This window comes from Methylobacterium sp. CM6247, assembly GCF_054817925.1.
The window spans coordinates 672,797-730,145 of the sequence record NZ_JBTXKX010000003.1 but is presented as its reverse complement, the minus strand read 5'-3'; the positions used below and the strand labels follow the sequence as shown (position 1 = coordinate 730,145).

Genomic DNA, 57,349 nt, shown 5'->3' with positions numbered 1-57,349 from the left:
ACCGCACCGGCCAGCTCTCCGTCGTCCCCATCGACGGTGCTCCGGTGCAGGTGCCGCTGCCGGTGGAGATCGGCGAAATGACCCAATCGGGCGACGAGATGGTGCTCAACCTCCAATTCCAGCCCCTCGACCCCAAGGGATACGGGGCGCTGGCGGGCCTGATGTACGGCGATGCCGGTGCGCTCCTGCGCTTCCAGCAGAGCCGCCGCCGGCACAAGAACATCCTTTCCGGCACGCTGCAGCTGATCTGGTGGGGCCTGGTCGAGCCGTTCCGCGCGGCGAGCTACGCCTTCAAGAGCGGACATGCCTCTACGGCGGAGACCGTGGCCAAGGCAGGCCCGGTCCTGCCGAAACAAAGCGCGCAAGCCCCCCTCCTGGTGCAGCAGCCGGCCCCTTTCACCGCACCCGCCGACACGCAGCCCACCCCGCCCGGCCCGTCCGACAATCCCCTCGTCGTCCGCCAAGGATCGAGCCGCATTCCCGGCAGCGAGGCCGCGACGGACTGGGTCCGGCTGATGCTGGAATTCGAGAACGACCGCCTTCTCGAAAGCTCGGGCAAGCAAGCGAGCCGTGGGTCGCACGACCCGCTCGTGCGGACGTGAGGCAGATCACCATGTCGACCTTTCGCGTCCTCGCCTGTCTTGGCGCCCTCGGCCTGATCCTGCAGACGCCGGCCGGCCAAGCCCAGAGCTTCCTCGGATCGGGGCCGACCGAGCGCTTCTCGGTGCCGCCCGTGGGCGATGCCATGCGCCGCCCGGACGCCCCGCCGCCCGCAACCCGCCCCGCCGCGCCCCCCGAGGAGGCCCAGCGCGAGCCTGTCGGCCGGATCGCCCCGGCGCGTCGCCTCGCGGCCACCACCGACGGGTTCCGGATGGAGGGGGAGGAGGCGACGCTGCGCTTCCCGGTCTATCTGACGGAAGCACAGACGCGGGGCCGCCCGCGCCTGCGCATTTCCTACCTCTCGGCCATCTCGGTCGCGCCCGAAGCCTCCGAACTGACCGTGAGTGTTAACGGCGCGGTGGTCGGACGCACCAATATCCAGGCGCCGGGCGCGGTGAAGGTGGTGGAGTTCGAGATTCCGGAGGGAAGCCTCAAGCTCGGCTACAACGCCGTCTCCCTGCAGGCGAGCCAGCGCCACCGGGTCGATTGCTCGCTCAACGCCACCTACGAACTCTGGACGCAGATCGATCCGTCGCGATCCGGGCTCGTGGTCGCGCCGGTCGCCGCCGCCAGCCTCGAACTCAAGGATCTTCCCGCCCTCGAGCCCGACCATAGCGGCGCCCTGCCGGTGCGGGTGGTCGCCAACGACAAGCCGAACCTGCCCCGGCTCGAGCGCATGATCCACGCCGTGGAGGCGGTCGGCCTGATCGGCCGCATCGCCCGGCCGGTAGTGGAATTCGGCCCGCCCATGTCGGGCCGGTCGGGTCTCAACCTCATCGTCGGGACGGCGGCGGAATTGCGGGAGATGCCCGATCTCGAATCGATCGGCGCCACCGGCGGGCCGAGGCTCGTGGTCCTGCCGCCGCGCCCGGACCGGGTACCGACCCTGGTCGTCACGGGCACCAGCTATGCCGAGATCGAGGAAGCCATTGCCGCCCTGGCGCGGGGAGGGGAGGTCTACGGCACTCCCGCCGGCCTGAAGGCGGCGTCCCTCGCACGCGGCACTATCCTGGACGGTGACGAGACGGTCTCGCTGCAGAGCCTCGGCGTCTCGACCCGCGAATTCTCGGGGCGGCTGCTGCGCACCGCCTTCGACGTCTACCTGCCGGCGGATTTCCTGCCGGCGGACTACGGCAAGGTCATGCTGAACCTGGCGGGCGCCTACGCGTCCGGCCTGACCTCGGACGCCCGCATCCTCGTGGATCTCAACGGCAGCAATGCCGCCAGCGTGCCGCTGGCCCAGACCCGCGGCGAGGTGTTCGAGAACAACACGATCCCGCTGCCCCTGGCGAAATGGCGTCCGGGCCTCAACCGCGTCGCGATCATGGCCCAGGTTCCCGCCCCGGCGGACGAGACCTGCGGCCTCAACGCGACGGATTCGAAGCGGGAGCGCTTCCTCATCCTCGACCGCGCGAGCCTGTCGATTCCCACCCTGGCGCACGCGGCCAGGATTCCCGATCTCGCCGCGACGACGAGCGGGGCCCTGGCCTTCGTCAAGTCCGAACGCCGTCCGCGTCTGGTCCTGCCCACCCTCGACAAGGACACGGTAGCGGCCGCCGCGACCCTCGCCGCCAGACTGGCGGGCGCCGCCGGGCGGATGATCGATTTCGAACTCGCCGGCGACATGCAGAGCGGCTCTCCCGGGCCGACCCTCGTCGTCGCCCCGGTGCGGTCCCTGTCTCCCTCGACGCTGTCGGGGCTGGGCCTCGACCCGGACCAGATCAGGACGATCTGGCAGGCGCGCGCGGAAACGGCGCGGGCGCCCGGCCAGTCCGGCTCGGTGCCGGCTCCGACCCTGGACCGGCTTCGCCGCAACCTGCCGCCGCGCTGCAGCCTGCCCGAACTGACCTTGCGCGCGCCGGCCCCCAGCCCGACCATTGCCTCCGCCGCGCCCGCCGAGGCGCGACGTTCGCCCCAGGCCGGGCTGTCGGACGGTGATCTCGTCACGAAATGGGACGAGACCCTTCGCGCGCGCCATCCCGTCCTCGAAGCTGCGGACGGCGTCGTCGAGCGGGGGAGGGCCTTGCTCAACTCCGTCGTGGGTGACCCCCGCGCCTTGTTCAGCGCGGCGCCATCGACGCCCGCCACGGTCACGGTTCCCCCCGGCGCCAGCCTGATCATGGCCCAGGGCTTTCCGACGACGGCGGCGGCGCAGAACGGCTTCGACGGGTCGGTGACCGTGATCACCGCCCCCAATGCCCTGCTGCTCAAGGCATCGGCGGCCTGCCTCATCGATCCCGAGGTCTGGTCGCGGATCGATGGGCGCTTCGCCTTCCTCGATGCCTCGGACGGATCCCTCGAGACGGTGGCTCCCCGGAACGTGGAGCTCGTCGAGACGAAGACGCGCTCACTCTCCAACATTCGCCTCGTCACCGCCGGCTGGCTCTCGATGAACCCGGCGATCTATGTGGCGCTGACCCTTGGGCTCGCCCTGCTCCTCGGCCTGACGACGACGTCCCTTGTCCGCAATATCGGCCGGAAAAACGGATGACCCGCACCGTGAATCCCATTCTCGGCCTGGTTCTCGGCGCGGCACTGGCCGCCGCGAGCCCCTGGATCGTTCCCGCGAGGGCGCAGGACGGCGCCTCGCCGGTTCCACCCGCCACCGCGATCCCCGGCGCCCCCACCGCGAAAGGCGAAGCCATGCCGGGAGCCTCGAAGCCGGCGGTTCTCGCCGATTCCCTGAAGAATCCCGATGTCTGGCGCTCCTACCGGTCCCGCTTCATCACCGAGGCGGGCCGCGTGGTGGACACCGCCAACGGTATGATCAGCCACAGCGAAGGGCAGGGCTACGGCATGCTTCTCGCGGTCGCCGCCAATGACCGGACCACCTTCGAACGGCTCTGGGGATGGACCCGCGCCAACCTGATGGTCCGCTCGGACGAGCTGCTGGCCTGGCGCTGGGAGCCCGGCAAGCGACCGGCAGTGGCCGACCTCAACGACGCGTCCGACGGCGACATCCTCGTGGCCTGGGCCCTCACCGAAGCGGCCGAGGCCTGGGACGAGGCCTCGTACCGGGTGGCCGCGCGGCGCATCGCCGTGGAGGTCGCGCGCAAGACCATCCTGTTCAAGGACAAGAACGGGGCACTGCTGCTGCCGGCGGTCTCCGGCTTCTCCGCAGCCGAACGCGCGGACGGTCCGCTGATCAACCTCTCCTACTGGGTGTTCCCGGCCTTCGCCCGGCTCCCCATCGTGGCCCCCGAATTCGACTGGGCGGCCCTGACCGCCAGCGGGCTCAACCTGATCCGCCGCTCCCGCTTCGGGACGGCGAAGCTGCCGACCGAATGGATCTCCCTGAAGGGCGAGGAGCCGCGTCCGGCGGATGGATTCCCGCCGCTCTTCTCCTACAACGCCATTCGCATTCCCCTCTACATGGTCTGGGCGGGTGTGGGACGCCCGAGCGATTACGACCCCTTCGTCGCGCTCTGGTCCGGCCCCGACCGGGAGCGCCTGCCCATCGTCGACACCTCCGACGGCCGGACGGTCGAGTCCCTGAGCGAGAGCGGCTATACCGCCCTCTCGGGGCTGCTCCTGTGCGACCGGAAGGGCATGCCGCTGCCCGACGGGTTCGGACGGCCGCAGGGGAACGAGAACTACTATCCGACCACGCTGCACCTCCTGTCGATGGTGGCGCTGCAGATGAGGAACCTGTCATGTCCGGCACGGTGATCCGCGGATGGGGGAGGCCGGCGACCGCTCGCGCCACGGGAGGGGCGCGGGGTTTCGCCTTGCTCTGCGGCGTCTCCCTCGCCGGGTTCTGCCTCGTCGCTCCGTTGGCGGCGCAGACCGAGAGCCCGGACGACGCGGCGCGTGCGCCCGCGATCATCGCGGTGCCCGGCAGTTCCGCCGCCGCCGGCATGGTCGATGAGAGCGCCCTGCGCTACTACGCGTCGCAGAAGCAGACGGCGCGGATGAAGGCCGAGGCGGCGCGGCTGAAGCAGCTCTATCCCGGCTGGGTCGAACCCACCGACCTCGACACCCTGCAGCCGAGCCCGCCTGAGGAGGCGCCGCTCTGGGACCTGTTCACCGCAGGGCGTTTCGACGACCTCGATGCGGCGATCGCGGCCCGCCGGGCTGCCGACCCGAACTGGCGCCCCTCCGACGAACTGTCGCGCAAGCTCCTGCGGGCCAGTTTCCGCAGCCGCCTGAAAGCCCTGACCACCGCGCGCAAGACGGCGGATATCGTCACCCTCTACCGGGCCGACCCGAGTGCCCTCGATCCGAGCGACGTGGAAAGCTACTGGACCACGGCGGAAGCCCTGGCCTCCGAAGGGGGAGCGGCCGGATCGGACGAGGCCCTGGCCCTCTACAAGACCGTGCTCGACACCAGCAACGACACCAGCGTGCGGTTGGCCACGATCCAGAAGGCGATGTCGACCCTGCCGATGGCCCTGGCGGAGAAGCTCATCGCCATCGGGCGCACGGATGCCGAGGGAGGCTCCGAGTTCAAGGCGATCGCCAACGACATCACCCGCGCCCGCATCGTCGCGGATCTCCACGGCGCTCCGGCCCAGGAGCCGAGCGCGGCGGACATGGCCGCGTTCCAGGCCTATGCCCGCGCCTCCGGCGATGCGAGCCAGACCGGATTGCTCGGCTGGTACACCTACAACCACCGCCAGTTCCGCGCGGCCCTCGACTGGTTCAAGCTCGCCATCAGCCGCGGCGGCGATGCCATGATCGCCCATGGCCTCGCCCATACCCTGCGCGAGCTCGGGATGCTGCGGGAGGCCGAGGAGGTCGCCTATGCCTGGCGCGACAAGTATGTCGGCAACAGCATCCTGTTCATCGACCTCATGGGCCGCAGGCTGACGCAGGCCAATCCCAGCTTCATCGATCTGGAGCGGATCAACCGCTATGCGAAGGTGACCCTGGCCACGGCGTCGGGGGAGGGGGCCGAGGCCCTCGGCTGGTACGCCTACAATTCCTGCCAGTTCGAGGCCGCGCTGGAATGGTTCCAGCACGCGGTCGCCTGGCTTCCGAGCGAATCCGCCGTGACCGGCTATGCCCTGTCGCTGCAGCGCCTCAAGCGGAAGCAGGATTACCTCACCATCGTGAACCGCTACGACGGCCTGTTCCCCAAAGTGGTGGATCTCCTGTTCCGCGAGGGGCCGGCCGGACCACCCCTGGCCTGCGCCGCGACAGCGGACGCAGCCCCGTCCCAGGGGGGGCGCCCGGCACCGGCCGCCTCCGCCGCTCCCGCCCCGGCCGCGCCGGCCCGGAACACGGCAGCCTATGGCCGGGTGCCCAAACCCGATGCGTCGGGGGACGGCCAGGCCAAGCCCCTGCCGGTCCAGCGCAGCGAATTCCCCCTCGCGGTGTCGGCGGAGAACCCCCTACGCTACGCTCCGCCCTCCCTGGCGCGGGTGGTCGCGGATCGGCAGGACGGCGCCTTCCTGGCCGAGCCGCCCGCCTCGAAGACCATGCCGCTCGTCGCGCGCCGGGTATCGGGAGCGGGGCCGATGCCCTACGAGAGCTATGGCTTCAACCTGTTGCCGGGCTATGACGGCTCCGAGCGGCCCTCCACCCTGTCGGAGCCGGGCGAGGGCACCCTATGGCGGGCGCAGCAGGCCTCGCGGAACCGGGGCCCGCAGGAGCGTGCTGCGTCGGAGGCCGACCGCTTCACCTTGCCCAATTCGCAGGCCGTCAATCGCGGCTACGATCAGCCCGATACCGCGCCGAGCTCGATGCAACGTCCATGATCCGCTCCCATCGGTTGGTCTCCTCCCTGCGATCCGGCGTTTTCGCTGCCCTGTTCCTCCTGCCGTGGGCCTTCACGACACGGGCCGCTCTCGCGCAATCCGTGGTCGAGATCCCCGGCGCGGGCCGCGTCTCGGATGTAGCGCAGACCTCCTTTCGCGATGGCTTCGCCCAGCGCGTGACCTTTGCCGGTGGCCCACGCAACTACGCCGAGATCAGCGTCCGCAACGGCGCCGATGCGGGGGGACGCTTCGGCTCCGCCCTGACCATGGCTAAGCCGACCCGCCTCGGCATCGCCGCGGAACTCCTGGCGCGCTTTCCCGGGGAGGGCATGCGCGTCTCCACCGTTCCCAAGCGGAACGCCTATGGCCCCGTGGGCCTCGCGGTGGGCAGCAACTGCCTCTACGCCTGGCAATGGATCGATCTCGCTCCGCGATCCGGCGGGCGATCGGCCCCTGACAGTCTCTTCGGCGGAAGCACCGAGCGCGCGGCGTCCCTCCGGGTGAGCCTGTGCCGGACGGCTACCGCGACCCTCGCGGATCTCGTCTCCGGCGTCGAACGCATGAACCTCTCCCTCGGTGCCGGACGCGAGGGCGGCCGACCGCACGTATCCACCCGCGCGGCGCCCAAGCCCCGGGGCGAGGCACCGTCCGCCCGCGCTTCGAAGGAGCCCGCGAAGGCGGCGGCGCAGCCGCCCGGTGCCATGGAACGGCCGAGCGCACGAAACCAGAAAGTCGATGACGGCCGGCGCGCCCCGGTTCCGGTCGTGGAGCGCACTTCCCCCACGATCCCGTTACCGCCCGCCGCGGGCACCGCCGTTCCGCTGCCGGCCGGTCCCGCCACGGGCGCCCCGCGCTACATCACCGATCCGGCCCCCGCCCTTGCGCCAACGGCTCCCGTTGCCGCGCCGAAACCCGCTGCCCCCACGAGCGTGGAGACGGAGGACCGCCTGTCCCCCGATCTGCCGATCCGGGCCTATCGCCCGCCGCCGTAGCGCCGACGCCGCATCTATTTACCAACTCTTCGCCCATCGTCGGCGACGTGTTCCTGGCGCCTTCCCAGTGTGGGGATGTGCGAGGGCGCGACGGGAGCGGTCGCTCGCCGATGCGGAGAAGGCGGATCCGGTTCGCCGGCCGTGCTTCGATGACGATCTTCACGCCATGCCTGGGCGCCTGCTGCCAGTGGTGTCCAATCCCGGGAGGCAGGCCGCGATCATGCATCCATAGCAGCGGCGTCTTCCTGCGACCGGGCGGCGATCGATGTCTCATCGATTGCCACATTCGCGTTTGACAACCCTGAAGGATACTCCTTCTGCTCTTTTGAAAGGTTGCGAACTTTTCTATAAATTATCCAAGATCTTAAATTATTGCGCATCATGGGGCCGCTTTTCCGATGCAGCATTTCGACAAGGGACACCTGCCCGAGCCCGGTCCTCATTATGCCGACCATTTGGCCATCCAGGCCGTCATGATCTGCCGCGTGGTCATGGAGACAATCATAATCGGAATTATTCTATTTGGATTGTTGGAATTATTAAAGATTTAATCGTGCGTCGTCTTCAATTTTAGAATGATGTACTCAAGATGCTTGGTTTCCCGCGAGCAGGATCGCGGATGGAAGGTCGGTTGGCTTAGCGTCGCGACTCATGGGCGTCGCAGGCCTTCGAGACGCGAATGCCTCGCAGGCTTCGATCATGCCGCCGTGCTTGTGCCTGTGGCGACTGGTCCTGGACTGGCGGCCTCTGCATCCTCACATCCAACCACGATCTGCGGTCCTTGCTGGTGCATCTCCGGCGTTCGACCCATTGCAGGGTCTCGAGCGACTGCTTTAAGCCATGGAACGTGCCGTTTCGAGAACGAATGGCATCGCTGTCGCCATCTTGAAGGATAAGCATCTCAACGACGAGGGGGTGGGAAATATTCGTCCGCGAAGGCGGGGAAATTCAAAAAACTGTTTTCTTGCGGAGAAGTAAAGCATCTCGGTAAGACACCGGGGTCGGTCGGTGCCTATGCTTGGTCAAGCCGCAGATCCGCAGGCGCTGTCTGGATCTGTGTGGGGCTTCATCTTGTAATAGGCTCGTACCGGACGTGCTTTTCTCACCCTGGAGACGAAGATGAATCACGACACTCCGGGCGGAGCATCCCCCTCGCGCCGGACGATTCTGCGTGCCGGCTTAGGAGTGGCAGCGAGCCTGTCGCTCGGATCGCCGGCGGTGCACGCCGCCGAGCGCACCGTCCGCCTGAGCTACCAGCGCTCCTCGACCCTGCTCACCATCCTGAAGGCGAAGGGTACCCTGGACGAGCGTCTGAAGCCCCTCGGCTTCGCACCGTCCTGGCATCTGTTCACCAGCGTGATCGAGCCGATGAATGCGGGGGCCGTCGATCTGCACGCGGACGTGGCGGATGCCATCCCGATCTTCACTCAGGCCGCCAACGCTCAGCTCACCTTCTACGCGCGCGAGATCGGTGTTCCTTCGGCCGAGGCGATCATCGTACCGGCCGAATCGCCGATCCGCTCCATCGCCGACCTGAAGGGCCGGACGGTCGGCGTATCGCGTGGGTCGGGCTGCCATTTCATCCTGGCGGCGGCGCTGAAGAAGGCCGGTCTCGGCTTCCCCGATATCAAGCCGGCCTATCTCCAGGCGCCCGAGGGGCTCGTCGCGTTCAACCAGGGCAGTCTCGATGCCTGGGTCATCTGGGACCCCTTTCTTGCCATCGCGCAGTCCAAGCGGCCGGTGCGCGTGCTGGCCGACGCCACCGGCCTGTCGAGCTATCACCGCTATTTCCTCGCCAACGGCCGTTTCGTGGCCGAGAACCCGCAGGTCGTCGCCACGGTCTACGAGGCCCTGAAGGAAGCCGGCCGGTGGGCGAAGGCCGAGCCGGACGCCGCGGTGGCGCTGCTGGCCCCGATCTGGGGCGACCTGTCCCCCGACATCGTCGCGACGGTGAACCGCCGCCGGACCTACGAGGTCACTCCCGTGACCCGTGCCGAACTCGGCGAGCAGCAGGAGATCGCCGATACGTTCTATGAGGCCAAGCTGATCCCCCGCAAGCTCGACGCCACCGGGGTGGCGATCTGGCAGCCGCCCGCCGCGCGGGCGGGGTGACGCGCATGAGTGATGTGCCCCGTTTCGGGATCTGGGCGGCCGTCCACGGCTCGCGCGCGTCCCACCACGATCCGGACGAGCCGGACGATGCAAGCTGGACACGTAACCGGGCCCTGGTGCTGGAGGCCGAGGCGTTGGGCTTCGACTCGGTCCTGGTGGCCCAGCACACCGCGAATCCCTACGACGACGAGCGCGACCAGCTGGAGGCCTGGACCGCCTCCGCTGCGCTGGCCGCCCTGACCCGCCGCATCGAGATCATCGCGGCGATCAAGCCGGGGCTCTACCACCCGGTCGTGCTCGCCAAGATGGCCCTGCAGATCGAGCATGTGAGCGAGGGTCGCTTCGCCCTCAACCTCGTGAATGCCTGGAACAAGGCCGAATTCGAGCGGGCGGGCCTGCCCTTCCCGGCCCATGACGACCGCTATGCCTATGGACGGGAATGGATCGGCCTCGTGGACCGGCTCATGCGGGGCGAACGCGTGACCCATGCGGGCCGGCATTTCCAGGTCGAGGATTATCAGTTGCGCCCAGCCGGGACCTTCCGGCCACGGCCGACGGTCTATCTCGGCGGTGAATCCGAGCCGGCCCGCGCCCTGGCGGCGGAGCGGGCGGATGTCTGGTTCATCAACGGACAGCCGCTCGACGATGTCAGGGTTCTGATCGCGGATGTCGCGCGCCGGCCCGCCGCCAACGGGCCGCTGCGCTACGGCCTCTCCGCCTTCGTGATCGCCCGCGAGACGGATGCCGAGGCTGAGGCCGAGCATGCCCGGCTCCTCGCCCTGGCGCGGCGCGACGAGGAGCTACGGAATGCCACGAGGGCCCGTACCGACGCCGCCAGCGTGATGTTCGCCAAGACCGATGCGGCGGCGGCCCAGCATGTCGGCACCAATGGCGGCACGGCGGCCGGGCTCGTCGGCAGCTACGAGACCGTCGCCGCACGCATCCGCGCCTTTCATGGCGCCGGCATCGACCTGTTCATGCTGCAATTCCAGCCGTTCGAGGCCGAGATGCGGCGCTTTGCGAAGGAGATCCTGCCGCGCGTGCGGTGAGCCCGCGACACGAAGGATCAGGACCGGTGGCATCGACTGCCCCGGATCGCTGTAGCGATGCCCCCTTTTGCATGAGGCCGATCATCTATATGTTGGGAGGTCAAGCAGGAGGATCTCACCGTGCCAAAGGTTTCACAGGCGCAGGCCAAGCTGAACCGGCAACGGGTGGTCGAGGTCGCCGCCGCCATGTTCCGCGAGCGCGGACTGCATGGCGTCGGCGTCGCCGACATCATGGCCTCGGCGGGCCTGACGCATGGCGGTTTCTATGGCCAGTTCGCCAGCAAGGAGGCGCTGGCGGTCGAGGCGTTCGACTTGGCCGCCAACCAGAACTGGCGCCCTGACGATCTCGACGGATGGATGGCGGGTTACCTGACTCTCGGCCACGTTCGGAACCCGGGCCTCGGCTGTCCACTGGCGTGTCTGGCCAATGACGTGTCGCGTGAAGCGCCGGGTTCTCCGCTGCGGGCGCGGTTCCTTCACGGGGCCCGAGACCTGATCGAGCGCATGACCGGCCTGCTTCCCGCGGCCCTGGCGAAGCGGCGGCGCCAGCGGGCCTTGGCGAGCCTGTCGCTCATGATCGGAGCCGTCGCCCTGGCCCGCGCCATCGACGACGATGAGCTCAGCGAGGAGGTGCTGGCGGCGGCCCGCGGCGTCCTCACCACGGGCAAGGTCGGCTGAGGAGCGAGGTTCAGCCCTTCCAGGCCTTGAGCGCCGCGAAGGGGCTGGAGGCCGGATCGGGCTGGGGCGGGTTGAGCACCGGCTCCACCTGGGAGACGGCATCGGCCAGGGAGAAGGCCGATCCGGCATTCAGCTTGCCGCCGGCCGCATCCTTGTGGCCACCGCCACGGAACTTGCGCGCACCGTCCAGCGCCGTTTCGTTGTTCGAGCGGAACGACAGCGAGCCGGTACGCTGGACGTTGACGACGCGGGTCGCCCTGCCGCTCGCCATCACGAGGTCGGACACACGCTGGAACATGCCCGAATCGAGGCCGAAGGACAGCATCGTCCCATCCGAGAGCCGCTGGAACAGGGCATCCGACCGGGCAAGCGCTCGGGCCATCCGCATGCGGGTGGTGAGGGTCGGGTCGTCTTGAGGCTCGTCGGCGAGGAGCGCGTCCACGAGTCGACGCCGGGTCGCGGCGATCTCGGCCTCGACGCGGGCCGGCGATGCCCCTTCGCGCAACAGGGCGGAGACCGCCCGCAGCAGCGCGCTGATGAAGCGGTCATGCCAGGGATGGCCCACCGGGATCAGGGTCGCGACGTTGTCCCAGAAGATCTCGTCCAGGGCGAGGCCGCCCCGGAAGGTCGGGCGCTCCTTCTTCCATAGATCGAGGGCATCGACGGCAGCGACAAGCGTCTCGAGTTCCTCGGTCGTCCCGGCCTCCACCTCACGCGAGGCGTAGAGCTCCCGATGCTCGTAGGCGAGGCGGGTGGCACAGCGGTCCTCGTCGATGAGGACGACTACGTTCGGGTCGGAGAGTTCGACCTTGGTGAGGCCGGGTCTCTCCGGCACGGGCGCGAGGGTGAGGCCCTGGTCGCGCAGCTGGTCGAGGGAGGAGGCATGGTGGTCGAGCACGATCAGCCGGTGCCGCGCGGCCTCGTCGCGACGCAGGTTCATGGAAGTGAACCGGGTGATGAAGGTGACGGCCACGGCCTCCAGGCCGAGATCCGTCATGATCAGGCATTCGGGCGCCTGGGCGCGGGAGAGCCGCTTCAATTCCGCGTCGACCACCGGGCCGACATCGGCATAGCGCGGGATATGGACGATCCGCGACACGTCGAGGAAGGCACCGACGATGGTCGAGGCTCCGTAGCCGTCGAGGTCGTGGTGGGTCAGCTGGGTGACGGTCAAGGTTCGTCCTCGTGGCTCGGGTCTTCCGCTCGCCTTATGGGCCAGACGGGCGGGCTCGGCGAGCCATACCACCGGGGATCGGGTGAAATTCCCCGGCGGCGACGCGTTACGCCGCGCGGCGCGGAATTTCCGGCTCCTGCCGGGGGAGGGGCGCAGCCTCCGCCTGCATCCATTCCGCCCGCTGGCGCGGCAGGGCACCGGGATATTCCGTCTGCAGGAAGAAGATCATCTTCTCGCGCACCTCGCAGCGCAGGTCCCATGCCTGCGGAGCGTTGCGGGCGCTCACCAGCATCCTGATCTCGATGACGCTCTCCTTGGCGTCGGAGACCTGGAGATTGACGACGTTGCGGTCCCACAGGCGCGACTGCGCCGCGATCTCGGAAAGCTTTGCCCGCATCGCTTCCACCGGCGCGCGGTGATCGACATAGAGGAAGACGCTGCCAATGAGCGATGCACCCTCCCGGGTCCAGTTCTGGAACGGCTTCTGGATGAAGTAGGTCAGCGGCAGGACGAGGCGGCGCCAGTCCCAGAGCCGGATGACCACATAGGTGGAGTTGATCTCCTCGACCCAGCCCCACTCGTTCTCCACGATCACCGCATCCTCGATTCGGATCGGCTGCGTGATCGCGATCTGGATGCCCGCCACGAGGTTCGAGAGGACCGGTTGCATCGCGAGGCCCAGGATCAGCCCCGCCGCCCCGGCCGAGGCGAGCAGGCTGACGCCGTACTGCCGGACCGGCTCGAAGGTCATCAGCGCGACGGAGATGGTCAGCAGCGCGACGAGCGTCACGCCGGCGCGCTCCAGAATTCGCATCTGGGTGAAGTGCTTGCGCGCGAGAAGGTTGTCCTCCGCGTCGAGCTTGAACCGGCGCAGGTAGATCACCGTCGCGATATGCAGGGCGGTGGCGCAGCACCAGCCGGCCAGCGCCACGAGCGCGACGACGAGGATCTGGTTGAGGACGATCCGCACGTCCCATGAGAGGGGTGCGGCAGACGACGCCGCCGTGACGGAAACGATCAGCAGCGCGAGACGGCTCGGCCCATGCGTCCGCGAGACCAGGGACCGCCAGAACAGGCTCCGATCCGCCACTGCGCGCTGCATGGCGCGGAACGCGACGCCATGGAGCGGGAGGACCACGGCACAGCATCCGGTGACGAGAGCGAGGGTCTGCGCCCACCAGGGCAGCCACGTGAGCCAGCGGATCGCATCGCCTGCGAGCGATTGGATGATCGGCATCGGACCTCCTGTATCAGCGGGGCCAATGATCCCGTTGGATGGCGGTTCCGCGCCGCACGGGCAGCCCCGTGCGATGCACAACCGTGCGATACCGAAGGGACATCCGAGGCCGGAAATTCATATTTCCGCTCGATTTCAGGCGGCGCGATCGATGTCCCTACGCGCCGCGCCGAGGCGCATAAAACCGTTAGGATTCGTGAATCGGTCGGGCCGGCCTCCATCATCCCCGCGCGGGGCACCGTTCTCGTTCAGCAACCATCCAGATTTGTAAATGTAGTGTGGATCTACGGCTCAGCTTGTTCTGACTGTGCTTCCGCATAAGATGTCTTTCGACACATCGAATCGCGCGAGAGACGCTGCTTTTACAAGCTTAAAGGTTTCTGAATACATTTTTCAGAACGCGTTAAAGCGCTCGTCACTAGGACCGACACCGACATAACGGTGGAGAACCATGACGATCGACGCCAGCGATATCCACGGCCCTTTCGAGGTGCTGGACGTGGGGAAACGGGGTTCCCGTGACCACGCCTGCGGCGGCGAAGCGTCGTCTGCGGAAGCGGAAGCCATGGCCGGCCCCGGTCCGAGCGTCGCACAAGTCGGCATGGACCGAGCGGGCATGGACCGAGCGGGCATGGACCGAGCGGGCATGGACACGGAGTCCCGGCGGCGGATCGGCCGAAACCTCCGCATTCTCTACGGCAACGTCCTGGATCTGCCGCTCCCCGACCGTTTCGAGACCCTTCTCGCCGAACTCGCGGCCAAGCCTGCTTCGCGGGAGACCTCATGATGAGCTGCCATACCCATCCTATCGGTACGCCCTCGGGCGCCGATACCGAGATGCGTGAGCTTCTGCTCGGCGCGATTCCGGCCCTGAGAGCGTTCGCCTATTCGTTGACCTACGATCTCGATCGCAGCGACGACCTCGTTCAGGACACGCTGGTCCGTGCCTGGACCAAGGCGGACAGCTTCACGCGGGGCACGAACCTGACGGCCTGGCTGTTCACCATCCTGCGCAACCTGTTCTATTCCGAGCAACGCAAGCGCAAGCGCGAGGTGGAGGATGCCGACGGCGTCCATGCCGCGCGGCTCACCAGCCTGCCCGAGCAGGAGATCCGGGTGGAGATGCGGGAGTTCCAGGCCGCCCTCGACCTGCTGCCGCTGAGCCAGCGCGAGGCGCTCGTCCTCGTCGGCGCGCAGAGCTTCACCTACGAGGAGGCCGCCGAAATCTGCGGTGTCGCCGTGGGAACGATGAAAAGCCGTGTCAGCCGCGCCCGTGGCCGGCTGATCGAAACGCTGGGCATGAACGGCACCGAGGATATCGGGGCCGACGCGCTCACACGGGCGGCCCTGGGCGGTGCCTGATCCTGCCCGCGCCGCAAAACGCGGTTCCTGATAGCGGGCCTCGATGACGTTTTCTCATCGAGGCCCGGCTGCGCGAGTGAGCGGCAGTGGACACTCGCGCGTCTCGTTGAGGCTTGGTCTTACTTGCATTCCTCGCGGGCGCGCTTCATCGCGTCACCGAAGCCCGCCAACGCGTATTCGTCGCTGGTAGAGGTGCCGCGCATGGACGTCGTCTTGACCTGAACCTTGGCCAGTTTGGCCATCTCGCCGACGAGGCGGGCCTCTTCGGATGGGTTCTGCAGCCAGGCATTCTCGTCCTTCACGACCAAGCCGTATTGCGAACTGCCGAGGCTGAGGATCGGATCGGAGGCGGCCGTGGCATTGGCCTTTGCTTGGCTGGCGGCCGGCTTGGGCGGGAAGCCGAACATGACCGCGACCTCGTTCTGCACGTTGTCACCCTTGCGGATGGTGACGAACAAGTAGGCGGTGTCGCGTTTGAGCGTTTTCGGTGTGCGGGCCTGGGGCTGAGCGATGGCGTAGCAGGTGCGTGATTTGCCCTGGCCGTTGGCGAAGACGTTCCAGTCCCCGAAGATGGCGACCGGCGTCGCCTGCTGCATGCCCGGCGCGCTGACCGCTTTCTTCTTCTCTCGCCCGCGCCCCCGTGACTTGGCCGGAGCCTCGGCTGCGGTGGCGGCCTCCTGCTGCGCCAGTGCCGGCGAGGGAGCGGTGAGAGAGGCCGGGCCGAGGGTCGCCAGGACAGCCGCCGAGGCGCTGACGGCGAGGAGGCGGCGGAGAGGATGCTGCATCGTGTTCAGGTTCTCGAATACGAAAGAAGGCCCGCCGACAGCGTGGAGGGCAAATCTGCGCCGCGAAGGACGGACTGGCAGCCAAAGCGGCTGTCCCGACACAGGCTGTAAAATTGTGCGGAATTGCGGCGAGACGCCATCAGGCGTTCACGCCGGGCCGGATCGACCAGCGGCTCCGCGCGAATGGGGTCGGCGCGTTGGGACGATTCAGGCCGGGTGCGCCTCCGGTGCGAAGGTCGGTCCCGCGAGGATGGCGCCCATTGCCATCTCCACCCGCGGCGGCTCGGCGATGGCCGACAGATCGGCGATCGAGGCTGCCATATGCGGTGCGGTGGCATTGGCTTCCATCACGTCGCGGACGGGCAGGGCGCGGGGCTTCGGGTCGTTGTAGGGCGTGTTGTAGCATTTGCGGATCGATGCCCAGAACGCAGCCCGGTCCGCCTCAGGCAGGCGGGCCAGAACGGTATCGATCAGCGTGGTGGCTTCCGCCGCGAGGGCGGCGGTATCTTCGGGATTCATCCAACTCTCGACGGGCATCGACATCTCCGGCGTGCGTGGGTCCGAGCTTTAGGCAGGATCACATAGCTCGACCGTGAACGCATCCGCTCCAGCCGAGCTTTTTTGTCGCCCTGTGAATCACGCTGTCGCGGCTGGCGCGTCGAGCAGCGCCAGCCAGCGTGTGGCCTGCGTCCTCACGTTGTCCGGCGCGGTGCCGCCATAGCTGGTGCGGCTGGAAACGGAGTTTTCCACGCCCAGCACCGCATAGACCGCATCGGTGATCCTCGGCTCGGCCGCCTGCATCTCGGACAACGCCAATTCCTCCAGCCCGATCCCCTTGGCGGATGCAGTGCCGACGAGGCGGCCGGTGACGTGATGCGCCTCGCGGAACGGTAGGCCGAGCTCGCGCACCAGCCAATCGGCGAGGTCCGTGGCGGTGGCGTAGCCGGAGCCGGCGGCGCGGGCGAGCACCTCCGCATTGGGCTCCAGATCGCGGACCATGCCGGTCATGGCGGCCAGACACAGGGAGAGGGCCTGCAACGCGTCGAACGTGCCCTCCTTGTCCTCCTGCATGTCCTTCGAATAGGCCAGCGGCAGGCCCTTCATCACGATGAGCAGGCCGGTCAGCGCGCCGATGACGCGGCCGGACTTGGCGCGGACGAGCTCGGCCGCATCCGGGTTGCGCTTCTGCGGCATGATCGACGAGCCGGTGGTGTAGCCGTCCGACAATTTCACGAAGTTGAACTGGGCCGAGGTCCAGACCACGAGTTCCTCGGCGAAGCGCGACAGGTGCACGGCGCAGATCGAGGCGGCGGAGAGCGATTCCAGGGCGAAGTCGCGGTCGGCCACGGAATCGAGGGAGTTGGCGGTGGGCCGGTCGAACCCGAGCGCCGCCGCCGTGGCGTGCCGGTCGATGGGGAAGGAGGTGCCGGCCAGCGCCGCGGCTCCGAGCGGGCACTCGTTGAGCCGCGCGCGGGCATCGCGGAACCGGCCACGGTCGCGGGCCAGCATCTCCACATAGGCCAGGCAATGGTGCCCGAACGTGACGGGCTGGGCCGATTGCAGATGGGTGAAGCCCGGCATCACCGTGGCGGCGTGCGCCAGCGCCTTCTCGGCCAGAGCCCGCTGCAGGCCGGCGGCCTGCTCGTCGAGACTGTCGAGGGTGTCGCGCACCCAGAGCTTCATGTCGGTGGCGACTTGGTCGTTGCGCGAGCGGGCCGTGTGCAGGCGCCCGGCCGCGGGGCCGACGATCTCGGTGAGCCGGCTCTCGACGGACATGTGGATGTCCTCGAGCTCGCGCTTGAAGACGAAGCCGCCGCCCTCGATTTCCGCGCGCACGGCCTTGAGACCGTCCTCGATCGCTGCCACATCGGCCAATGGCAGGATGCCCGCCTTACCCAGCATCGCCACATGCGCCAGCGAGCCGCGGATGTCCTGGGGTGCGAGGCGCTTGTCGAATCCGATGGAGGCGTTGATCTCCTCCATGATCTCGGCGGGGCCGCTCGCGAAGCGCCCGCCCCACATCCGGTTGCTCATGTCGACACTGTTCCTCTCGGCCGCCCCATCCACCCGTCGGGCGACGCAACGATGATGCCCGGAGCCAAGGCGACCCTGGCTGCGGGAGCCGTCGTCGCCGTCCTGATCGCGGGCGGTCTCGCCGTATACGGGACGCGTCCGACCGGCGGCAACAGCGAGGCGGTGGCAGAACCGTGCCGTGGTGCCGTGGAGACGATCGCGCGCATCGCGCCCCATGCCCGTGGCGAGGTGGCGGCCATGGAGGTCTCCAAGGTTCCGCGCGCCGCGCCGGACCTCGTGTTCAAGGGGCCGGACGGCACCGACCGGACTCTCGCCCAGCTACAGGGGCGGCTCGCGCTGGTGAATCTGTGGGCGACATGGTGCGCGCCCTGCAAGGCCGAGATGCCGGCCCTCGACCGGCTCGAGCAGATGCTGGGGGGGACGGACTTCACCGTCGCGGCGATCAACGTGGACACGCGCAATCTCGAGAAGCCGCCGCAATGGCTGAAGGAGAATGGGATCACGAACCTCGCCTACTATGCCGATCCCGGTGGGCGGGTGCTGCCGGCCATGCAGAAGGCGACTGGTTCGCTCGGCCTGCCCACGACGATGCTGGTGGACGCCAAGGGCTGTATCCTCGGCGTGATGAAGGGACCGGCCGATTGGGGCAGCGAGGATGCCAAGCGGCTGATACGCAGGGCGCTCGGCCGCGCGCCGGATTGAACCCAAGCCGAAGTGAGACTGGGCCGAGGTGAGGCCGGGCCGAGCGCCCGATCGTGGTAGCGGCCGATGCTCGCTCTTATCAGTGTTCGCGCCATGCAGACTCGGTCGAGTTCAGTCTAGAAATAGACACGACACGAATTTGCGGTTGCCGCTCAGGGCGTGGCAAGTGTCGATCGGCGACGTTACCGGATCTTAACATGCTCGGTGTTCCATCGGAAATTCGGATTTCGAGGTCGCCGCTTCCATGTTTCCTAAGTCTTTCTCCGTTCGAGCAAAGCTCGTCGCCAGCTTCGGAATCATGTTCTTGTTGTCGGCTGCACTCGCAGGGGCATCGCTCTATTTTCTCCGAGCCGTCAATGACATCGCGCGGGAGATGCGGGACGATCACCTGCCGAAGACCGAGATGCTCGGCAGGATCCAGGTTCTCGTCCTGCGGCAGCGGGTGAGTGGCGGGCGTCTGATCACCGCGGATACGCCGGAACTGCGCGCCAGCGTCGCCTCCACGCTCAAATTGCGTGCCGATGAGATGCGCGACGTCCAGGCGGCTTACACGCCTCGCCTGGACACGGCCGAGGAGAAGGCACTGTACAAGGCGTTCGAGACCCAATGGGTCGCCTATCTGGCGTTGCAGGACGGCATCGTCACGGAGGCGCAGGCCGGGAACCTTGCCCAGGCCCAGCGCACCTACAACACGACCATGTCGACGGGGATCAATGCGGTGCTGGCCGAGCTTCAGAAGCTCGTCACCTACGAAGCACGCGTGGCGCGCGAAAGCGGCACCCAAGCGCAGGCGACCTATGACGGTGCCGTGATCTCGACCATGGTCCTCGTCGCCATCGCCGCGCTGATGGCTTCAGGCGCTGCCATCATGCTGGCACTCACCGTGAGCCGCCCCTTGCGCCGGATGACCTCGGCCATGGAGCTTCTCGCTCGGGGCGACACGGATATCGAGGTCCCCGGCGTCGATCGCATGGACGAAGTGGGCGCGATGGCGAAATCCGTCGTGGTGTTCAAGGACAACATCATCCGCACCCGTGCCCTGGAGGCGGAGACCGAAGCCGCGCGCGCCGGCGCCGAGGCCCAGCGCAGGGCGGTCATGCTCGACATGGCCGATCGGTTCGAGGCCGCGGTCGGCGGCATCGCCACTCAGGTCAGCGCTGCCGCTACGGAGTTGCAGGCCACGGCGGGCAGCATGAGCGCCACGGCCACGATGACCGCCCGACGCTCCGGTAATGCCGCGGCCGCGGCGGACACGGCCGCCGCCAACGTCACCACGGTGGCCTCCGCCGCCGAGGAGCTCGGCTCGTCGGTCCAGGAGATCGGCCGCCAGATGCAAGGCTCCGCCAGCCTGTCCCAGCGTGCCGTCAGCGAAGCGGCCGAGACCGCCGCGCTCGTTCGCGATCTCAGCGAGTCCACCGCCCGCATCGGCGACGTTGTGTCCCTGATCTCGACGATCGCGGGCCAGACCAACCTGCTGGCGCTGAATGCCACCATCGAGGCTGCGCGCGCGGGCGAGGCGGGGAGGGGCTTTGCGGTGGTCGCCTCCGAAGTGAAGGCACTGGCGAACCAGACCGCCAAGGCCACCGAGGAGATCACCGGTCAGATCGCGCGCGTCCAGGCTTCCACCGGCATGGCGGTCTCGGCGATTGCCGGCATCACCCAGCGCATCCGTGAGATCGACGACGTGTCCGCTTCCATCGCCGCGGCCGTGGAGGAGCAGGGCGCGGCGACCCAGGAGATCGTCCGCAACGTCACCGAAGCCTCGGCCGGGACCAGGGAGGTCACGCAGAACGTCAGTGCCGTGGCCTCGGCCGCCGAGGAGACGGGGGCCGCCTCAGCCCAGGTTCTCGCCTCGGCCTCGGAATTGTCGCTGCAGTTCAACCAACTCGATACCGCGATGTCGCAATTCCTCTCCACGGTCAGGGCCGCATGACAGCGGGCGCCTGATCCGCCGCAAACCTTTCCGGTCCTGGATCACTATGCCTTCGTCGCATGGGGATCGGCAGGTGCGATGGCACGGCGGCTCTCGTCCGCGACGGCTGGGAGTGAGAACGATGCGCCTCGTCGGAATCTTCATGGCGGGGCTCCTCGGCCTCGCGCCCGCCTGCGCCGCCGACGCGCCGGCCTATCTCCTCGTCGGCCTCGACGGAAAAACCTTCTTCCTGCCCGAGGGCGGCCGGAACGGCCCCAATGGAAGCGATGCGCTGGCCATCGTCGATGTGAGCGACGAGGCCCGCCCCCGCCTCGCTCATGTCCTGCCCCTCGACAATTCCGTCTACGGGCCGCCCACCAACCTGCAGATCACCCCGGACGGACGGCTCGGCCTCGTGGCGAGTTCGGTGCTCATGCGGCAGGAGGGCGAGGCCTGGTACGCGCAGGCGGACGACCGGCTCCACGTGATCGACCTGCTCGCGGACCCGCCGCGTCTGGTGGAGACCATCCGCGTCGGGCGCCAGCCCTCGGGCCTCGCCATCGCACGGACAGGCGATGTCGCCCTCGTGGCCAACCGCGAGGGCCGCAGCGTCACGATCCTGTCGATCGCCGGGACGAACGTGCGCGCCGTGTCCACCGTGGATGTCGGCGACGAGGCGGCGGCTTTGGCCATCGCCCCGGACGGGCGCCGCGCGTTCGTGGCCAAGAACAAGGCGGCCAAGGTGGGTGTCCTCGCCCTCGACGGCGCCAAAGCCACCTACGATCCGGCCCTCGACCTTCCCGTCGGTCCCGGCATCTATGGCCTGGAGGTCACGCCCGACGGGCGTTTGGCGCTCGCCGCCAATACCGGCCCCGAGCCCAGCGACGGGCACGCCGACAGCGTCAGCGTGATCCGGGCCGATGCGCCACGCCCGGTGGTGACCGATCACCTCGGCATCGGCGATACGCCCGAAACCCTGACGATCTCGCCCGATGGCCGGCACGCGGCGGTGGCCGTGGTGCGCGGATCGAGCGCTCCGGCGAGCGGCCCCGGCTACACCCCGACCGGGGCGGTGGCGCTGCTCACCATCGATCCGTCGGGGCTCGTCCGCCGCACGGGAGAGGCCGAGGCGGGGGCGGTGACGCAAGGCATCGCCTTCAGTCCATCGGGATCGCATATCTATATCGGCAATTACGTGGACCGAACCATCGGCGTCTACCGCATCGACGGAGAAGCGGTTCACGATACCGGGTTCAGGCTGAGTCTTCCCGGCCAACCGGCCTCGATGCGGGGGCGGACAGGACAGTAACACCGGGACTGTCGTGTGTTGCTCACCTTGCCTGCCCGACTCGATCCGGAGAACCAGCCGGTCGGACGAGATTAATCCCCGTATCGCCGGTGATTTAATTCTGGAACCCGTCTGATTTGTCACCGGTTTTTCGGTTTCGATACAGAGAGAGGCGCGCAAGCCGAAAGCGCAGGCTGTGCTGGCACGCCGCCGACACGATGCGGGGAGGAATGATGCGAGATCGATACGAGGGTTCAGAGCGATCGGGACGTCGCGGTCGCATCATCGCCGTTGCTCTCGGTCTGTCGTTCCTTGTCGGCGTGTCTGGAGCACGGGCCGCCGTCACCGGAACGGGGGGCGGACCTGAAACCACCGTCACGGCGCCTCATACCTCGACCACGGGCCAGACCGTTCCGCCGGGTGCGGCCGGCGCCCCCATCGTCGATCCCAATGAACGGACCGACCGGCAGAAGCGGCTGGACCGCGTCCTGAACGGGATTTGCCAGGGCTGCTGATCCCGAGAGGATCAGGCCCGGCGCAGGCGCAGGCCGAAGGCCCGTAGGGTCCCGAGCAACAGGGCGGCGTAGACGAGGGCACCGACGAGCCCGAGAAGCCCGAGCACGACGATCTCGCGGAAATGCGGCAGGGCCGGTACCGACCGTTCCGCAATCGGCAGGCCGTAGATCGCCGTGGCGGCGAGGGCGGCGCAGGCGACGACCACGCCGATCACTGTGATGCCGAGGCCCCGGCTTGGTGCCGTCCAACCCCGGCGCCAGGCAAGCCCCACGAGGAGCGCAAGGTTCAGCCATTGGCCGATGGCGGTGGCGAGCGCCAGTCCGGTCACGCCGTAGGGGCCGGTGAGCACGATCTTGAGCGCGACATTGAGGGCGATGGAGGCGAGCGAGGCGATGAGCGGCGTCATCGTGTCCTGGCGTGCGTAGAAACTCGCCACCGCGCTGCGCACCAGCACCACGGCGGGGAGCGCGAGGCCGTAGGCGGCGAGTACCGAAGCGGCGCGGGCGGCATCCTCGGCGCTGAACGCTCCGCGCTGGAACAGCGCCGTCATCATCAGGCCCGGCAGGGTGAGGAAGGCGATGGTGAAGGGGGCCGACAGGGCCAGCGAGAAGCCCGCCGCCCGGTTCTGCGCCGCATGCGCCCCCGCAACGTCGCCCTTGGCGATCCGCCGGCTCATCTCCGGAAGCAGCACCGTTCCCGCCGCGATGGCGATGACGCCGAAGGGCAGCTGGTACAGCCGGTCGGCGTAGTAGAGGGCCGAGACCGCTCCGGTGGGCAGGAAACTCGCGATGATCGTGTCGGCGAAGGAGGCGATCTGAAATCCGGCCGCGCCGATCACCGCCGGACCGAGCACCTTGAAGAACCGCGTCATCGCCGGATCGCGCAAGGTCGGCCTCCCCAATTCCGGCGCGATGACCGCGCGCCGGCAGCCGAGCCAGACGAGGCCGAATTGCAGCACGCCCGAGACGGAGACGCCCCAGGCGGCGGCATAGGCGGCGTTCGGGAAGAACCCCGCCAGCGCCAGGGCCACCAGCATCGACAGGTTGAGGAGAACCGGCGCTCCCGCCGCCACGGCGAAGCGGCGATGGGCATTGAGGATGCCCGACAGCAGGGTCACCAGGGTGATGAAGAGGAGGTAGGGAAAGGTGATCCGTGTCAGCGCGACGGCGAGATCGAAGCGCAGGGGATCGTCCGAGAAGCCCGGTGCCAGGGCCCGCACCACCCAGGGCATCGCCGACCACGCGAGGGCGAGCAGCACGATCTGCGTCAGTAGCAGAAGGGTGAAGACGCGGGTGGCGAAGCGCCTGGCCGCGCCTTCCTCGCCGGTCTCCGAAAGGCCGGCATAGCTCGGGACGAAGGCGGTGTTGAACGCACCCTCGCCGAAGATGGCGCGGAAATGGTTCGGAAGGCGGAAGGCAACGACGAAGGCGTCTGCTACCGGCCCCGCCCCGAGCACGGCCGCCATCACCACGTCGCGGGCAAAGCCGGTGACGCGTGAGACCAGCGTCCAGCCGCCGACGGAAAGGATGCTGCGGATCATGCGAATCGACCGGAGAGAGGGAAACGGAACGCTTCGTCGATGCGCGTTCTTCCCTCGCCCTTGTGGGGAGGGAGCGAGGGTGGGAGTGGTTCCGCCGGGCTCCGCAGCGGGTCGCCCCAGCCACCCCCACCTCCAACTCCTCCCCACAAGGGGGAGGAGTGCCGCGCTCCGACGGTCTCGTCAGGCTCAATGGATGCGAGCAGTTCCGTAAGGCAACGCCGCGGGCCAGAAGACCCGCGGCGCGACCGTGAGAGCGGAGCTTACTTCGAGGCTTCGCCGTAGAGCTTCTCGACGTATTCCCAGTTCACCAGGTTCTCGATGAACGCCTTGAGGTAGTCGGGGCGGCGGTTGCGGTAGTCGATGTAATAGGAGTGCTCCCACACGTCGACGCCGAGGATCGGCTTGGCGCCGTGGACCAGCGGGTTCTCGCCGTTGGGGGTCTTCAGGATCGCGAGCTTGCCGTCCTTGACCGCGAGCCACGCCCAGCCCGAGCCGAACTGGCTGACACCCGCCTGGATGAAGTCCGCCTTGAACTTGTCGAAGCCGCCGAGATCCTCGTCGATCTTCGCGGCCAGGGCCGCCGGGGCCGCGCCGCCGCCATTGGGCTTCATCCAGTTCCAGAAATGGAGGTGGTTGAAGTGCTGGCCGGCATTGTTGAACAGCGGCTGGTTGGTGCCGTAGGACGCCGTGACGATCTCCTCGACGGTCTTGCCTTCGAGACCCGTGCCTTCGAGCAGCTTGTTGCCGGTATCGACATAGGCCTTGTGGTGCTTGTCGTGGTGGAACTCGAGGGTCTCCTTCGACATGTAGGGGCCGAGCGCGTCGTAGGCGTAGGGCAGTTCGGGCAGGGTGAAGGTCATCGGCAGGTCTCCCGGGTCTGGTGGCACAGGATGGCGGGTCTCGCTCCGAGGGATGCGAGGGTCGCGCCGTCATCCGGCCAACGCGTTCGTACCTAAGTCGCTCCTCCGCCAAGGGCAACGGGCGTCCGATATCGAACGGTGAACGGGGATTTCTCCACGGATCGATTTTGCAAAACCCGGGCCGGGCCTTACTGTGCGCGCCGCACTTCCTACGTGCAGGCGTCATCTAGAGAGTTCCATGATCCTCGCGCTGTTCGCGCTCGCCGTCGTCATGATCGTCGGCGGCATTGCTTCCGTGGTCCAGGGCTTTCCCTATGTCAGGCTGGAAAGCGGATGGACGATGACCATCGCGGGCGCCGCCACGGCCTCGTCGGGCGCGCTCCTCCTCGGCCTTGCTGTGGTCGCCACCTACCTGAAGCGGCTGGAGCGGGTCCTGTTGGAGCAGGGGGCCGGGCTCGGCGCGGAGGGGGCCGTCCTGTCCGAGGGGCGGGGCCGCATCGACCCGACGGGGCTGGACGCCACCGACGCCGCGGAGGAGCCGGCACCGTCCGGGCGGCAGCGCCCCAGCGCGCTGGGGCTGTCCGAGCCGAGGCTCGCATCGCCACCTCATTTCACCGACGAGGCTTCGCCCCTCGGCAGCGACCCGGCTTCGCCGCTCCTGCCGGATCTCCTGCCCGAACCGCCACCTCCTTCCGTCGAGGAAGCGCGAAAGGACCAGATCCGCACGGGAGGGCCCGAGACGGAAGCCGATGCCGTGCCGGCGCGGCGGATCAAGCCGAACAAGCCGCCTCGGGCGGTGAAGCCGATGGCGATGGTCGATACGGTCATCCCCGCGCCGGAGCCCGCGCCCCCGGTCGTGGAAGCGCCCGCCGCCGTCGTGGTGCCGCCTTCGCCGCCGCGCGACGCCGATCGGGACGAGCCGCTCGGGCTGCGGTCGTCGGTGGTCGACGAGCCGGAGCCCGTTGCGGAGCGTGCTTCACCCGAGGAGGTCGAACCGGCCGCCGGCCCCGCCAAGGCCGGCCTGACCGTCGTGGGCACCTATGCGTCGGGCGGCAACACTTACGTGATGTATTCCAACGGCTCTATCGAGGCGGATACGCCGCGTGGCCAGTTCACCTTCGACTCCCTGGATGAACTGAAGGCCTTCGTCGAGGCGGGCGGCGAAGACGGGGCTGCCCGCGGAGCGGCGTGACAGCCGGTCAGGCCAAGGGGTTCAGCCCCTCGGTCCGGGCGGGCAGCGGCGCCGTCATGGTCAGGCGGAACCCTTCGGGCGGATAGCTCGCGGCGATGTCGGCGCGGACCTGGGCCGTGAGCACGCGCTGCAGCAGGCGTGAGCCGAAACCCTGGCGGGTCGGCGGTCGTACCGGCGGCCCATCGGATTCCGACCATTCGAGATGCAGCGTCTTGCCGCCTGCATCCTCCATGACGCTCCAGGTGATGGCGACCCGTCCCTCCTGCGTCGAGAGCGCGCCGTGTTTCGCCGCGTTGGTGGTCAGCTCGTGGATCGCCATGCCGATCGGGACCGCGATCTCGGAGGCGAGGTCCACCGGCGGCCCGTCGAGTGCGATGCGCTTGGTACCCGGCCCGTCCGACGCACCGTCGCCATAGGGCCTGAGCTCGTTCTCGAGAAGGTTGCGCAGAGACGCGGTCTGCCAGGTATCCTCGGTGAGGACCGAATGGGTATGGGCCAGCGACATGATCCGCCCCACGAAAGCCTCGTAGAAGCTCTCGATGCTCGACGCGGTGCGGGCGGTCGAGCCGACGATGGCCTGGACGGTCGCCAGCGTGTTCTTCACCCGGTGGTGCAATTCACGGATCAGTAGCGCCTGCCGCTCCTCGGCGATCCTGCGTTCGGTGACGTCGGCGACGACGCCGATGAGGCGGCGGGGAAGGCGATGGGGGGCATCGCTCTCGAAGCGCCCGGCCATGTCGATGATGCGCCACGCGCCGTCATGCGCGCGCTGGATTCGGCCGCTGGCCTGCAGCGTGGAATCCTCACGCAAAGCCGTCGAGATCGCCTGGCGGAATGCGGGGCGGTCATCGGGATGGAGAACGGTGCTGAGGAATTCGCGCTTGCCCAGAGCTCCCTCTTCGGGGTGTCGCCCGAAGATCGCGAACATGCGCTCGTTCTCCCAGACGGCCTGGTCGTCCAGCATGTGCCATTCGAAAATGCCGAGTTCGGCCAGCGACGTGGCGATACGCAGGCGCTCCTCGCTCTCGCGGAGGGCGTCGCGCGCCTCCACCCGCGTCGTCACATCCTGCAGTACGCCGACGACGATTCCGGACCGGCCGCCCACGGCACCGATCGCCTGCCCCCTGGCGCTGATCCGGATCTCAACGTCGTCGCCCGCCCGACGCAGGCGGGCTTCGATGGCGAAGGGAGTGCCGTCGCTCATCGCGGCGCGGACGGTCGTCTTCACTCTTTCCACTTCGGGCGCGTCCATCAGCTCGGCGACCTGCGGCCAGGTCAGCGACGTGCCGGGCGGGAAGCCGAGGATATGGGCCGCGCGCCGCGACACCCTGAGGAGCCCGTCGGCCAGATCGATCCGCCATTCTCCGAGCCCGGCGGCGGTAAGGGCGGCGCGGTTCTCCTTTGAGCGCACGATATCGTCGGCATCGACCCGTTCCACCACGAGGGTGCGGAAGACGCCCTCGTTCGTGGCTGAGGATGGCCGGATGCGGACGTCGAGGGGGGTGCCGCTCGCGGTGGTCCAGCGCCGGATGCCGGTGGAGAGCAGGCCGGAATCGTCTTCGAACACACTGACGGGCCGGCCTACCAGGGCTCCGGTCTCGTATCCCAGGAGGTTCGTCAGAAACCGGTTGGCATCGTAGATGCGATTCGTGGAGTGATCGACGATCACCAGGCCGATCCCGGCCTCCTCGAAGCCGCGCCGATATGGGTCGGCCGGGGAGCGCGCATCCCCAAGCACTGGCGATCCTCGATCAGATCCGCTGCCCACTCCGCACCCTCACTCGGCGGCGCCCCTGGACTCGTATGGGGCATCAAGACTCGCTCCGGTAGCCCTGGATGCTCGTTGCCGTGGCATCTGAAGACGCAACGCTCTGCGCCGCAAGGGCTTACGACGAAAAAGCTGTGCCGGAGCGCACCCGTCACCGGTGGCCGAATTCCGATCGCGCCCGAGCTCGGCGCGGCCGCATCGCTCCCGACCGATCAGCCGACGCGACGAAATTCCAGGTAGGTCGGGCCCCGGCCCGCCGCGATTGCCTTGGCTTCGTAGCGGGTGCCGGGCCATTCCGCGAAGGGGCGTTTCCAGTCGGTGGCGGCTTCGGCAGTCCAGCTGAGAGCGTTGCAACGCGCGGCGCGGACCAGGGTCCAGCCGGCATAATCGTCGATGTCGCTGGCGAAGCGGAAGACTCCGCCGGGCTTCAGGACCCGGGCGATCTCGGCGAGCGTCTCGTCCGAGACGAACCGCCGCTTGCGTTGGCGGCGCTTGGGCCAGGGATCGGGATATAGCAGGTAGACGCGGGCGAGGCTCGCATCCGGAATGGCGGCGAGGAGCCGAGTGGCGTCTTCGTCCCAGATCCGGACGTTGCCGAGTTCGCCGTCATCGACGGCCCGCAGGAGCTTGACGACGCCGTTGACGAAAGGCTCCGCGCCGATGATGCCGACCTGCGGGTAAAGCGTGGCCTGGGCGGCGAGATGCTCGCCACCGCCGAACCCGATTTCCAGCCAGACCTCGTCGACCGGATTTGGAAAGAGCGCGGGCAGATCGAGCCTCGCGCCTGCAGTCGGCAACGCCACGCGCAGGCGCGGCAGCAGTTCGGCCAGCCGCTGCTCTTGTCCGGCACGCAGGCGCTTGCCTTTGCGCCGGCCGTAGAAGGCGCGGTCCGCGCCCTCGCTTCCGGCCCCGCCCTCGTCGGGCGGGAGATCATCCCGCCCGTACGTCACGGGTCAGGACAAGGCCGACTTGAGCTTGTCGGCGAGGTCGGTGCGCTCCCACGAGAAGCCGCCGTCATCCTCGGGCTTGCGGCCGAAATGGCCGTAGGCGGAAGTGCGGGCATAGATCGGCTTGTTGAGGCCGAGTGCGATGCGGATGCCGCGGGGCGAGAGGTCGAGAGCGTCCATCAGCACGGTCTCGAGCTTGGCCTCGTCCACCGTCCCGGTTCCGTGCAGGTCCACGTAGATCGAGAGGGGCTTGGCGACGCCGATGGCGTAGGCGAGCTGGATCGTGGCGCGAGTGGCGAGACCGGCGGCCACCACGTTCTTGGCGAGGTAGCGCGCGGCGTAGGCCGCCGAACGGTCGACCTTCGTCGGATCCTTGCCCGAGAATGCGCCGCCGCCATGGGGAGCCGCGCCGCCATAGGTGTCGACGATGATCTTGCGGCCGGTGAGGCCCGCATCCCCGTCGGGACCGCCGATGACGAACTTTCCGGTGGGATTGACGTGCCAGACGGTCTCTTCGCCGACCCAGCCCTGGGGCAGGGCCGCCAGGATGTAAGGCTCGACGATGTCGCGTACATCGGCGGAATCGAGAGTTTCGTCGAGATGCTGGGTGGAGAGTACGATCTGCGTGATCCCGACCGGGCGGCCGTTCTCGTAGCGCACCGTCACTTGGCTCTTGGCATCGGGGCCGAGCTTGGCCGCGTCACCCTGCTTCGCCTTGCGGGCGTCGGCGAGGTCCTTGAGGATCTTGTGGGCGTAATAAATCGGCGCCGGCATCAGCTCGGGCGTCTCGTCCGAGGCGTAGCCGAACATGATGCCCTGGTCGCCGGCGCCCTCGTCCTTGTTGCCGGACGAATCCACGCCCTGCGCGATATCTGCGGACTGGGCGTGCAGGTGGATCGCGATGTCGTTGTTCTTCCAGTGGAAGCCCGACTGCTCGTAGCCGATGTCCTTCACCGCTTCACGGGTGAGGTGCTCCAAGTGCTCGAAGGTCACGGAATCCGGTCCGCGCACCTCGCCCGCGATGACGATGCGGTTGGTGGTGGCAAGGGTCTCGACCCCGAGGCGGGCTTCTGGCATCGCCGCCAGATAGGCATCGACGATGGTGTCCGAGATCCGGTCACAGACCTTGTCCGGATGGCCCTCGGAGACCGACTCGCTGGTGAACAGGTAGTTGGAACGCGGCATCTGGGCCCCCCGGTTTCGGGTTCGCCTCGGCAGCGTTAGACCCGGTATTCGGAACGGAGAGCTTCTGGCACTCCCACTTCGACCGGTCAAGACGACAAACCGAACGTATCCGCTAAAACGAACAAAACATACTTTAGATCAGCCGTTTAGTTTCTCGTCGAGGGCGTGGATCGCGGCAGCGAATTCCCGGCGGCTGGCGTCGGAGAAATGCTCCGTCACGTGCTTGGCGACGACATCGACGAGGCCGACCCATTGGGCCTGCGGACCCTCCTGCCTCACGAAAGCCCGCTGCGGTGCCTCGCTCAACCCCTGAGCCGGAACATCGTCGCTGCGCTCCATGCCATCGAAGAAATATTCGATCGGCATACCGGTCATCCGGCTGAGAATCTCGAGATGGATCGCGCTGATGCGATTGATACCCTTTTCGTATTTTTGAAGCTGCGCTGCCGACATGCCGAAGCTCTGGGCGACGCGCTTCTGGGTCAGGGCCGATTTCTTCCTCTGCTCGGAAATGCGCAGGCCGACATGGACATCGCGTGCATCGGTCTTTTGTCCAGCCATGTCGGATCCCGTGCAGTCTCATGAATCCTGTCGCGAGCCGTGCACTTGGGCAGATCGTCGTCGCTCAGGGCGCTCGCAGCTACTGTTTCTTCCACGTTCGCAGGTTCAACCCAACCCGAAAAAGCACGGCGCGGTGTGCTATTCCGTGCCGTCACCTTGTCCAGGATATGGACGATACGTCGAGAATGGAGAGGTGGCGTCCCCGGCAGGTCTCGAACCTGCGACCCCAGGTTTCATCCCACTTCGGCTTCCGCCGCCGCTCCGTGCAGGAGCGTTCGTGGTCTGGACTATCCCTTCGCCATGGACCGGTGGGGATTGACCCGTCGCGATCTTTAGGCGCCGCCCGTCTAGTCTCTACACCTTCCCCGGATGAGTCCGGGGCTTGGCTCGGGATCGGCCGGGCCAGCACGCGTGCCAGCCTTGGGCGTTCCCCGAATTTGAGCGGATCCGCCGCGCGGTTTCCCATCGCGGCGCCCAATTGAAGTTTAGGAAACCTGTGCTCTGTCCAGCTGAGCTACGGAGACTCACCACGTGTTCCCCTAGCATCATCGGGCGGGCAGGCCAACCGGTACGGACGAGGGCAGCAGGCTAATCGCTCGAAGCGATAGGCCTGGCTTTACCCCTCGTCGCTGGCGGCCGGCTTCCGGCCGGTCCCCTCAGGCGACTTTGCGCCGGAGCCACCGGCGCGCCTTCTGGGCGCGGGCAAACCATTCCGGATGGCCGCGCAGCCAGATCTTCGAGGCTTCGGTTCCCGCGATCAGGCGCTTCACCAGATGGCCGCGCAGGGTCACGACCTCGAAGAGCTCGCTCAGATCCCGGGTCTGAACCCCGAAATCCGACTTGTAGGGCATCACGCCGACCGTGAAATCGAAATAGCCGAGTCCCTCGGCGCGGGCCCAGCGCAGGGTTTCCGCGACGATGTGGAGGCCCGGCGACGTGTTGCGCCAAGCCTCTCCCGCCATGGTCAGCAGGATGCCGTGGAAGGTGCCGCCATGGACGAGGCCGTAGGCGCAGGCGATCCATTCTCCGTCGACCGCCAATCCGAACAGGCGGACCGGTCCGCCGATCAGGCCCCGATGCGCGCCGTCGCGGTAGAACGCTTCGACATCGGGCCGGGAGAGAAGGTTGAACCGGCCGATCTCGGCGAAACGCGAGCGGCGCTGCTCGACCAGCGCATCGAAGATCCGGTCGACCTCGCCGGCGCTTCGCGCCTCCACGAAGGTGACGGCGCCGGCACGCTCCAGCCGGCGGCGCAGCTTGGCCATGTCCTTCAGGGTGCTGGGACGACATAGGCGCGACAGCAGCGTCTCGGCATCGCCGTCGATGGCGACGCCCGAGGCCTGCATGTCCATCCGGCGGTTGCCGGGCAGGGAGGCGAACGGGTTCGGCCGGCCATTCACATCGTCGGGGATCCGGCTGATCTGGATCAGGTCGGTCCGGGGAAGCACGTCCCGGATCACCACCCAGGCCTGTTCCATCTCTGCCGACGAGAGATCGATATCGGGGGCGAGGATCGGCGCCGCGTAGTCGCAGACCCCGAGATCGAGCCAGGTAATCGCGTGGTGGCCGCGCCGGCGCAGGCGCGCCAGGGGGACCAGCATCACCGGACGTCCGCCGGCGTCGACCACCTCGACAATGATCGGCTCGGCCTTGGATTCGGTGCTCAGACGCTCCGCCACCGCCGTCGCCCAATCGAGACGCTGATAGGCCGTGGCAGTCCCGTCGGTCTCTAGCCGGCTCCAGAGATCGGCGACCGTCGCCATCGTCGTATGCAGGCGGGCGCTGTAGCGGCGGGGGGAGACGTGGAGCGTCGGTGCGGGACGTTCCGGGATCACGCTCATGACTGGGATGTCCTGGCTATCGTGGTATGGCGGAACGCTTCCGCCTGGGCGGCGGACATGCCGCGATGGACGGCGCGAGGGGCCTCGCCGAGGGAGTCGAGGGTCATCGCCCGGGCCTCGCTTCGAGATCGCCGCCGAGGCCGGGCTGCATCGGGTGACGGGCTGAGCTCCAGGGCTTCAGCATCCACAAGCAGCCCGCCAGGACTACGACTTCCGAACCCAGGACGCCGAAGAGCGACCAAGCCGGTTGGGCGATCAGGAGCAGGCCGATGACGGCGACGGCGCCGATTCCCACGCTCACGCCCGCGATGACTGCCAGGGGACGGAACTCCTGCATCGTCTCCATCAGCACCCTCATCGGCGCATGAATGAGGGAGACCGTGACGATGGCCCAGGCCGCCACCGCGATCAGCGTCATCGGCGCCGCCGTGAACTGGCCGGCAAACAGCTTGTGCTCGATGAGTTCGAGCGCCCAGAGGATGATCACGCCGTAGGCGATGCAGCCGAGCCCCAGCAGGCCGGAGCAGATGAAGGCGAAGCGGCGCGCGAGGGGGAAGTCGCCTCGGGCGAGATGGCCCGCCACCTCGGGCTGGACCATGTTGATGAGGGCGGATGCCGAGAGCCGCAGGGGTGAGAACAGCACGAAGGTGGCGGCCATCGGCGCATAGGCAGCCGGCCCCGCGATGGCGGCCACGAGAAGGCTCTGTCCCTGGCCCTGGACGTTGGCGGTGGTGACGTTGACCAGGGACCACGACAGGGTCGGGATCATCGCCCCGTAGCGGCGGCGCACCGAGCGGCCGAGGCTGAGCCGGATCGGTTCCCGCAGCAGGGCGAGCGATGCGACGATGCCGAGGCCGTTGGCGCAGGCCAGGGCGAACAGGGTCTCGTCGAGGCCGGGCGCGCCCTGGAAATGGATCATCGCCACGGTAAAGGCGGTGCCCGAGAGGGCGAAGACCACGTCTCCCAGCCCCGAGATCGCCGGCCGGTGCTTGGCGAAGAGCGCGAGGCGAAGATAGCTGCGCAGCGACCAGAGGCCGACGAAGAGGCTCCCCGCGAGGGCGTTGATGTCCGAAGTGGCCATCAGCGCCGCGCAGACCCCGGCCCCGATCGCCGCGGAGAGGATGACCGCCACCGTACCGAAGGTCACATCGAAACCACGCGCCGCGCGTCGTCCGGCGCGCGGCGGAATGGTGATGGTGGCCGGCACGCCGGCCAGCGACCGGATGTAGGTGAGCGCCAGTCCACCCACGAGAAAGAGAATGGCGAAGCGCCCGTAATCGTGCGGGCTCAGGCTTCGCGCGAGGACGATATTGATCCCGAAATGGAAGGCGCTCTGGGTGACTTCGCCCCCCAGCATGAGGATGAAGCGGCGCGCGAGGCGGTTCAGACCGTGCATGACGATTCAGCTCGCCGCGACGGTGTTGGCATCGGCGCCCGCGCGACCGCCGATGCGGGCACGGATCATCGCCACCAGCCCTTCCGCGGCGGCTTCCTCGCCGAACAGCGACGCGTAGCGGGCACGGGCGGCCGCCGGGAATTCCTGCCAGGAAGCTGGATCGGTGACGATGCGCTCCAGAGCGGAAGCCAGGCTCGGCGCATCGTCAGGCGTGACGACCCAGCCGCTCGACCCTTCCTCGACCACTTCCGTCAGCCCGCCGATGCGGGATACGACGGGCGGGCGGCCATAGGCCATGGCCTCGATCGCCACGCGGCCGAGGGATTCCGGTAGGCGCGACGGCACCGTCACCACGTCCGCCCAGCGATAGAGATCGGATGGATCGTCGACGAAGGGGGAGAGGCGGATGATCGAGCCGAGACCCGCATCGGCGATCTGGCGGGCAAGCGCCTCTTCGCGAGCCGTATCCTCGAAGGCGCTGCCGACGATGCGGACCTCGATCCGCCCGCGCACTTCCGGCGGAAGCGAGTTGATCGCCTCGACCAGGATTTCCTGGCCCTTGATGCGGCTGATCCGGCCCAGCATCAGCAGGCGCAGGGGACGCGAGCCGTCATAGGTGGAGGCCGGTGGCGTCTCGGGCCCCGCGATACCGTTATAGACCACCCGCATGGCAACCTTGGAGGTCAGCGAGAAGGCCTTTGCGGTGGCGCGGGAGTTGAACACGATGTCGGCCCCGCTCCAGCGGATCAGCCCGCGCAGCAGCTTCAGGGTGGCGCCCTGCGGGATCTCGTGGACATGCACGATGGCACGACCCGGGCAGAGCCGGGCGGCGAGGAGATAATCCGCCACCACCGAGGTGTTGATATAGACGAGGTCGCTCGCGCGTAGCCGCCGCCAGGCGCGCAGCATCGCTACAGGCAGCGTCAGCAGGCCGAGGGTGGCGAGGCGCGGCAGGTCGCGGCGCCGGAGAATCCAGAGCGGCTCGAAGACGATCCGCGAGGCAACGCCTTCGAGGGCACCCACGATGGGGCCGGTGCGGGGCAGGACGACGTCGATGACGGCAGCTGGATAGGCCGCGCGGATGATCCGCACGCTCTCAACGAAGCTGCGGTCGGACCCATAGAGCTCGTATCCCTGGTGGACGCAGGTGATGCGCATGCCGACTCGACCTCAATCCCAACCTCAACTGCCCCAAGATGACATGCCACGATGTTTTCAATCGTTACCGAGCAAGAACCTCGCCCAGTGTAATCATGGCGCATGGTTGCCTGGAGATGATTCTCATGTCCCGTCTCGGGACCGTTGGGGGCTAAAGGAGACTCGGATGCCGTCGCACAAGCCCTCGCTGCTGATCCTGGGGACGCGTGGCATTCCCGCATCCCATGGCGGCTTTGAAACCTTCGCCGAGAAGCTCGCGCTCTTTCTCGTGAAGCGCGGCTGGCACGTGGCGGTCTATTGCCAGGACGAGGTCGAGGCGGTGACGGAACGTTTCCGCACGACCACTTGGCAGGGCGTCGAGCTCATCCATGTGGCCGTCTCCACCAGCGGCCCGCGGGCGACCCTGGACTTCGACTGGCACTGCGTGCGCGACGCCGCCAGGCGGGGCGGCGTCAGCCTCGTCCTCGGCTATAACGGGGCGGTCTTCCTGCCGTATCTGCGCTTCTCCGGCGCGAAGATCATCACCAATATGGACGGCATCGAGTGGAAGCGGCCGAAATGGTCCATGGCGGTACGCGCATGGTTCTGGACCAATGAATGGATCGCCGCCTGGGCTTCGCACCGCCTCGTGGCGGACCACCCCGCCATCGCCGATCACGTCGCCACGCGCCGTCCGCGATCCGCCATCGCCACCATTCCGTATGGCGGCGATCCGATCTCGGCGGCGCCGACCGGGCCCATCGAGGCCATGGGCTTGAAGCCGGGGCGGTACATGACCTCGATCGCCCGGATCGAGCCCGACAACAACATCCTCACCATGGTCGATGCCTTCTCGCGCAAGGTGCGGGGCATGCGGCTCGTGGTCCTCGGCACGCTCTCCGACAGCAATCCCTATCACCGCGCGGTGAGGGAGGCGGCCAGCGACGAGGTCCTCTTTCCCGGCGCCATCTATGAATCCGAGACAATCAGATCCCTGCGCTTCCATGCGCGGGCCTATCTGCACGGGCATACGGTGGGCGGCACCAACCCGTCCCTGGTGGAGGCTCTGTGGGCAGGCAACGCCGTGATCGCCCATGACAATCCGTTCAACCGGGGGACGGCGGGCGAGGAGCAATTCTACTTCGCCGATGCGGATGCCTGCGAGCGGCACATCGAAACCCTGATCGCGGACGACGGCGCGGCGAGAAGGGCGGGTGTCGCCTCGCTCGCCCGTGCCGCCGACCGTTTCGAATGGTCGGAGATCCTGAAGCAGTACGAGGCCGAGGCCATGGCGCTCGGAGGCTTCGCCGCACCGGCGGGCCAGGAGTCGAAGCACTTCGGCACCTCGTCCGCCCATCTCCCTCCGGCCCCTATGCCGATGGCGGTGGGAGGCCAGAGCCGAGATCGCGCTTCGTGAGGCCGGCGCCCACACGCAGGGCGATCCTCGCGGCCGCGGCATGGGCGGCGGCACGGGTCCCAGCCGCCGCCGCCCCGGCGCCGCTCCGCCTGAGGCGCGGCGTCAACACCTGGCCCTGGTTCTCCCTGACGCGGGAATTTCCGGCCCCCCGCACGGATTACGGGACGCCTCCGTTCCAAGAGGGCCGGCCCGTCCCGACCGGACGCGACCTCGCCCGTCTGCGAGCGGCCGGGTTCGACTTCCTGCGCCTGCCCGTCGATCCCGGCCCCTTCGCCGCCGCCGCTCCGGAGGAGCGCGAGCGCCTCATGGCCGAGCTCAGGGCCGCGGTGGAAGCGGCGTTGCGCGCGGATCTCGCGGTCCTGGTCAATGTCCAGGCCAACGGTGCGACCCATCACTGGAACCCTCAGAATTTCTACGGTGATCCCGGCGCGCCGCACTTTCCCGCCTATCGCCGCTTCGTTTCCGACCTCGCCCGCATGCTGGAGCGGATCGCCCCTGAGCGGCTGGCGCTGGAGCCCGTCAACGAGCCGCCGCAGGATTGCGGCGCGGCATCGTGGCTGACGATCCAGGACGATCTCCTCGGCGAGGCTCGCCGGGTCGCCCCGCGTCTGACCCTCGTGGCCTGCGGCGCCTGTGGCAGCATGATCACCGGGCTCACCGCCCTCGACCCCGCGCCGCTTGCCCGCTTCGCGCCGCTCCTGTTCACCTTCCACTATTACGAGCCCTACCTGTTCAGCCATCAGGGGGCGCCCTGGATGCGGGAGCCGGTCTACCGCGCGCTCAACGCGGTGCCCTGGCCCGCCTCCGCCGGCAGCCTCGAGACGACGCTCACCGCCGTGCGGACCCGGATGGCCGGTGATGCCGGTCTGTCGGCGGAGGCGAAGCGCGACGCCTACGCCCTGACCGAGGCCAAGCTCGGCGAGTACTTCGCCGCCCAGCCGGACAAACGATACCTCGCCCGCCACCTCGCCATGGTGGGGGAATGGGCTCGCCGCCACGGCATAGCGCCAGCGAATATCGTCCTCGGAGAGTTCGGCGCCCTGCGCAGCGATGCGCGCTACGTCGCCGCTCAAGCGGACGACCGGGCGCGCTACGTCCGCGACGTGCGGGAGGCAGCCGAGGCCGAGGGCTTCCCCTGGGCCTTCTGGAACCTGTTCGACGGGATGGGGCTGATGGACGATGCCAGCAAGCGCTTCGATCCGGCCATCGTCACCGCCCTCGGTCTGCGCGTTCCGGCGGACGATCGCTGACCGCGTGGAACAGGCCGAGGAGGAGGATGGCGAATTTGGCCAGGAGCGTGGTCTTGCCGCCGATCCCTTCGAACGTGTTCACCAGGATGACGAAGGCGATCACGGGCAGGAACGTGCCGGTGCGGCAATGCCGAACCAGTTCCATCATGTAGAGCGTCACCGCGGCAGTGAGCAGGACCGTCATGAAGATGCCCTGGTAGACGAGGGTTCGGACGATGGGGTTCTCGATGCCCCATTCGAGCCCGCTCACGCGCCGTAGCGAATCCACGAGACTCATATCCGGCCCGACCAGCAATTCGCGAAACGGAATGCTGGCGACGAGGTCGAGCATCTCCACGCGGGCATTGGCGCTTCCGCCATCCGCCATGAACCGGCTGAGCAGCGCGTCGAAGAACCCGCCGGCCGCGAGGCCGCCGATGCCGAGGGGCACGAGGGTGAACAGGAAGATCCCCGCCGCTGCCGCCAGGAGCGGAATCCGGCCCGCGCTCAGCACCTTGTGCAGGGCGAAGAGACCGTAGCCGCCGCCGAAGATCAACGTGACTACCATGGCCGAGCGCCCGCCGAAGGCGACGAGGGCGGCGAGTTGCAGCCCGATCATCGCGAGGCGTTGTGGAACCGTCATGCGTCCGCCTCCCCCGATGAGGGCGAGGACGTAGCAGGCCGTGAGGGTGGCGTTGCCGAGGGGGTGCCCCTGAAGTGCTGCCGAGCGCGTATCCGTGGCGAAGACCTGACCGTCCAACCGATAGGGAAAGAACAGGGTCTTCGTCGCGAATTCGGTGAGTCCGAGCAGGGCGTTGACGAGCATCACCGCATGCACCGTCAGTTCGAGGCGCCTCCAGGTCAGCGCGTCGCGATCGGCCAGCAGCACGGCGAAGAGGCCAGGGAGCAGGAACGTGTCCAGCGCTCCCGCCATGCCGGGCCCGCTACGCAGGACGATGTGCAGGAAAAGCCCGATGCTGCAGACGGCGAGCAGCATCCCCGCCGGCCGCACCTGCACGGCATAGACGAGGTAGCTCGCCGGGTTGCCCGACTTCAGCGCGGCCCAACCGAACAGGACGAGGACCAGATAGGTCGAGGGGTGGATCTTCTGCGGGGCCGCACCCGTGAGCCCGTCGTAATTGATGCCGACATTCCACAGCATGCCGCCCGATACGCCGAGGATCAGCACGGTGAGGGCGATCAGGCCGAACGGCATCGGGCTGCGCGACACCGCTCCGGTCTCCCTCCGTGGTCGAGCCGGGTAATGGAGCGCGCTCCTCATGCTCAGCCCGTCACGCCGCCGCAGCGTAGCGGTCGACGAAGAGGCTGCCCGAGACCGGACGGCCCAGCACTTCCGAGACGTCGAGGATGTCGAGGAGGTCGCGCTGACGCGTGGCGCCGTTCTTCGCCACGATCAGCAACCGGTCGCTGGCCGAGGCCAGGGGCCCGATACGCAGATTTCCGGTGAGCACGCCGCCATCGATGAGAATGAGGTCGAAGCTCGATTTGGCAGCGGCGAGGAACTGCTCGATATTGACCCGGCTCAGAGCCTCGCGCGAGGCCCTGGCGGTATCGCCGATGCCGATCCGCGCGGCACCGCTCTCGGGATCCGACTTGGCCGCTGCCGCCATCCCGGCCTCGCCGCGCAGGACCTCGATGAGGCCGGGGCCGTAGGCCTTATGCTCCGGCGTCGCTTCGAGATCCGCATCCACGAGGAGAACCCGCTCGCCGCGCGCCGTCGCCACGGCCGCGAGCAGGTGAAGTGTCGAGCGCCGGTCCGCCGCATCGGAGGCCGCCGAGGTGACGAGCACGCTCAACGCCTGGCCCGGCGGGTGGATCTGGCCGCGCACGCTGGACAGCCGGTCGAGGGTGAGGCTCGCGGCGACGCTGGCCGGACGCTCGCTTCCCGCCTTGAACTCCGGATAGGTGGCGACCACGGACGTGTGCGAGAGCCGTTCCATCTGGCGCCGGGAGAGGACGGTGGGGTCGAGATACTCGCGCACGAAGGCGAGGCCGGCCCCTAGGCCTAGGCCGCTCACGAGCCCGCCGACGAACAGGAGGAGGCGCAGGGGCCAGCTCCGCTCGGCGGGCGGACGGGCCCAGCTGATGACGCGGGCATTGGTGGTGTCGATGCCGGTCTGTTCCTGGATCTCGCGCGAACGGCTGAGGAAGTTGCCGTAGACGGCCCGGCTGGTATCCACCTCGCGTTCGAGCTCACGCAGGCGCACGGAGGCTTCGCCGGTGACGATGGAGCCCCGCTTCAACTCGTCGAGATTCGAGGTCAGCGCTTTCTCGTTGGCGACGGCGCGCTGGTAATCCGTCTCGGCCGAGCGGGCGATGCGGCTCAGCTCCGTCTCGGTCAGGCGCTTGACGTCCTGCATCTGGGTCCGCACCGACTCGATGAAGGGGTGACGGTTGCCGAGCTGGGTGCGAAGATCCGCTTCCTTGCTCGCGAGCTCCGCATATTGGCTGCGCAGCCGCTCGATCACCGCGGACTGGATCGCTTCCGGGGCCGTGTCCGGTCCGAACGCGGTACCGCGCGCATCCTTGATCTGCTGCAGCCGGGTGCGCGCCTCCGCCGTGCGGGCGCGGGCGGCGACGATGCGGTTGTTGCTCTCGGCCAATTGCTGTTCGCTGATGAGCTGGCCGCTCGCCGTGATCAACCCGTTCTCGGCCTTGAACTTCTCGACCTTGTTCTCGGCGACGTTCACGCGCTTGCGCAGGTCGTCGAGGCGCGCGCCCAATTCGGCCGAGGCCCGCGCGGCCGCATCCGCACGGGAGGAGGTCTGGTCCTTGAGGTAGGCGCTGGCGATGGCGTTGACGATCCGGGCGGCCTTGTCCGGGTTGCCGGCGGTGACGACGACATCCACCACGAAGACCTTGTCGGCGCGCTTCACCGATAGCTTGCGCCGCAGGGCGCGGACGGCCCGGGCCTCGGCGGCGGCATCGGTGCTCGGGGCGGAACTTTCGCCCTGGAGGGTGCGCAGGGTCCAGCTGATGAAGCCGCTGCCGACGCCGCCGAAATCTGGGTCATCGAGCAATCCGGCCTCGCGGGCCGCCCGGGTCAGGACCGAATCGGATTCGATCACGCGCGCCTGGCTCTCGACCTGGATCACGCCGCCATCCGGCGCCATCGCCACTGGATTGACGTCGTTGGTGACGATCTGCTTGTCGCGCGGGTCGATCAGAATCTGGGCGGTGGCCGCATAGAGCGGCGGCGCGAGGAAGCCGTAGGCCACCGCGATGAAGGTGAGCAGAGCGGCGGTTCCGAGCACCCAAGCCCGGCGCACGTACAGAATGCGCCAGAGATCCCCGATCTCGGCGCTCTTGTCGGGCTCGGACGGGGGTGGCCGGTCGATGCTCGATCGACTGATCCAATCCGCCGCCGCGATGTGTCTGTCCATCTGTGCCATCGGATGCTCGGGCCGTGACCGGGATACAGCCCGTCCTTCAGATATAGGCATGATCTGATTTTACTGACGATTCACCAACACCTGGGGATTTCACCGATCTTCGCCCGTTCCCTCCAATATATGGTTAGTGAAACATTAACATCTCCCTCCCGCGGCCCCTTCGCGCCGATGGCGGTGAAGGGTTTCTCAATCGTGATGCCGTAACCTGGCAGAATGAGGAAACGTCCAGGGTCGGACCGATCCCACCGGCCCGCGGCCATCGGCCTCGGCTTTCGACTGTCTGGGGATCGACGATGCGCCTGCGACTGAGGCTGGATGGACGCGCCCCCCGCCGCTGGCATCTCTGCCTTTTGGAACGGCTCGCAGCACTTCCCGGACTCGAAGTGGAGGTCGACCGCTCACCAGGGCCGGGGGGCCTGCCGGACAACGCCGCGTTGCTGTTCCGCCTCGAAGCCCTGCTGAACCGGCTGTCACTCGGCGGTCTGTCCGCCCCCGTTCCGGGGAGCGCATTCGCTGCTTATTCCGAACCCACGGCGGCTGCGTCCTGCATCCTCGATCTCTGCGGCGATGCGGAGGGCGGCTCGGACCTTCCGGTCTGGCGCCTCGGCTTCGACGGGGTGGCGGGCGAGGGCGCGCTTATCGCAGCGCTTCTCGCCGGCCGCTCTCCCGTCGCGGCCCTCTCCACGGATGGCAGGATCATCGCCTCCGGGCGCTTCGGAGCCGAGGATCGCGGCACCATGCTCACCGCGTTCGAGGATGGGCTGATCCGCAGCATGACGCTCATCGTCGGCGCGCTGTCGGGCGCCCGGCCGCTTCTCCGGGACGGCGTCCCAGTGTCGCCCGAGGCGCCCGCCCTGACCGTGAAGACGATCGGCACCCGCGCCGCGAAAATGGCGGCGCGGCTCGTCGTCCGGCGTCTCTATTACCTCTGCTACCGCGCCCCGCACTGGCGCGTCGGCTGGCGCAGGTTGGCCGGCCCCGATCTCATCGATCTGCGCGCCCATCCTTCATCGGGCTGGCGCGACCTGGCGGATGACGGCCTGCGCTTCTACGCCGATCCCTTCGGGATCGAGCACGAGGGCCGCACGATCCTCTTCGTCGAGGATTTCCCGCACGCGACGGGCAAGGCGCTGATCTCGGCGGTGGCCTTCGATGCGAACGGCCCGGTCGGAACGCCGGTCCCGGTGCTGGAGGAGCCGCATCACCTGTCCTACCCGTTCGTGTTCGAGCGCGAGGGGGCGTTCTGGATGATCCCGGAGAGCTGCGCCAACGGCACGGTCGACCTCTACCGCGCGACTGCTTTTCCCGGCGGATGGGTCAAGGAAGCGACGCTGATCAGCGGCATCACCGTCAGCGATCCGACCCTGCTGGAGCGGGACGGCCGCTGGTGGATGTTCGCAACGGTGCGCGATCAGGCCGGCGATGTCGGCGGAGGGACGGTCCTCGGCTCCTACCATGACAGCCTGCATCTCTGGTCTGCCCCGGATTTCCGTGGGCCCTGGACGCCGCACGCGCACAACCCGGTCCTCATCGATATCGCCTCGGCGCGGCCGGCGGGACGCATCGTCGAGCGGGACGGCGCCCTGATCCGCCCGGTCCAGGATTGCCGCCTGGGTTATGGCGAGGCCCTGGCGCTCGCACGGATCGACCGCCTCGACGACGAGGGTTATGCGCAGACCGTGGAGACGATCCTGCGGTCGAGTCCGCTCTTTCCCGGTACGCGTCTCCACACCCTCAACCGCACCTCGACCTTCGAATTCATCGACGGCTCGGCCCGCTCCCCCCGTTGGCGCAGGGGGCGATAGCCCGGCTCAGACGGTCTTGGTGCGCCCGATCGCCGGTCCGCGCGACTTGGCGAAGGCCGTGCGCAGCAGGTGGAGGGCGTGCAGGCCGTAGCGGCCGACGCGGTTGCGCAGGCGCCGCAAGGTCCATACGGCGCCGCTGCCGATTGTGATCTGGCGGGCATAGAGGCTCGCCTGAAGGCATTGCCGGTCGGAGGTCTGCTTGATCGGGTCGGCGTAGAATTCGGCGATCTTGTCCTTGCCCATTCCCGGGGTGGCGAACCAGCGCGGCAGATGCTCGGAGCAGAGCCGGTCGACATCGGTCAGCACCTTTCCGATCCCGGTCCCGGGGATCGGACATGGGGTCAGGAAGGCGTCTCCCAGGAGCACGACCCCGTCGCGTTCCGCATCGGCCGCCTGGACGACATCGATGGGGCGCATCTCCACGGGGCCCGTGACGGTGAGGTCCGGGCAGAGGCGGGCGAGGCCGGGCATGGCCTGCCTCATCAGTGCCTCGGGCGATTTGCGGAACTCCTTCACCCAGGGATCGGAGAGTGCGCGATAGACGAAGAGATTGGCCCGCATCGTCGGGCCGATGGGAAAGAGCGTGACATAGGCCACCGCATTGTCCGCGCCCTCGCCGTAATAGGTGAGGGATTCGAAGCCGAAGGACGAGGGCGGGGCCGCCATGTCGAAGCCGAAGCACAGGGAGTGCTTCTCGCTGATCATGGTCCTGCCGATACCGACCTTCCGCCGAAGCACGTCACCGAGCCCGGTGGCCAGAAGCACCAGCCGCGCGGTGCGCACGCTGCCATCGGCGAGGGTGACCGTCTGCCGTTCCGGGCCGGTCTCGATCTCCGCCACGCGCGCGACCACGAGGGGCGAGGAGGCGGGCAGGGCGTTGCGCAGGTCGTTGATGAGGGGTGTGTAGTGGACACCGTATTCGCGCACGGCATGGCGCGAGACCAGATGGCCGAAGCGCGTGACGCAGACCTCGTCCACCGGCGTCGTCACGGCCCGCGCCAGTTCGCCGAAGCCGAGCTTCTCGAACAGGTCCATCTGCGGCACGCCGAGCTTCTCCGCCCGGAAATCGGGGGGATAGACCGCGTGGGTGTCGATGATCGCCGTGTCGTACCCGGCATTGGCGAGCGCGATGGTCGCGGTGGTTCCAGCGAGGCCTGCGCCGATGACGATGACGTCGTGGTGGATCTCAGACATTCAGAACCTCCCGCCCGAGCCCGAATGGGCCACCTGTCCTCCGCCCTGTATCCCCATCGTGCCATCCAGAGACGAAGGCGAGGCGCATGCGGAGCGGGACGACCCTTCACAGCAGGGGATATGCCGCCCGCTTGGTCCCGTTCAAGGTGCGCCGTCTCTCTAAAGAATCCGTGCGGTTGAAATCGCCATTTCGCGAGAGGCCATTCAGACCGCCACATGGAGTCAGGCCGGCAAGTCGAGCCGGGCGCGAAGACCATGGAAGGTCCCGCGATCGAGGCGGAGCGAGCCGCCATAGAGTTCTGCCAGTTCCGTAGTAATCGACAGGCCGAACCCGTGGCCGGGTACTGTCTCGTCCAGACGTTTGCCGCGCCCGAGGACCCCGGCAGCCGCATCCGCGTCGAGACCCGGCCCGTCATCCTCCACGGTGACGGTGACGCCTCGTTCGGAGAGAGAGGCGGCGATCCGAACCCGCGCCCGGCACCAGCGGCAGGCATTGTCGATGAGGTTGCCGAGCATTTCGTCGACATCTTGGCCGTCGCACGCCACGGCCATGCCATCCGGTACCTCCACGGCGAAGGCGATGCCCTTGTCGGCGTAGAGCCGCGCGAAGGTGGCGCGTAGATCGGCTACGGGCGCGTCCAGCGCCGTCCTCTCGCGGGTGGCCCCGCCCAGGGCCGCCGTGCGGGCGCGGCGCAGATGATGGCGGATCTGCCCATCCATCCCCGAAACCAGGGTCGCCAGCCGGCCGTCGGGGTCCCGCTCCCCATCCCGAAGCGCCATCGTCAGGGTCGCGAGCGGCGTCTTCAACCCATGGGCGAGGTTGGCGACATGGGTGCGCGCCCGTTCGAGATTCGCCGCGTTTTCGCCGAGCAGCGCGTTCACCTCGCGTACCAGGGGGCGGATCTCGGCAGGCTGCGTTTCCGGCACCTGTGTGCGCTGGCCGGCGCGCACCTCGGCGAGGTCCCGGCGCAGGCGTTCCAGCGGTCGGAGGCCGAGGCGCACCTGCGCGACGAGGCCGGCGAGGAGGCAGAGGCCGAGCACTACGAGGATCAGCGCCAGGGTAAGGCTCGCCTCGCGGACGGGGCCGCGCAGGGCCGCCATGGGCGCTGAGGCGACGATCGTCGCCGGGCCGATCCCCGCCGCATCCGGAAGGGTGAGAATGCGCAGGATCACCGGGTTGCCCCACGGATCGACGGCGTCGGCCGGGCGGGGACGGTCGCGGTGGCGGCCCCCGCCATCCGGGCGGTCGTCTTCGGGGACGGTGAGGTCGCGGCCTTCCAGGGAGCCGGAGCGAAGGATCGCGTCGCCCTGCCGGACCTGCCAGGACCAGCCCGACCGGTCGCGGTCGAAGGGCGGGCCGTCGAGGTTGCGCCCGAGGGCGAGGCGGCCGTCGCGGCCCCGCTCGAGGCTCGATGCGATGGCGACGATCTGACTGTCGAGGCGGCTGTCGAGCTGGCCCCGCACGAAGCGGTGCAGGATGAAGCCGATGGCGATTCCCGCCACCATGAGGGCGACGGTAACGAGGACGAGGGCGGCGAGGATCAGGCGCCGTTGAAGGGATCCGCGATGCGCATGAGGCGGCCCGTGGGAAACCGGCCCGTGGGGAGGATGTGGCGGGGTCACGCCGCTTCTCCCGGCAGGAGCTGGTAGCCGTGGCCGCGCACGCCCTCGATCCGGGCCGGCGCGATCTTGCGGCGCAGGCGCGTGATGATGACCTCCACCGAATTGGAATCCACCTCCGCGTCGCCGTCATAGACCCGCTCGATCAGCTGGCCGCGGGGTACGACCCCGTCCTTGCGCAGGATCAGGCAGGAGAGCACCCGCCATTCGAGCCCGGTCAGCTTCAGGGGCAGGCCATCCCGCTCGAACGTGCCGAGGCCGGCATCGTAGGTGAGAGGCTCGCAGACGATCCGGTTGGCCCCGTGCGCCGAGGCGCGGCGCACCAGGGCCCGCAGGCGGATGACGAGTTCCTCCACCCGGAACGGCTTCACGAGATAGTCGTCCGCCCCCGCCTTGAAGCCCGCGACCTTGTCGCTCCAGCCGTCCCGCGCCGTGAGGATCAGCACCGGCACGGTCCGCCCGGCGGCCCGCCAGGCCTGGAGCACCGAGACGCCATCGCGCTTGGGCAGGCCGAGGTCGAGCACCACGGCGTCGTAGGTCTCCGTCTCGCCGAGATGCTGGCCGTCCTCGCCATTCACCGCATGGTCGAGGGCGAAATTCTCGGCGCGCAGGGCCTTGGCGATTTCGGCCGCGAGCGCCGCATCGTCCTCCACCAGAAGGAGTTTCATCGGAATCCGTATCCTTGGGGATGCAGGGGCAGCCCCGGCGCCTACGCGCCGCGCTTTAACCGGGGCTGAACCGCGCGGTTCAGATCGGGTTGGAGGGGCGAGCCTAGAACGGCGTCAACCCGAGAGGGGATCCGCTTTTCCAGGACATCGACACCATGACGACCGAGAAGACCATCGACGGAACCGCCACCGAGATGCCGAGCCCCGCCGCCCCGCGCCGCTCGCGCCGCGGCTGGATCGTCGGCGCCATCGCGGCTCCCCTCGCTTTCGGGGCCGTCGGCCTTTCCCTGGCGCAGAATTCCGGCGTGACCCTCACCCCCGTCGCGCCGGTCACCGTCGCACAACTCGCTCCTTCCGCCGCCATCGCGGCCAAGGGCGAGGTGGCGGAGATCTTCGGCAACAAGTTCATCCTGCAGGACGGCTCCGGCCGTGCCCTGGTCGAGACCGGCAAGCAGGGCGAGGGCGGCACCCTCGTCACCAAGGGTGAGGCAGTCACGGTGCAGGGCCGCTTCGAGAACGGCTTCCTCCACGCCACCCTCCTCACCCGAGCCGATGGCAAGACGGTGGTGCTCGGTCCGGCGCGGGGCCCGAAGCCCGGTGGCCTCGACTGGGCGAAGGACAAGGTCGGCCTCGGCCCCGAGATCGATGCACCCGCGCTCACCGCGAAGGTCGAGGCCGCCGGCTATTCCGACATCCGCGTCACCGGGCGCGGTCCGCGCCATCTCGACATGGCGGCCAAGGGCCAGGACGGGCGCGAGCGCCTGCTCCATGTCGGGTTCGACGGCGACATCCGCGAGAAGCGTAGCTTCTGACACCACGTGCCGCCGCCGGTGGCTTCTTCCTCGCCGATGGAAGAAGGCCGCCGGGGCGAGCCGTTCCGTCCAGGATGGGTCGCCGGCCGCGAGCGTGCGGCTGCGTTCACGGAGATTTCAGGCGGCGGCCAGGAACCATCGTTTCGGCTCGCTACTTGCCGCTGCGATCGACGCAAGGTCGCGGCTCGCCGGCCATGGACGCGCGACGATCGATCCCCCCAACACGACATTCCCGCCAAGGATCGATCGGATGACGAGCCACACGGCCGCCGACCAGACTCGCGTGCGTGCCCCGTCGCAGCGGACGCTGCGCGGGCTCGACGCCCTTAACTTCTTCCTCGCCGATGTCCGCGACGGGCTCGGCCCCTATCTCGCCATCTACCTCATCGCCGTGCGCGGTCCCGACCAGGGTTGGGACGAGGCGACGACGGGAATGATCATGACGATCGCCGGCATCGCCGGACTGATCGCGCAGACGCCGGCCGGGGCTCTGATCGACCGGACCAACCACAAGCGCGCCATCGTCATTGCCGGGGCGCTGGCTGTCACGGCGAGCTGCCTGCTCCTTCCCTTCGTCACCAATTTCTATCTGGTGGCCGCGACCCAGTCCGTGGCCGGCATCGCCGGGGCGGTGTTCCCTCCGGCGCTCGCGGCGATCACCCTCGGCGTGGTCGGGCCGAAGATGTTCTCCAAGCGCATCGGCCGCAACGAGGGCTTCAACCATGCGGGCAATGCAGTCTCGGCGGCAATTGCCGGCTCGACGGCCTATTTCTTCGGACCCATCGTGGTGTTCTGGCTCATGGCCGTGCTCGCGGTCCTGAGCGTCGGCGCCATGCTGATGGTGCCGGCCAAAGATATCGACGACGATCTCGCGCGCGGCCTCGACGAATCGGCGGAGGAGGGCGGTGAGCAAACCTCCGGAATCCGGGCCTTGCTGCAGAACCGCACCCTGATGCTGTTCGCATTACTGGCGGCGATCTTCCACTTGTCCAACGCGGCGATGCTGACCTCGGTGGGCCAGTTGCTGACCAAGCTGTCCGGCAAGGAGAGCGCGACCTCGCTCATCTCGGTCTGCATCGTGGCCGCACAGTTCGTCATGGTGCCGGTGGCGGTCTTCGTCGGCGCCAAGGCCGACGCGATCGGGCGCAAGCCGATCTTCCTCGTGGCCTTCGGCGTGCTCGCCATCCGGGGTGTGCTCTACACCTTCTCGGACAATCCGTTCTACCTCGTTGCCGTCCAGCTCCTCGACGGGATCGGGGCCGGCATCTACGGCGCGCTCTTCCCCATCGTCGTCGCCGACCTCACCCGAGGCACCGGACGGTTCAACGTCTCGCAGGGGGCTGTCGCGACGACGCAGGGGCTCGGCGCCTCGTTCTCGGCGACACTGGCGGGTCTGATCATCGTGTCGGCGGGATATTCGACGGCGTTCCTGGTCCTGGCCGGCATCGCGGCGGCGGGGTTCGTCCTCTACCTCGTGGCCATGCCGGAAACCTACGGCTTCGAGCCGCCGACGACTACCTCGAAGCCCCCGAGTTCAGGTGGGTCGGAGCCGATGGTGGTCTCCCCCGCCTGACCGGGCGACCGGTCTCGAACGGGATCGGATGCTCCGGGGCTTACATCGGCATCTGGTTAGAAGAGGGCCTCCTCCGTACCAAGCAGGGGCTCGTGCCGAAACGAACGGTACTGGCCCCGTGGCACCGGTTCTCCGCCCCAGACAGGATCTCGTCCGCCCATGTTCGCACTTCCCGTGGCGCCTCATCTGGCGATCTGGATCATCGCCGGACTGGCGACGCTCGGGGTCATCACCCGGCCTTTCGCCTGGCCGGAGGCGGTCTGGGCCGTGCTCGGCGCCGGGGCGCTGCTGGTGCTGGGCCTGATCTCGCCGGACTCGGCCTGGGACGGTGTGCGCAAGGGGACGGATGTCTACCTGTTTCTCGTCGGCATGATGCTGCTTGCCGAGATCGCCAGGAAGGAGGGGCTCTTCGACTGGCTCGCCGGCATCGCCGTGCGCCAGGCCAGGGGATCGGCGACGCGCCTGTTCCTGCTCGTCTACCTCGTCGGCATCGTGGTCACGGTGTTCCTCTCGAACGATGCCTGCGCCGTGGTGCTGACGCCGGCGGTCTATGCGGCGGCCAAGGCGGCGGAGGCCGAGCCTCTGCCCTACCTCTTCATCTGCGCCTTCATCGCCAACGCGGCGAGCTTCGTGCTGCCGATCTCGAACCCGGCCAACCTCGTCGTCTACGCCGCGCACATGCCGCCGCTCATGGAATGGCTCGCCCGGTTCGCCCTGCCTTCGGCCCTGGCCATCGTCGCCACCTACATCGTTCTGCGCCTGACCCAGAACTCGGTCCTGCGGCGGCAATTGATTGCGAAGGACGTTGCGGCGACACCGCTCTCGGGCACAGGCAAAGTCGCCGGTCTCGGCATCGTCGCCACCGCCGGGGCGCTCATCGCCGCCTCGGCCTACGATCTCGAACTCGGCCTACCGACCTTCATCGCCGGGCTCGCCACGACGCTCCTCGTCCTTGCGATCAAGCGCGGTGGAGCGGTCGAGATCATCAAGGACGTGTCCTGGGGCGTACTGCCCCTGGTGGCCGGCCTGTTCGTTCTGGTCGAGGCCTTGGAGAAGACCGGCGTGCTGACCATGGTCGCCGATCATCTGAAGCGCGCGGCCGAGATCTCGCCGGATGCGGCCGCCTGGGGCGGCGGCACGCTCGTGGCGGTACTCTCCAATCTCGTCAACAACCTGCCGGCCGGCCTGATCGCGGGGGCGGCCGTGCAGCAGGCCGATGTCTCCGAGAAAGTCGCCGGGGCGATCCTCATCGGCATCGATCTCGGCCCCAACCTGTCGGTCACCGGATCCCTCGCCACCATCCTGTGGCTCACCGCCATCCGTCGCGAAGGCGAGAATGTCGGCTTCTGGCGCTTCCTCACGCTCGGCCTCCTGGTGATGCCTCCGGCCCTGATCTTGGCGCTGGCCGGCCTCCTCCTCCTGCCGTGATCTCCTCCGTTCGAAAACGCTCCGACCTGAGCCCGGCCCTGCTCCATCGCTTCATCCTGGCCATCGACCATTTCGGCGGGCTCGGAATGCGAGAGCACCGTGCGGGTAAGGCACGGATCGCGGGCGCCGTGCTGACGGTCGCCGGAATCGGTCTCATCGCGGCGTTCTGACGGGCCATCCACCGGGATTTGTCAGCATTGCCCCGGCGGGTCCTTGCCAGGGTTCGCTTTTTGGCCTCCGGACGTGCTATGCCCCGATAATCCCGCCTGAAGCCGGTCCCGTGCGAAGGGTGTGTGGATCACCCTCCCTTGCCGCCGATCGTGGGTTTTCCCATCCGCTGGCACCCGCCAAGATCGTCGATGTCACGCGCCGCGCGAGCGGGCGCGAGCGGCGACTTCGCCGATGCAGCCCTTGCCAGGGCCGGATGATGCGATCGAAGGATGGTACGCGGGGCGAGGGGAGCGAGGAAGGACGACGATGAGCGACGAAACTGACGCCCGGACCCGTTCCGAAGAGCGCGCCGAGCGCGCCGAACGGATGGCCAAGGAAGGCGCCGAGGCGATGGCGGAGCATCTGCAATCGGTGAAGGCCATCGACGAGCGCACCGTGAAGCTTCGCGCGCTTCGCCTCGCCAAGGAAGCCGCCGATGCCGAGGCGAAGGCCGCCGCTCCCGCGCCGGCACCCAAGCGCAAGCGCTCCGCGAGCTGAGCCAGAGAGCCTCACCAGGAAACCGACCCATGGCATTCGATCGGACCCGTCGCGCCAGCGACCCCCGCCAGGCGGCGGAAGCCGCCTTCAAGGCCGCCACCACCAAGGCGCCCGACGCCCCCAAACCCGCCGAACGCGCCCCCGCCGCGCCGCTCAGCCCGCCCGGCGCCCGCGAGATGGTGTCCCTGCGCCTCGACAGAGCCGTGCTGGAGCATTTTCAGAAGGACGGTCCCGGCTGGCAGGACCGGATCAACGCTGCGCTGAAGCGTATCGTCGGACTGTAGAGGCCGACCGAACTCAGACGGTCCGGCCCGCCTTCGGCAGGCGCTTCTCTTCCTCGCCTACTCCCCCACTCCGAACAGCTTCTCGAGAAAGTTCCTGTCGTCCTGGCTCGGCCCGCGAGCGCGCTGGTTGGCAGCGACGCGGGGCGGCGGGGCAGCGGATTGCGGCTCGCCGAGGAGGGCGCCGATGAGGCCTCCCGGCGCACTTCCGGTGGTGGCGGGAACCTCTGCGGGGGCGCGGTTTCGCCAATGGTTCGCGCCCGGCAACATCGTCGGAGGCTGGCCCTTGAGGGCCACCGTCATGTAGGTCTTCCAGATCTCGCCGGGCAGGTTACCGCCGGAGACCTTCTTGGTGGATTCCCCGTCGTCGTTGCCGAGCCAGACGCCGGTGACGAGGGTCGACGAGTAGCCGATGAACCAGGCATCGCGGAAATCCTGGCTGGTGCCGGTCTTGCCGGCGAGGTCCCAGCCCGGAACCTCGGCCTTCCTCGCGGTGCCCGAGACGAAGGTCTCGTGCATCATCGCGTTCATCATCGAGACGGTCTCGGCATTCATTACCCGGCCGAGATTGGTGTCTTTGCGCTGGTAGAGCGCCTTGCCCGTCGTGCTCTTCACGTTGGCGATGACGTAGGGGTTCACGCCGGTGCCGCCATTGGCGAAGGCGGCGTAGGCGCCCACCATTTCCAGCGGGGTCACTTCCGAGGTGCCGAGCGCCAGTGAGCCGTTGGCTTGTAGCGGCGAGGAGATGCCGAGGCGCTGGGCCGCCTGGACCACGGCCTTCGGCCCGACTTCCTGGCCGAGGCGCACGGCCACGGTGTTGAGCGAGAGCGCCAGCGCCTCGCGCAAGGGGACCGGCCCGCGATAGTCGCGCGAATAGTTCTCAGGATTCCAGCCCTTGATGCTGATCGGCGCGTCGTCGCGCACGGTGTCCGGGGTCAGGCCCCGCTCTACGGCGGCGAGATAGACGAAGGGCTTGAACGAGGAGCCCGGCTGGCGCTTGGCGGTGGTGGCCCGGTTGAACTGGCTCTGCGCATAGTCGCGCCCGCCGATGAGCGCCCGGATCGCACCGTCCGGCTTCATCGAGACCACGGCTCCTTGGGCGACGTTGTAGCGCGAGCCCTTCTGGTTCAGCTCGTCCACGAGCGCCTTCTCGGCCGCGCTCTGGAGGCGGGTGTCGACGGTGGTGGTGACGACGATATCGGTGTCGAATTTCGGCAGGAAGTCGTCGAGCACGTCCATGACGAGATCGGCCACGTAATTGGCCGAGCCGCCGCCACGGCTGCTCGCCGGCCGCGCCGGAGTCGCCAGCGCCAGCTTCACCTCGGCGGGCTTGGCGAAGCCGAGTTCCTCCATCGCCGCGAGAACCTGGGCCGCCCGCGCCTGGGCGGCGGGCAGGTTGCGGTTGGGGGCGAGGCGCGAGGGCGCCTGGACGAGGCCGCCGAGCATGGCGGCCTCCGCCAGCGTCACCGCCTTGGCGGGCTTGCCGAAATAGCGCTGGGCGGCGGCCTCGATGCCATAGGCGCCTGCGCCGAAATAGACCCGGTTCAGGTAGAGTTCGAGGATCTCGTCCTTGGTGTAGCGATGCTCCAGCCACAGGGCGAGGATCGCCTCCTGGATTTTTCGCGAGGCCGAGCGTTCCGGCGTCAGGAACAGGTTCTTGGCGAGCTGCTGCGTCAGGGTCGATCCGCCCTGCGAGACGCCGCGGCGGGTGACGTTCTGGGCCACGGCGCGGGCGATGCCCACCGGGTCGACGCCGAAATGGCTGTAGAAGCGCCGGTCCTCGATCGCCACGAAGGCGCGCGGCAGATAGGGCGCCAACTCGCCGATGCTCACCACCCGTCCGCCGGTTTCGCCGCGATTGGCCAGGAGCGAGCCGTCGCTGGCGAGGATCGCGATGTTGGGGGGGCGCTTCGGAACGGCGAGCTGGTCGATCGGCGGCAGTTGCGAAGCATGGTAGGCGACCAGCCCCGCGATGGCGATGACGCCCCACAGGCCGAGTACGAGCGTGCCGTAGAAGAGACCGCCCAGGAACGAGCGCCGGCGCGGCTTCCGGGCCGGTGTCTTGGCCCGCGCCGAGGGGCGCCGGGGGGCTTCGCCCTGGCCATTGCTGCTCGTCGCGCGTCTTCCCACACCGCCTCCGGCGCGATCGTCGCCGCTGAGCCGCAGGTTGAGGTCGCCCCGCCCACCGACGCGCCCTTCGGGCACGTCGAAGTTCGGCTCCTCCCGCCCACGTCCCTTGCGTCCGTTCGCCATGCGTTTCGTCTGAACCTGTGAGCATCCCGCGATCCGAGAGGCTCAGGTACCGCATGGTAAATACGGCGGGTTTAAGGGTTCCTAACCCGGATCATTTTACGGATTCTCCACCATAGGAAAATCTTATCACCTTCCTATAGCGTTCCCAGGGCGTCCGAGAAGCTTTGCGGCATTCGGTCGGGCGCACTTTGGAGAAGCGACGATGAGCCTGCGACTATCCGGGGCGTGAACCTCGCCGGTGCTGCTGTCGTTCGTATGGCCTGCGACCCTCGACCTGTCGTCCTTCGTGGCGTCACCGCCGCGTGATCCAAGCTCTTATCGCGCCCCAATGAGCCGATCTCATCAAGGCGCGACCACGCGGCGGCCGGCCAGCGGGCCGTGGTGAGTACGGCCATGGGGCGGGCTCACCGAGGTAAAGGCGTGGCATGAGAGAATCTGTCCCACCGCGTATCGGTCGAGGTGGAATTGGTCGCCACATCACGATGCGCGCCAAGCATTTGAACGGTCCCGCCTTTTCAAAGCGGGGGCGGTTCTGCCCGGTTGCTGCCTCACGAATCCGTGTTTGCGTGTGCGAATGGCGTCAATGCTCCGTTCATGCTTGAAGGGCCATGACGCATCTCGTGAGCTTCACGGAGGAAAACGATGCGAACGAGTTCGAAACTGGTTCTCCTGGCCGTCGCTGCCGTCGCGGGCTTCGCCTCGGCAGCCCAGGCTGCGCCATTGCCGCCGGCATCAGTCCAGCTCGAGCAGCCTGCTCTTGTCGAGAAGGCGCAGTTTTACAGCCGCGAAGGGTACCAGCGCTATCGGTACCGGAAGCAGGTTCGGCGCGAATGGGCGCGTGAACGGCGTTACGACGCCCACCTGCGCCGGCAGGAACACAATTATCGTCGGCGAGCCTATCGCTACGGTTACTAGAATTAGCGTCACGCTCCGACGATAATTCACTCCCCGAATTGGTCCCGCCCGGTGTAAGCCGTGGCGGGATCTTTCGTTTGTATGGGTTCTCCTCGAGAGCGACTGTCCTCAGTACGGCAAGGAAGAGCCGATTCTAGGCTTGCACAGATCAAGCATATAAACCAGTTTGGTTGCGCTTGTTGGTGGAGGATGCCATGTTTTATAAATTCTTTGCCATTGCAATTGCAGGCTTTTGCGCAATTCTAGGCTCTTATCCCGAAGCATCCAAAGCCGAAGACAATGAGTTTGGGCCGACCATACAGCAAAAATATCTCGGTACCTTGGCCAGGTATGTTTATATAAGACATCAATCTGCGAGAAGAATGTACATATCTAACTCGGACGTGATTGTTGTCGTCAACTTCATTGTCGGAAGGGACGGGAACGTCGTGGAATCAAATGTCGTCAACTCATCTGGGTCGCCCGATTTCGACAGAATGGCTTTGTTGACTGTAAAAACGGGTTCAAGATTTCCGCCGTTTCCAAAAGAAGTAAAGGCGAACTCATTAAGGGTAACGGTGCCGCTGAAATATGCACGTAATGTCTTTAACTGATGTTCGTTCAAAAACTTCCACAGCCTTCCTGTTACACGGTTCCGTTTGCCGTGAGTTTAGACCGACCCCCGCGAGACAGGTGACTTATCCGCCGCTGATCGAGATGGCGACACCGAGCTGTTCATCGTGAAGCGCCATTGCCGATATCCGTTTTCGCACCGACTGCCATAGACCCGTTTGAGGGCTTCTGAGCGAACACCGCCGCTTGCGTCTTCGCGGCGCGCCTCGCGCTCTGCCGCCGGACCGGCTCGGCCCGCCCCGAGCGCGAGCTCCAACGAAATCGAGCGCGATGACTTCAGCGGTCTCACTTCGGGAGGTTCCCAAACCCGGGTTCTGCGAAGGGTTCTATGGGTGCGGTTCGTAGGATCCTCAATAACCTCGCGGCGCAAAGGTGACGAGGCGAGAGCGTATTTTCCGAAACGATCGGTTTCCATCGTTTCTGTTTCATTGAGGACAGAGATGCTTGATAACCCATTCGAGGCGGACATGCCGGCATTCTTCAAGACCCGGCGCCGGGAGCGAGCGTATAGCCCAACCGATCTCGTGGACCGGCGGGAACGGTGCTGCGGATCGGATGCCTGCCTCGCAAACCGCAAGAGACGTCAATCGGATTAAGCAGAAGGGAAACGGGCGATGAGCTGGCACAGTGCGGACGACCCGGTTCCGGGCGATCACTTTTCCTGCGATGCGATCAAGACCCTGATCGTCCCTCGTTCGCGGGATCTCGGCTCGTTCTCCGTCCGGCGAGCTCTGCCGTCGACGGAGCGCCGGATGGTCGGTCCGTTCATCTTCTTCGACCAGATGGGGCCGTCCGAGTTCCTGCTCGGCCAGGGCATGGACGTGCGGCCCCATCCGCATATTGGCCTCTCCACCGTCACCTACCTGTTCGACGGTGAGATCATGCACCGGGACAGCCTGGGCACCGAACTGCCGATCCGTCCGGGCGAGCTCAACTGGATGACGGCCGGTCGCGGCATAACCCATTCGGAGCGGACCGGCGCCGGGCTGCGCCGGACCGGCTCGAAGCTGTTCGGCATCCAGGCCTGGGTCGCGCTCAGCGGCAAGGACGAGGAGACCGCCCCCGCCTTCGAACATTACGATGCGGATGCGCTGCCGGTCCTTACCGGCGAGGGCAAGATCGTCCGGCTGATCGCCGGCGAGGCCTTCGGCGCCAGATCGCCGGTGCGGACGTCGAGCCCGATGGTCTACGCCGACGTGATGCTGGAGGCGGGCGCCGTGCTGCCCCTCGACCCGACCTATGACGAGCGCGCGATCTACACCGTCTCCGGCGCCATCGACATTGCCGGCGACGGGTTCGGCCCCGGCCAGCTCCTCGTCTTCAATCCCGGCGACCGTATCAGCGTGCGGGCGACCGAGGCCACACGCTTCATGGTGCTGGGCGGCGAGCCCATGGACGGGCCGCGCCATCTCTGGTGGAACTTCGTCTCCTCGCGCCCCGAGCGGATCGAGCAGGCCAAGGAGGATTGGCGCCAGGCCCGTTTCGACACCGTGCCCGGCGAATCCGAATTCATCCCCTTGCCGGAATCACCCCCGCCCGTGCGCTATCCGTAGAGTTGCGCGAGACCGGGGCGGGGCCGATGGGGCCTCGCCCGCGAATCCCCTCCGAGAGGACATATCGACATCATGGCAGTTGAAGCATCCGGTGCCGCGAGCGAACTCGTACAGGTCGTAGCGCTGCTCGCCGCCGGCGTCGTCGCGGTGCCGGTCTTCAAGCGGATCGGCCTCGGCTCGGTCCTCGGCTACCTCGTGGCGGGGCTCGCCATCGGCCCGTTCGGCCTCGGCCTGTTCTCGGATGCCCACGCCATCCTGCATGTGGCGGAACTCGGCGTGGTGATGTTCCTGTTCATCATCGGGCTGGAGATGGAGCCGTCGCGGCTCTGGGGCATGCGGCGCGAGATCTTCGGCCTCGGCCTCGCCCAGGTCGGCGTCTGCATCGCCGCGCTCATGCTCGTCGGCATCGCCATGGGGTTCTCGCCCGCGATCTCCTTCGTGGCCGGCACCGGCTTCGTCCTCACCTCCACCGCCATCGTCATGCAGCTTCTCGAAGAGCGCGGGTCGCTCTCGACGCCGAAGGGCCAGCGCATCGTGGCGATCCTCCTGCTCGAGGACCTCGCCATCGTGCCGCTCCTCGCCATCGTCGCGCTGCTGGCCCCCGGCGGGCAGGCGACCGGCACGATGGACCGCGTCTATGGCATCGGTATCGCCCTTGGGTCCGTGGCCGCCCTGGTGGCGGCAGGGCGCTGGCTGCTCAACCCGCTGTTCCGCCTGCTGGCCGCGGCCAAGGCCCGCGAGGTGATGACGGCGGCGGCCCTCCTCGTCGTGCTCGGCTCGGCTCTGGCCATGCAGCTCGGCGGGCTGTCCATGGCCATGGGTGCGTTCCTGGCGGGCGTCCTGCTCTCGGAATCGAGCTTCCGACACCAGCTCGAGGCCGATATCGAGCCGTTCCGGGGCATCCTGCTCGGCCTGTTCTTCCTCGGCGTGGGCATGTCCCTCGACCTCACGGTCATCGCCGCGAACTGGGCGCTCATCCTCATGAGCGTCGCCGCCTACATGGTGGTGAAGAGCATCGTCATCTACGCCGTCGCCCGCCTCCTGCGCGCTTCGCATCCCGAGGCAATGGAGCGTGCGGCCCTGATGGCCCAGGGCGGCGAGTTCGCCTTCGTGCTCTATGCCGCCGCCGCGAGCGCCGGCATCATCGACGGCACCACCAACGCCGTCCTGACGGCGACGATCATCCTCTCCATGGCCGTCACGCCGCTGATGGTGATCGCCTTCGACCGCTTTGGTCCCAA

General features: G+C 67.9%; 48 protein-coding genes (2 of these 48 cut by a window edge). 28 read left to right on the top strand and 20 right to left on the bottom strand.

Annotation, left to right across the window (positions count from 1 at the left end; translation table 11 throughout):
* The 8 genes from bcsA to ACYQOP_RS04205 all read left to right on the top strand — a co-directional run.
* Nucleotides 1-602, top strand: the final stretch of a protein-coding gene (gene bcsA / locus ACYQOP_RS04240; RefSeq protein WP_461221297.1) for a UDP-forming cellulose synthase catalytic subunit. The gene continues 1,849 nt to the left of window position 1, outside the view; only the last 602 of its 2,451 coding nucleotides appear in the window; its start codon lies off the left edge, out of view; its stop codon occupies nt 600-602.
* Nucleotides 603-613: 11 nt separating this feature from the next.
* Entirely contained in the window at nt 614-3,151 is a 2,538-nt protein-coding gene (locus tag ACYQOP_RS04235; RefSeq protein WP_461221296.1) for a cellulose biosynthesis cyclic di-GMP-binding regulatory protein BcsB, read from the top strand.
* Nucleotides 3,148-4,329 (top strand): glycosyl hydrolase family 8, encoded by a 1,182-nt coding sequence (locus ACYQOP_RS04230; protein ID WP_461221295.1) that lies wholly within the window; start codon nt 3,148-3,150, stop codon nt 4,327-4,329. Before ACYQOP_RS04235 ends, ACYQOP_RS04230 begins: the two co-directional genes overlap by 4 nt.
* Entirely contained in the window at nt 4,314-6,359 is a 2,046-nt protein-coding gene (locus ACYQOP_RS04225; protein WP_461221293.1) for a hypothetical protein, read from the top strand. The genes ACYQOP_RS04230 and ACYQOP_RS04225 overlap by 16 nt, the downstream gene beginning before the upstream one ends.
* Nucleotides 6,356-7,351: a cellulose biosynthesis protein BcsN gene (gene bcsN, locus ACYQOP_RS04220; protein WP_461221291.1), complete on the top strand. Its 996-nt coding sequence runs from the start codon at nt 6,356-6,358 to the stop codon at nt 7,349-7,351. Before ACYQOP_RS04225 ends, bcsN begins: the two co-directional genes overlap by 4 nt.
* Before the next feature lie 1,119 nt (nt 7,352-8,470).
* On the top strand, nt 8,471-9,463 hold the full coding sequence (locus tag ACYQOP_RS04215; protein ID WP_461221290.1) for an ABC transporter substrate-binding protein: 993 nt from the start codon (nt 8,471-8,473) through the stop codon (nt 9,461-9,463).
* Nucleotides 9,464-9,468: 5 nt separating this feature from the next.
* A complete protein-coding gene (locus ACYQOP_RS04210) occupies nt 9,469-10,512 on the top strand; it encodes an LLM class flavin-dependent oxidoreductase (RefSeq protein ID WP_461221288.1) in 1,044 nt (347 codons plus the stop codon).
* Between the two features lie 120 nt (nt 10,513-10,632).
* Nucleotides 10,633-11,190 carry a TetR/AcrR family transcriptional regulator gene (locus ACYQOP_RS04205; RefSeq protein ID WP_311275898.1) on the top strand — a complete coding sequence of 186 codons (558 nt, stop codon included), beginning with the start codon at nt 10,633-10,635 and terminating at the stop codon, nt 11,188-11,190.
* A 10-nt stretch (nt 11,191-11,200) separates the two neighbouring features.
* Here ACYQOP_RS04205 and ACYQOP_RS04200 read toward each other — a convergent pair whose 3' ends face one another.
* Nucleotides 11,201-12,364, bottom strand: coding sequence for a dimethylmenaquinone methyltransferase (locus tag ACYQOP_RS04200; protein WP_461221286.1), 1,164 nt, complete (start codon nt 12,362-12,364; stop codon nt 11,201-11,203).
* 106 nt (nt 12,365-12,470) lie between these two features.
* Nucleotides 12,471-13,601 (bottom strand): mechanosensitive ion channel family protein, encoded by a 1,131-nt coding sequence (locus tag ACYQOP_RS04195; protein ID WP_461221285.1) that lies wholly within the window; start codon nt 13,599-13,601, stop codon nt 12,471-12,473.
* A gap of 451 nt (nt 13,602-14,052) precedes the next feature.
* Between ACYQOP_RS04195 and ACYQOP_RS04190 the strand changes: the two genes are divergently transcribed.
* Both ACYQOP_RS04190 and ACYQOP_RS04185 read left to right on the top strand, forming a co-directional pair.
* Nucleotides 14,053-14,388: a NepR family anti-sigma factor gene (locus ACYQOP_RS04190; RefSeq protein WP_461221284.1), complete on the top strand. Its 336-nt coding sequence runs from the start codon at nt 14,053-14,055 to the stop codon at nt 14,386-14,388.
* Nucleotides 14,385-14,963, top strand: coding sequence for a sigma-70 family RNA polymerase sigma factor (locus ACYQOP_RS04185; RefSeq protein ID WP_461221283.1), 579 nt, complete (start codon nt 14,385-14,387; stop codon nt 14,961-14,963). The genes ACYQOP_RS04190 and ACYQOP_RS04185 overlap by 4 nt, the downstream gene beginning before the upstream one ends.
* A gap of 119 nt (nt 14,964-15,082) precedes the next feature.
* Here the strand turns inward: ACYQOP_RS04185 and ACYQOP_RS04180 are convergent, their stop codons facing one another.
* The 3 genes from ACYQOP_RS04180 to argH all read right to left on the bottom strand — a co-directional run bounded on the left by ACYQOP_RS04180 (nt 15,083) and on the right by argH (nt 17,782).
* Entirely contained in the window at nt 15,083-15,748 is a 666-nt protein-coding gene (locus tag ACYQOP_RS04180; RefSeq protein WP_056427996.1) for a hypothetical protein, read from the bottom strand.
* Nucleotides 15,749-15,955: 207 nt separating this feature from the next.
* Nucleotides 15,956-16,285 (bottom strand): hypothetical protein, encoded by a 330-nt coding sequence (locus ACYQOP_RS04175; RefSeq protein ID WP_419953874.1) that lies wholly within the window; start codon nt 16,283-16,285, stop codon nt 15,956-15,958.
* Nucleotides 16,286-16,384: 99 nt separating this feature from the next.
* On the bottom strand, nt 16,385-17,782 hold the full coding sequence (argH, locus tag ACYQOP_RS04170) for an argininosuccinate lyase (RefSeq protein ID WP_461221282.1): 1,398 nt from the start codon (nt 17,780-17,782) through the stop codon (nt 16,385-16,387).
* A 54-nt stretch (nt 17,783-17,836) separates the two neighbouring features.
* Between argH and tlpA the strand changes: the two genes are divergently transcribed.
* From tlpA to ACYQOP_RS04150, 4 genes are all read left to right on the top strand, one after another.
* Nucleotides 17,837-18,484 (top strand): thiol:disulfide interchange protein TlpA, encoded by a 648-nt coding sequence (gene tlpA, locus ACYQOP_RS04165; RefSeq protein ID WP_461225190.1) that lies wholly within the window; start codon nt 17,837-17,839, stop codon nt 18,482-18,484.
* 244 nt (nt 18,485-18,728) lie between these two features.
* Nucleotides 18,729-20,417, top strand: coding sequence for a methyl-accepting chemotaxis protein (locus ACYQOP_RS04160; protein WP_461221281.1), 1,689 nt, complete (start codon nt 18,729-18,731; stop codon nt 20,415-20,417).
* A gap of 121 nt (nt 20,418-20,538) precedes the next feature.
* On the top strand, nt 20,539-21,705 hold the full coding sequence (locus tag ACYQOP_RS04155) for a YncE family protein (protein WP_461221280.1): 1,167 nt from the start codon (nt 20,539-20,541) through the stop codon (nt 21,703-21,705).
* A gap of 209 nt (nt 21,706-21,914) precedes the next feature.
* Nucleotides 21,915-22,199: a hypothetical protein gene (locus ACYQOP_RS04150; protein WP_461221278.1), complete on the top strand. Its 285-nt coding sequence runs from the start codon at nt 21,915-21,917 to the stop codon at nt 22,197-22,199.
* A gap of 11 nt (nt 22,200-22,210) precedes the next feature.
* Here ACYQOP_RS04150 and murJ read toward each other — a convergent pair whose 3' ends face one another.
* Together murJ and ACYQOP_RS04140 are read right to left on the bottom strand one after the other, a co-directional pair.
* Entirely contained in the window at nt 22,211-23,740 is a 1,530-nt protein-coding gene (gene murJ / locus ACYQOP_RS04145; RefSeq protein WP_461221277.1) for a murein biosynthesis integral membrane protein MurJ, read from the bottom strand.
* Between the two features lie 260 nt (nt 23,741-24,000).
* Nucleotides 24,001-24,600 carry a superoxide dismutase gene (locus ACYQOP_RS04140; RefSeq protein WP_018041792.1) on the bottom strand — a complete coding sequence of 200 codons (600 nt, stop codon included), beginning with the start codon at nt 24,598-24,600 and terminating at the stop codon, nt 24,001-24,003.
* A gap of 238 nt (nt 24,601-24,838) precedes the next feature.
* On the opposite strand from ACYQOP_RS04140, the gene ACYQOP_RS04135 reads away from it, so the two are divergent.
* Nucleotides 24,839-25,792 carry a hypothetical protein gene (locus ACYQOP_RS04135; RefSeq protein WP_461221276.1) on the top strand — a complete coding sequence of 318 codons (954 nt, stop codon included), beginning with the start codon at nt 24,839-24,841 and terminating at the stop codon, nt 25,790-25,792.
* A gap of 7 nt (nt 25,793-25,799) precedes the next feature.
* Here ACYQOP_RS04135 and ACYQOP_RS04130 read toward each other — a convergent pair whose 3' ends face one another.
* The 7 genes from ACYQOP_RS04130 to ACYQOP_RS04100 form a co-directional block, all read right to left on the bottom strand.
* Nucleotides 25,800-27,560, bottom strand: a complete 1,761-nt coding sequence (locus ACYQOP_RS04130) for a sensor histidine kinase (protein ID WP_461221275.1) — start codon at nt 27,558-27,560, stop codon at nt 25,800-25,802.
* A gap of 212 nt (nt 27,561-27,772) precedes the next feature.
* Entirely contained in the window at nt 27,773-28,510 is a 738-nt protein-coding gene (gene trmB, locus ACYQOP_RS04125; RefSeq protein WP_461221274.1) for a tRNA (guanine(46)-N(7))-methyltransferase TrmB, read from the bottom strand.
* Between the two features lie 3 nt (nt 28,511-28,513).
* Nucleotides 28,514-29,692, bottom strand: coding sequence for a methionine adenosyltransferase (gene metK, locus ACYQOP_RS04120; protein WP_207412970.1), 1,179 nt, complete (start codon nt 29,690-29,692; stop codon nt 28,514-28,516).
* Between the two features lie 138 nt (nt 29,693-29,830).
* Nucleotides 29,831-30,253 carry a helix-turn-helix domain-containing protein gene (locus ACYQOP_RS04115; protein WP_056454015.1) on the bottom strand — a complete coding sequence of 141 codons (423 nt, stop codon included), beginning with the start codon at nt 30,251-30,253 and terminating at the stop codon, nt 29,831-29,833.
* A gap of 656 nt (nt 30,254-30,909) precedes the next feature.
* On the bottom strand, nt 30,910-32,094 hold the full coding sequence (locus ACYQOP_RS04110; RefSeq protein ID WP_461221272.1) for a GNAT family N-acetyltransferase: 1,185 nt from the start codon (nt 32,092-32,094) through the stop codon (nt 30,910-30,912).
* A 103-nt stretch (nt 32,095-32,197) separates the two neighbouring features.
* Nucleotides 32,198-33,490 (bottom strand): MATE family efflux transporter, encoded by a 1,293-nt coding sequence (locus ACYQOP_RS04105; RefSeq protein ID WP_311275884.1) that lies wholly within the window; start codon nt 33,488-33,490, stop codon nt 32,198-32,200.
* Between the two features lie 6 nt (nt 33,491-33,496).
* Complete coding sequence (locus ACYQOP_RS04100) at nt 33,497-34,648, bottom strand: glycosyltransferase family 4 protein (protein ID WP_461221271.1); 1,152 nt, start codon at nt 34,646-34,648, stop codon at nt 33,497-33,499.
* Nucleotides 34,649-34,814: 166 nt separating this feature from the next.
* Here ACYQOP_RS04100 and ACYQOP_RS04095 point away from each other — a divergent pair, with 166 nt between their 5' ends.
* Nucleotides 34,815-36,044: a DUF1972 domain-containing protein gene (locus ACYQOP_RS04095; protein ID WP_461221270.1), complete on the top strand. Its 1,230-nt coding sequence runs from the start codon at nt 34,815-34,817 to the stop codon at nt 36,042-36,044.
* Entirely contained in the window at nt 36,041-37,294 is a 1,254-nt protein-coding gene (locus tag ACYQOP_RS04090; protein WP_461221268.1) for a glycoside hydrolase family 5 protein, read from the top strand. Before ACYQOP_RS04095 ends, ACYQOP_RS04090 begins: the two co-directional genes overlap by 4 nt.
* Here the strand turns inward: ACYQOP_RS04090 and ACYQOP_RS04085 are convergent.
* Both ACYQOP_RS04085 and ACYQOP_RS04080 read right to left on the bottom strand, forming a co-directional pair.
* Nucleotides 37,254-38,504 (bottom strand): VpsF family polysaccharide biosynthesis protein, encoded by a 1,251-nt coding sequence (locus tag ACYQOP_RS04085; protein WP_311275880.1) that lies wholly within the window; start codon nt 38,502-38,504, stop codon nt 37,254-37,256. The two genes, ACYQOP_RS04090 and ACYQOP_RS04085, sit on opposite strands and share 41 nt — an antisense overlap.
* Before the next feature lie 61 nt (nt 38,505-38,565).
* Nucleotides 38,566-40,677, bottom strand: a complete 2,112-nt coding sequence (locus tag ACYQOP_RS04080; protein WP_461221267.1) for a GumC family protein — start codon at nt 40,675-40,677, stop codon at nt 38,566-38,568.
* Nucleotides 40,678-40,979: 302 nt separating this feature from the next.
* Here ACYQOP_RS04080 and ACYQOP_RS04075 point away from each other — a divergent pair, with 302 nt between their 5' ends.
* Nucleotides 40,980-42,491 (top strand): glucosamine inositolphosphorylceramide transferase family protein, encoded by a 1,512-nt coding sequence (locus tag ACYQOP_RS04075; RefSeq protein WP_461221266.1) that lies wholly within the window; start codon nt 40,980-40,982, stop codon nt 42,489-42,491.
* 6 nt (nt 42,492-42,497) lie between these two features.
* On the opposite strand, the gene ACYQOP_RS04070 is transcribed toward ACYQOP_RS04075, so the two are convergent.
* The 3 genes from ACYQOP_RS04070 to ACYQOP_RS04060 all read right to left on the bottom strand — a co-directional run bounded on the left by ACYQOP_RS04070 (nt 42,498) and on the right by ACYQOP_RS04060 (nt 45,973).
* Nucleotides 42,498-43,685 (bottom strand): FAD-dependent oxidoreductase, encoded by a 1,188-nt coding sequence (locus ACYQOP_RS04070; protein ID WP_461221265.1) that lies wholly within the window; start codon nt 43,683-43,685, stop codon nt 42,498-42,500.
* 222 nt (nt 43,686-43,907) lie between these two features.
* Nucleotides 43,908-45,308 carry an ATP-binding protein gene (locus ACYQOP_RS04065; RefSeq protein ID WP_461221264.1) on the bottom strand — a complete coding sequence of 467 codons (1,401 nt, stop codon included), beginning with the start codon at nt 45,306-45,308 and terminating at the stop codon, nt 43,908-43,910.
* Complete coding sequence (locus tag ACYQOP_RS04060) at nt 45,305-45,973, bottom strand: response regulator (protein WP_461221263.1); 669 nt, start codon at nt 45,971-45,973, stop codon at nt 45,305-45,307. Before ACYQOP_RS04060 ends, ACYQOP_RS04065 begins: the two co-directional genes overlap by 4 nt.
* 155 nt (nt 45,974-46,128) lie before the next feature.
* Here ACYQOP_RS04060 and ACYQOP_RS04055 point away from each other — a divergent pair, with 155 nt between their 5' ends.
* The 6 genes from ACYQOP_RS04055 (at nt 46,129) to ACYQOP_RS04030 (ending at nt 50,778) form a co-directional block, all read left to right on the top strand.
* Nucleotides 46,129-46,785 carry a DNA-binding protein gene (locus ACYQOP_RS04055; RefSeq protein WP_461221262.1) on the top strand — a complete coding sequence of 219 codons (657 nt, stop codon included), beginning with the start codon at nt 46,129-46,131 and terminating at the stop codon, nt 46,783-46,785.
* A gap of 250 nt (nt 46,786-47,035) precedes the next feature.
* A complete protein-coding gene (locus ACYQOP_RS04050) occupies nt 47,036-48,358 on the top strand; it encodes an MFS transporter (protein ID WP_461221261.1) in 1,323 nt (440 codons plus the stop codon).
* 159 nt (nt 48,359-48,517) lie between these two features.
* Nucleotides 48,518-49,786: an arsenic transporter gene (locus ACYQOP_RS04045; RefSeq protein WP_461221260.1), complete on the top strand. Its 1,269-nt coding sequence runs from the start codon at nt 48,518-48,520 to the stop codon at nt 49,784-49,786.
* The gene (locus tag ACYQOP_RS04040) at nt 49,783-49,956 is read left to right on the top strand and encodes a hypothetical protein (protein ID WP_461221258.1); all 174 of its coding nucleotides are present in this window, start codon (nt 49,783-49,785) and stop codon (nt 49,954-49,956) included. Before ACYQOP_RS04045 ends, ACYQOP_RS04040 begins: the two co-directional genes overlap by 4 nt.
* A gap of 307 nt (nt 49,957-50,263) precedes the next feature.
* On the top strand, nt 50,264-50,494 hold the full coding sequence (locus ACYQOP_RS04035; protein ID WP_056427912.1) for a hypothetical protein: 231 nt from the start codon (nt 50,264-50,266) through the stop codon (nt 50,492-50,494).
* A gap of 29 nt (nt 50,495-50,523) precedes the next feature.
* Nucleotides 50,524-50,778, top strand: a complete 255-nt coding sequence (locus ACYQOP_RS04030; RefSeq protein ID WP_461221257.1) for a BrnA antitoxin family protein — start codon at nt 50,524-50,526, stop codon at nt 50,776-50,778.
* Between the two features lie 57 nt (nt 50,779-50,835).
* On the opposite strand, the gene ACYQOP_RS04025 is transcribed toward ACYQOP_RS04030, so the two are convergent.
* Complete coding sequence (locus tag ACYQOP_RS04025) at nt 50,836-53,028, bottom strand: transglycosylase domain-containing protein (RefSeq protein ID WP_461221256.1); 2,193 nt, start codon at nt 53,026-53,028, stop codon at nt 50,836-50,838.
* Between the two features lie 642 nt (nt 53,029-53,670).
* Between ACYQOP_RS04025 and ACYQOP_RS04020 the strand changes: the two genes are divergently transcribed.
* The 4 genes from ACYQOP_RS04020 to ACYQOP_RS04005 all read left to right on the top strand — a co-directional run.
* Nucleotides 53,671-53,943 (top strand): hypothetical protein, encoded by a 273-nt coding sequence (locus ACYQOP_RS04020; RefSeq protein ID WP_419952960.1) that lies wholly within the window; start codon nt 53,671-53,673, stop codon nt 53,941-53,943.
* A 194-nt stretch (nt 53,944-54,137) separates the two neighbouring features.
* Nucleotides 54,138-54,536: an energy transducer TonB family protein gene (locus ACYQOP_RS04015; RefSeq protein ID WP_461221254.1), complete on the top strand. Its 399-nt coding sequence runs from the start codon at nt 54,138-54,140 to the stop codon at nt 54,534-54,536.
* Nucleotides 54,537-55,169: 633 nt separating this feature from the next.
* Complete coding sequence (locus ACYQOP_RS04010; protein ID WP_461221253.1) at nt 55,170-56,108, top strand: pirin family protein; 939 nt, start codon at nt 55,170-55,172, stop codon at nt 56,106-56,108.
* A 72-nt stretch (nt 56,109-56,180) separates the two neighbouring features.
* Nucleotides 56,181-57,349, top strand: the 5' portion of a protein-coding gene (locus tag ACYQOP_RS04005; RefSeq protein ID WP_461221251.1) for a monovalent cation:proton antiporter-2 (CPA2) family protein. Its footprint extends 583 nt past the window's final position; 1,169 of the gene's 1,752 nt are visible here — the first part of the coding sequence; the start codon lies at nt 56,181-56,183; the stop codon falls past the right edge of the window.

Excerpts from the sequence above, each read along its gene's own strand:
- ACYQOP_RS04235 (WP_461221296.1), top strand. The coding sequence starts at position 614 with ATGTCGACCTTTCGCGTCCTCGCCTGTCTTGGCGCCCTCGGCCTGATC.
- ACYQOP_RS04230 (WP_461221295.1), top strand. The coding sequence starts at position 3,148 with ATGACCCGCACCGTGAATCCCATTCTCGGCCTGGTTCTCGGCGCGGCA.
- ACYQOP_RS04225 (WP_461221293.1), top strand. The coding sequence starts at position 4,314 with ATGTCCGGCACGGTGATCCGCGGATGGGGGAGGCCGGCGACCGCTCGC.
- bcsN (WP_461221291.1), top strand. The coding sequence starts at position 6,356 with ATGATCCGCTCCCATCGGTTGGTCTCCTCCCTGCGATCCGGCGTTTTC.
- ACYQOP_RS04215 (WP_461221290.1), top strand. The coding sequence starts at position 8,471 with ATGAATCACGACACTCCGGGCGGAGCATCCCCCTCGCGCCGGACGATT.
- ACYQOP_RS04210 (WP_461221288.1), top strand. The coding sequence starts at position 9,469 with ATGAGTGATGTGCCCCGTTTCGGGATCTGGGCGGCCGTCCACGGCTCG.
- ACYQOP_RS04195 (WP_461221285.1), bottom strand. The coding sequence starts at position 13,601 with ATGCCGATCATCCAATCGCTCGCAGGCGATGCGATCCGCTGGCTCACG.
- ACYQOP_RS04190 (WP_461221284.1), top strand. The coding sequence starts at position 14,053 with ATGACGATCGACGCCAGCGATATCCACGGCCCTTTCGAGGTGCTGGAC.
- ACYQOP_RS04185 (WP_461221283.1), top strand. The coding sequence starts at position 14,385 with ATGATGAGCTGCCATACCCATCCTATCGGTACGCCCTCGGGCGCCGAT.
- ACYQOP_RS04180 (WP_056427996.1), bottom strand. The coding sequence starts at position 15,748 with ATGCAGCATCCTCTCCGCCGCCTCCTCGCCGTCAGCGCCTCGGCGGCT.
- ACYQOP_RS04175 (WP_419953874.1), bottom strand. The coding sequence starts at position 16,285 with ATGCCCGTCGAGAGTTGGATGAATCCCGAAGATACCGCCGCCCTCGCG.
- argH (WP_461221282.1), bottom strand. The coding sequence starts at position 17,782 with ATGAGCAACCGGATGTGGGGCGGGCGCTTCGCGAGCGGCCCCGCCGAG.
- tlpA (WP_461225190.1), top strand. The coding sequence starts at position 17,837 with ATGCCCGGAGCCAAGGCGACCCTGGCTGCGGGAGCCGTCGTCGCCGTC.
- ACYQOP_RS04160 (WP_461221281.1), top strand. The coding sequence starts at position 18,729 with ATGTTTCCTAAGTCTTTCTCCGTTCGAGCAAAGCTCGTCGCCAGCTTC.
- ACYQOP_RS04155 (WP_461221280.1), top strand. The coding sequence starts at position 20,539 with ATGCGCCTCGTCGGAATCTTCATGGCGGGGCTCCTCGGCCTCGCGCCC.
- ACYQOP_RS04150 (WP_461221278.1), top strand. The coding sequence starts at position 21,915 with ATGATGCGAGATCGATACGAGGGTTCAGAGCGATCGGGACGTCGCGGT.
- murJ (WP_461221277.1), bottom strand. The coding sequence starts at position 23,740 with ATGATCCGCAGCATCCTTTCCGTCGGCGGCTGGACGCTGGTCTCACGC.
- ACYQOP_RS04140 (WP_018041792.1), bottom strand. The coding sequence starts at position 24,600 with ATGACCTTCACCCTGCCCGAACTGCCCTACGCCTACGACGCGCTCGGC.
- ACYQOP_RS04135 (WP_461221276.1), top strand. The coding sequence starts at position 24,839 with ATGATCCTCGCGCTGTTCGCGCTCGCCGTCGTCATGATCGTCGGCGGC.
- metK (WP_207412970.1), bottom strand. The coding sequence starts at position 29,692 with ATGCCGCGTTCCAACTACCTGTTCACCAGCGAGTCGGTCTCCGAGGGC.
- ACYQOP_RS04115 (WP_056454015.1), bottom strand. The coding sequence starts at position 30,253 with ATGGCTGGACAAAAGACCGATGCACGCGATGTCCATGTCGGCCTGCGC.
- ACYQOP_RS04110 (WP_461221272.1), bottom strand. The coding sequence starts at position 32,094 with ATGAGCGTGATCCCGGAACGTCCCGCACCGACGCTCCACGTCTCCCCC.
- ACYQOP_RS04105 (WP_311275884.1), bottom strand. The coding sequence starts at position 33,490 with ATGCACGGTCTGAACCGCCTCGCGCGCCGCTTCATCCTCATGCTGGGG.
- ACYQOP_RS04100 (WP_461221271.1), bottom strand. The coding sequence starts at position 34,648 with ATGCGCATCACCTGCGTCCACCAGGGATACGAGCTCTATGGGTCCGAC.
- ACYQOP_RS04095 (WP_461221270.1), top strand. The coding sequence starts at position 34,815 with ATGCCGTCGCACAAGCCCTCGCTGCTGATCCTGGGGACGCGTGGCATT.
- ACYQOP_RS04080 (WP_461221267.1), bottom strand. The coding sequence starts at position 40,677 with ATGGACAGACACATCGCGGCGGCGGATTGGATCAGTCGATCGAGCATC.
- ACYQOP_RS04075 (WP_461221266.1), top strand. The coding sequence starts at position 40,980 with ATGCGCCTGCGACTGAGGCTGGATGGACGCGCCCCCCGCCGCTGGCAT.
- ACYQOP_RS04070 (WP_461221265.1), bottom strand. The coding sequence starts at position 43,685 with ATGTCTGAGATCCACCACGACGTCATCGTCATCGGCGCAGGCCTCGCT.
- ACYQOP_RS04060 (WP_461221263.1), bottom strand. The coding sequence starts at position 45,973 with ATGAAACTCCTTCTGGTGGAGGACGATGCGGCGCTCGCGGCCGAAATC.
- ACYQOP_RS04055 (WP_461221262.1), top strand. The coding sequence starts at position 46,129 with ATGACGACCGAGAAGACCATCGACGGAACCGCCACCGAGATGCCGAGC.
- ACYQOP_RS04050 (WP_461221261.1), top strand. The coding sequence starts at position 47,036 with ATGACGAGCCACACGGCCGCCGACCAGACTCGCGTGCGTGCCCCGTCG.
- ACYQOP_RS04045 (WP_461221260.1), top strand. The coding sequence starts at position 48,518 with ATGTTCGCACTTCCCGTGGCGCCTCATCTGGCGATCTGGATCATCGCC.
- ACYQOP_RS04035 (WP_056427912.1), top strand. The coding sequence starts at position 50,264 with ATGAGCGACGAAACTGACGCCCGGACCCGTTCCGAAGAGCGCGCCGAG.
- ACYQOP_RS04030 (WP_461221257.1), top strand. The coding sequence starts at position 50,524 with ATGGCATTCGATCGGACCCGTCGCGCCAGCGACCCCCGCCAGGCGGCG.
- ACYQOP_RS04025 (WP_461221256.1), bottom strand. The coding sequence starts at position 53,028 with ATGGCGAACGGACGCAAGGGACGTGGGCGGGAGGAGCCGAACTTCGAC.
- ACYQOP_RS04020 (WP_419952960.1), top strand. The coding sequence starts at position 53,671 with ATGCGAACGAGTTCGAAACTGGTTCTCCTGGCCGTCGCTGCCGTCGCG.
- ACYQOP_RS04015 (WP_461221254.1), top strand. The coding sequence starts at position 54,138 with ATGTTTTATAAATTCTTTGCCATTGCAATTGCAGGCTTTTGCGCAATT.
- ACYQOP_RS04010 (WP_461221253.1), top strand. The coding sequence starts at position 55,170 with ATGAGCTGGCACAGTGCGGACGACCCGGTTCCGGGCGATCACTTTTCC.